The 57,012-nt window shown below is 54.1% G+C and carries 53 protein-coding genes and 2 pseudogenes (1 of these 55 only partly in view); 37 read left to right on the top strand and 18 right to left on the bottom strand.

What is annotated here, in order from left to right; all coding sequences use genetic code 11:
• On the bottom strand, positions 1-320 hold the 5' end (the start) of the coding sequence (locus tag NIG5292_RS12805; protein ID WP_048599938.1) for a cobalamin B12-binding domain-containing protein. It extends 469 nt beyond the left edge of the window; the window shows 320 of its 789 coding nt (coding positions 1-320); the start codon lies at positions 318-320; its stop codon lies off the left edge, out of view.
• Between the two features lie 282 nt (positions 321-602).
• Here NIG5292_RS12805 and bchF point away from each other — a divergent pair, with 282 nt between their 5' ends.
• The 15 genes from bchF (at position 603) to NIG5292_RS12730 (ending at position 16,281) form a co-directional block, all read left to right on the top strand.
• Positions 603-1,103 (top strand): 2-vinyl bacteriochlorophyllide hydratase, encoded by a 501-nt coding sequence (bchF, locus tag NIG5292_RS12800; protein ID WP_048599937.1) that lies wholly within the window; start codon positions 603-605, stop codon positions 1,101-1,103.
• Positions 1,100-2,368 carry a ferredoxin:protochlorophyllide reductase (ATP-dependent) subunit N gene (locus tag NIG5292_RS12795; RefSeq protein WP_048599936.1) on the top strand — a complete coding sequence of 423 codons (1,269 nt, stop codon included), beginning with the start codon at positions 1,100-1,102 and terminating at the stop codon, positions 2,366-2,368. The genes bchF and NIG5292_RS12795 overlap by 4 nt, the downstream gene beginning before the upstream one ends.
• Complete coding sequence (gene bchB, locus NIG5292_RS12790) at positions 2,365-3,900, top strand: ferredoxin:protochlorophyllide reductase (ATP-dependent) subunit B (protein WP_048599935.1); 1,536 nt, start codon at positions 2,365-2,367, stop codon at positions 3,898-3,900. Before NIG5292_RS12795 ends, bchB begins: the two co-directional genes overlap by 4 nt.
• Positions 3,890-7,429: a magnesium chelatase subunit H gene (locus tag NIG5292_RS12785; protein WP_048599934.1), complete on the top strand. Its 3,540-nt coding sequence runs from the start codon at positions 3,890-3,892 to the stop codon at positions 7,427-7,429. Before bchB ends, NIG5292_RS12785 begins: the two co-directional genes overlap by 11 nt.
• 21 nt (positions 7,430-7,450) lie before the next feature.
• Positions 7,451-8,347, top strand: a complete 897-nt coding sequence (gene bchL / locus NIG5292_RS12780) for a ferredoxin:protochlorophyllide reductase (ATP-dependent) iron-sulfur ATP-binding protein (RefSeq protein ID WP_048599933.1) — start codon at positions 7,451-7,453, stop codon at positions 8,345-8,347.
• A gap of 3 nt (positions 8,348-8,350) precedes the next feature.
• Positions 8,351-9,016, top strand: coding sequence for a magnesium protoporphyrin IX methyltransferase (bchM, locus tag NIG5292_RS12775; RefSeq protein ID WP_048599932.1), 666 nt, complete (start codon positions 8,351-8,353; stop codon positions 9,014-9,016).
• Positions 8,995-10,422 (top strand): PucC family protein, encoded by a 1,428-nt coding sequence (locus NIG5292_RS12770; protein WP_048599931.1) that lies wholly within the window; start codon positions 8,995-8,997, stop codon positions 10,420-10,422. The genes bchM and NIG5292_RS12770 overlap by 22 nt, the downstream gene beginning before the upstream one ends.
• A gap of 18 nt (positions 10,423-10,440) precedes the next feature.
• Entirely contained in the window at positions 10,441-11,211 is a 771-nt protein-coding gene (gene puhA, locus NIG5292_RS12765) for a photosynthetic reaction center subunit H (RefSeq protein WP_048599930.1), read from the top strand.
• A gap of 14 nt (positions 11,212-11,225) precedes the next feature.
• The gene (puhB, locus tag NIG5292_RS12760; protein WP_048599929.1) at positions 11,226-11,855 is read left to right on the top strand and encodes a photosynthetic complex putative assembly protein PuhB; all 630 of its coding nucleotides are present in this window, start codon (positions 11,226-11,228) and stop codon (positions 11,853-11,855) included.
• A 6-nt stretch (positions 11,856-11,861) separates the two neighbouring features.
• Positions 11,862-12,332 (top strand): photosynthetic complex assembly protein PuhC, encoded by a 471-nt coding sequence (gene puhC, locus NIG5292_RS12755; protein WP_048599928.1) that lies wholly within the window; start codon positions 11,862-11,864, stop codon positions 12,330-12,332.
• 13 nt (positions 12,333-12,345) lie between these two features.
• Entirely contained in the window at positions 12,346-12,642 is a 297-nt protein-coding gene (locus NIG5292_RS12750; protein WP_048599927.1) for an O2-dependent cyclase accessory protein, read from the top strand.
• Between the two features lie 68 nt (positions 12,643-12,710).
• Complete coding sequence (gene acsF / locus NIG5292_RS12745; RefSeq protein WP_048599954.1) at positions 12,711-13,760, top strand: magnesium-protoporphyrin IX monomethyl ester (oxidative) cyclase; 1,050 nt, start codon at positions 12,711-12,713, stop codon at positions 13,758-13,760.
• Complete coding sequence (puhE, locus tag NIG5292_RS12740; RefSeq protein WP_048599926.1) at positions 13,760-14,560, top strand: putative photosynthetic complex assembly protein PuhE; 801 nt, start codon at positions 13,760-13,762, stop codon at positions 14,558-14,560. Before acsF ends, puhE begins: the two co-directional genes overlap by 1 nt.
• Entirely contained in the window at positions 14,557-15,771 is a 1,215-nt protein-coding gene (gene hemA, locus NIG5292_RS12735) for a 5-aminolevulinate synthase (protein ID WP_048599925.1), read from the top strand. The genes puhE and hemA overlap by 4 nt, the downstream gene beginning before the upstream one ends.
• Before the next feature lie 75 nt (positions 15,772-15,846).
• Entirely contained in the window at positions 15,847-16,281 is a 435-nt protein-coding gene (locus NIG5292_RS12730; RefSeq protein WP_048599924.1) for a c-type cytochrome, read from the top strand.
• A 95-nt stretch (positions 16,282-16,376) separates the two neighbouring features.
• Here the strand turns inward: NIG5292_RS12730 and NIG5292_RS12725 are convergent, their stop codons facing one another.
• On the bottom strand, positions 16,377-17,057 hold the full coding sequence (locus NIG5292_RS12725; protein WP_048599923.1) for a hypothetical protein: 681 nt from the start codon (positions 17,055-17,057) through the stop codon (positions 16,377-16,379).
• 567 nt (positions 17,058-17,624) lie between these two features.
• Here NIG5292_RS12725 and NIG5292_RS12720 point away from each other — a divergent pair.
• Both NIG5292_RS12720 and NIG5292_RS12715 read left to right on the top strand, forming a co-directional pair.
• Positions 17,625-18,923: an AAA family ATPase gene (locus tag NIG5292_RS12720; RefSeq protein WP_048599922.1), complete on the top strand. Its 1,299-nt coding sequence runs from the start codon at positions 17,625-17,627 to the stop codon at positions 18,921-18,923.
• A 4-nt stretch (positions 18,924-18,927) separates the two neighbouring features.
• Positions 18,928-20,019: a ParB N-terminal domain-containing protein gene (locus NIG5292_RS12715; RefSeq protein ID WP_048599921.1), complete on the top strand. Its 1,092-nt coding sequence runs from the start codon at positions 18,928-18,930 to the stop codon at positions 20,017-20,019.
• Between the two features lie 19 nt (positions 20,020-20,038).
• Here NIG5292_RS12715 and bchO read toward each other — a convergent pair whose 3' ends face one another.
• From bchO to crtA, 4 genes are read right to left on the bottom strand one after another with little or no spacing between them, the layout of a single operon-like run.
• Positions 20,039-20,899: an alpha/beta fold hydrolase BchO gene (gene bchO / locus NIG5292_RS12710; protein ID WP_048599920.1), complete on the bottom strand. Its 861-nt coding sequence runs from the start codon at positions 20,897-20,899 to the stop codon at positions 20,039-20,041.
• Positions 20,900-20,903: 4 nt separating this feature from the next.
• Entirely contained in the window at positions 20,904-22,553 is a 1,650-nt protein-coding gene (locus tag NIG5292_RS12705) for a magnesium chelatase subunit D (RefSeq protein WP_048599919.1), read from the bottom strand.
• A complete protein-coding gene (bchI, locus tag NIG5292_RS12700; protein ID WP_048599918.1) occupies positions 22,550-23,575 on the bottom strand; it encodes a magnesium chelatase ATPase subunit I in 1,026 nt (341 codons plus the stop codon). Before bchI ends, NIG5292_RS12705 begins: the two co-directional genes overlap by 4 nt.
• Positions 23,572-24,282: a spheroidene monooxygenase gene (crtA, locus tag NIG5292_RS12695; RefSeq protein ID WP_048599917.1), complete on the bottom strand. Its 711-nt coding sequence runs from the start codon at positions 24,280-24,282 to the stop codon at positions 23,572-23,574. The genes bchI and crtA overlap by 4 nt, the downstream gene beginning before the upstream one ends.
• An 85-nt stretch (positions 24,283-24,367) precedes the next feature.
• On the opposite strand from crtA, the gene NIG5292_RS12690 reads away from it, so the two are divergent.
• The 3 genes from NIG5292_RS12690 to tspO are packed head-to-tail and all read left to right on the top strand — an operon-like array spanning position 24,368 to position 27,453.
• Positions 24,368-25,933 (top strand): phytoene desaturase, encoded by a 1,566-nt coding sequence (locus tag NIG5292_RS12690; protein ID WP_048599916.1) that lies wholly within the window; start codon positions 24,368-24,370, stop codon positions 25,931-25,933.
• Positions 25,930-26,955: a 15-cis-phytoene synthase gene (crtB, locus tag NIG5292_RS12685; protein ID WP_048599915.1), complete on the top strand. Its 1,026-nt coding sequence runs from the start codon at positions 25,930-25,932 to the stop codon at positions 26,953-26,955. Before NIG5292_RS12690 ends, crtB begins: the two co-directional genes overlap by 4 nt.
• Positions 26,956-26,985: 30 nt before the next feature.
• Complete coding sequence (gene tspO, locus NIG5292_RS12680; RefSeq protein ID WP_048599914.1) at positions 26,986-27,453, top strand: tryptophan-rich sensory protein TspO; 468 nt, start codon at positions 26,986-26,988, stop codon at positions 27,451-27,453.
• A gap of 11 nt (positions 27,454-27,464) precedes the next feature.
• Here the strand turns inward: tspO and crtC are convergent, their stop codons facing one another.
• Both crtC and crtD read right to left on the bottom strand, forming a co-directional pair.
• A complete protein-coding gene (gene crtC, locus NIG5292_RS12675) occupies positions 27,465-28,310 on the bottom strand; it encodes a carotenoid 1,2-hydratase (protein WP_503121305.1) in 846 nt (281 codons plus the stop codon).
• Positions 28,307-29,881, bottom strand: a complete 1,575-nt coding sequence (crtD, locus tag NIG5292_RS12670; protein WP_048599912.1) for a 1-hydroxycarotenoid 3,4-desaturase CrtD — start codon at positions 29,879-29,881, stop codon at positions 28,307-28,309. Before crtD ends, crtC begins: the two co-directional genes overlap by 4 nt.
• A 94-nt stretch (positions 29,882-29,975) precedes the next feature.
• Here crtD and NIG5292_RS12665 point away from each other — a divergent pair, with 94 nt between their 5' ends.
• The 13 genes from NIG5292_RS12665 (at position 29,976) to dxs (ending at position 42,111) form a co-directional block, all read left to right on the top strand.
• A complete protein-coding gene (locus NIG5292_RS12665; RefSeq protein ID WP_048599911.1) occupies positions 29,976-30,842 on the top strand; it encodes a polyprenyl synthetase family protein in 867 nt (288 codons plus the stop codon).
• On the top strand, positions 30,843-31,928 hold the full coding sequence (locus NIG5292_RS12660; protein WP_048599910.1) for a methyltransferase: 1,086 nt from the start codon (positions 30,843-30,845) through the stop codon (positions 31,926-31,928).
• A 128-nt stretch (positions 31,929-32,056) separates the two neighbouring features.
• Positions 32,057-32,998 (top strand): chlorophyll synthesis pathway protein BchC, encoded by a 942-nt coding sequence (bchC, locus tag NIG5292_RS12655; RefSeq protein WP_048599909.1) that lies wholly within the window; start codon positions 32,057-32,059, stop codon positions 32,996-32,998.
• Complete coding sequence (locus NIG5292_RS12650) at positions 32,995-33,996, top strand: chlorophyllide a reductase iron protein subunit X (protein WP_048599908.1); 1,002 nt, start codon at positions 32,995-32,997, stop codon at positions 33,994-33,996. Before bchC ends, NIG5292_RS12650 begins: the two co-directional genes overlap by 4 nt.
• 27 nt (positions 33,997-34,023) lie before the next feature.
• Positions 34,024-35,589 carry a chlorophyllide a reductase subunit Y gene (gene bchY, locus NIG5292_RS12645; protein WP_048599907.1) on the top strand — a complete coding sequence of 522 codons (1,566 nt, stop codon included), beginning with the start codon at positions 34,024-34,026 and terminating at the stop codon, positions 35,587-35,589.
• Complete coding sequence (gene bchZ / locus NIG5292_RS12640) at positions 35,589-37,067, top strand: chlorophyllide a reductase subunit Z (protein WP_048599906.1); 1,479 nt, start codon at positions 35,589-35,591, stop codon at positions 37,065-37,067. Before bchY ends, bchZ begins: the two co-directional genes overlap by 1 nt.
• Entirely contained in the window at positions 37,064-37,285 is a 222-nt protein-coding gene (gene pufQ, locus NIG5292_RS12635; protein ID WP_048599905.1) for a cytochrome PufQ, read from the top strand. The genes bchZ and pufQ overlap by 4 nt, the downstream gene beginning before the upstream one ends.
• A 210-nt stretch (positions 37,286-37,495) precedes the next feature.
• Entirely contained in the window at positions 37,496-37,636 is a 141-nt protein-coding gene (pufB, locus tag NIG5292_RS12630) for a light-harvesting antenna LH1, beta subunit (RefSeq protein ID WP_048599904.1), read from the top strand.
• A 14-nt stretch (positions 37,637-37,650) separates the two neighbouring features.
• Complete coding sequence (pufA, locus tag NIG5292_RS12625) at positions 37,651-37,815, top strand: light-harvesting antenna LH1, alpha subunit (RefSeq protein ID WP_048599903.1); 165 nt, start codon at positions 37,651-37,653, stop codon at positions 37,813-37,815.
• A 124-nt stretch (positions 37,816-37,939) separates the two neighbouring features.
• Positions 37,940-38,788 (top strand): photosynthetic reaction center subunit L, encoded by an 849-nt coding sequence (pufL, locus tag NIG5292_RS12620; protein WP_048599902.1) that lies wholly within the window; start codon positions 37,940-37,942, stop codon positions 38,786-38,788.
• Positions 38,781-39,710 carry a photosynthetic reaction center subunit M gene (gene pufM / locus NIG5292_RS12615; RefSeq protein WP_048599901.1) on the top strand — a complete coding sequence of 310 codons (930 nt, stop codon included), beginning with the start codon at positions 38,781-38,783 and terminating at the stop codon, positions 39,708-39,710. Before pufL ends, pufM begins: the two co-directional genes overlap by 8 nt.
• Positions 39,711-39,722: 12 nt before the next feature.
• Positions 39,723-39,968 (top strand): RC-LH1 core complex protein PufX, encoded by a 246-nt coding sequence (gene pufX / locus NIG5292_RS12610; protein WP_048599900.1) that lies wholly within the window; start codon positions 39,723-39,725, stop codon positions 39,966-39,968.
• Positions 39,969-40,206: 238 nt separating this feature from the next.
• Complete coding sequence (gene dxs / locus NIG5292_RS12605; protein WP_048599899.1) at positions 40,207-42,111, top strand: 1-deoxy-D-xylulose-5-phosphate synthase; 1,905 nt, start codon at positions 40,207-40,209, stop codon at positions 42,109-42,111.
• 328 nt (positions 42,112-42,439) lie between these two features.
• On the opposite strand, the gene NIG5292_RS12600 is transcribed toward dxs, so the two are convergent.
• A complete protein-coding gene (locus NIG5292_RS12600; RefSeq protein WP_048599898.1) occupies positions 42,440-42,877 on the bottom strand; it encodes an RrF2 family transcriptional regulator in 438 nt (145 codons plus the stop codon).
• 150 nt (positions 42,878-43,027) lie between these two features.
• On the opposite strand from NIG5292_RS12600, the gene NIG5292_RS12595 reads away from it, so the two are divergent.
• Entirely contained in the window at positions 43,028-44,425 is a 1,398-nt protein-coding gene (locus NIG5292_RS12595; protein WP_048599897.1) for an MFS transporter, read from the top strand.
• 239 nt (positions 44,426-44,664) lie between these two features.
• On the opposite strand, the gene NIG5292_RS12590 is transcribed toward NIG5292_RS12595, so the two are convergent.
• Both NIG5292_RS12590 and NIG5292_RS12585 read right to left on the bottom strand, forming a co-directional pair.
• Positions 44,665-45,570 carry an AEC family transporter gene (locus NIG5292_RS12590; protein WP_048599896.1) on the bottom strand — a complete coding sequence of 302 codons (906 nt, stop codon included), beginning with the start codon at positions 45,568-45,570 and terminating at the stop codon, positions 44,665-44,667.
• Positions 45,567-46,751 (bottom strand): aminotransferase-like domain-containing protein, encoded by a 1,185-nt coding sequence (locus NIG5292_RS12585; protein ID WP_048599895.1) that lies wholly within the window; start codon positions 46,749-46,751, stop codon positions 45,567-45,569. Before NIG5292_RS12585 ends, NIG5292_RS12590 begins: the two co-directional genes overlap by 4 nt.
• Positions 46,752-46,800: 49 nt before the next feature.
• Between NIG5292_RS12585 and NIG5292_RS12580 the strand changes: the two genes are divergently transcribed.
• The 3 genes and pseudogenes from NIG5292_RS12580 (at position 46,801) to NIG5292_RS12575 (ending at position 48,355) form a co-directional block, all read left to right on the top strand.
• The gene (locus NIG5292_RS12580) at positions 46,801-47,673 is read left to right on the top strand and encodes a LysR family transcriptional regulator (protein ID WP_048599894.1); all 873 of its coding nucleotides are present in this window, start codon (positions 46,801-46,803) and stop codon (positions 47,671-47,673) included.
• Positions 47,674-47,909: 236 nt separating this feature from the next.
• A pseudogene (locus NIG5292_RS15185) lies at positions 47,910-48,081 on the top strand (transposase); the annotation flags it as partial.
• Positions 48,082-48,139: 58 nt separating this feature from the next.
• Positions 48,140-48,355 (top strand): NfeD family protein, encoded by a 216-nt coding sequence (locus tag NIG5292_RS12575; RefSeq protein WP_048599893.1) that lies wholly within the window; start codon positions 48,140-48,142, stop codon positions 48,353-48,355.
• Between the two features lie 42 nt (positions 48,356-48,397).
• On the opposite strand, the gene arsJ is transcribed toward NIG5292_RS12575, so the two are convergent.
• The 7 genes and pseudogenes from arsJ to NIG5292_RS12535 all read right to left on the bottom strand — a co-directional run.
• Positions 48,398-49,651 carry an organoarsenical effux MFS transporter ArsJ gene (gene arsJ / locus NIG5292_RS12570; RefSeq protein WP_048599892.1) on the bottom strand — a complete coding sequence of 418 codons (1,254 nt, stop codon included), beginning with the start codon at positions 49,649-49,651 and terminating at the stop codon, positions 48,398-48,400.
• Positions 49,651-50,649, bottom strand: coding sequence for an ArsJ-associated glyceraldehyde-3-phosphate dehydrogenase (locus NIG5292_RS12565; protein WP_048599891.1), 999 nt, complete (start codon positions 50,647-50,649; stop codon positions 49,651-49,653). Before NIG5292_RS12565 ends, arsJ begins: the two co-directional genes overlap by 1 nt.
• Before the next feature lie 4 nt (positions 50,650-50,653).
• Positions 50,654-51,493 (bottom strand): arsenate reductase/protein-tyrosine-phosphatase family protein, encoded by an 840-nt coding sequence (locus NIG5292_RS12560; RefSeq protein WP_048599890.1) that lies wholly within the window; start codon positions 51,491-51,493, stop codon positions 50,654-50,656.
• Positions 51,494-51,719: 226 nt separating this feature from the next.
• Positions 51,720-52,849, bottom strand: a protein-coding gene (locus NIG5292_RS12555) for an IS3 family transposase (protein WP_143082004.1) whose coding sequence is annotated in 2 segments (ribosomal slippage) — positions 51,720-52,615 and positions 52,615-52,849 — 1,131 coding nt in all. Because the reading frame shifts where the segments join, the coding sequence is not laid out codon by codon here.
• Positions 52,850-53,136: 287 nt separating this feature from the next.
• Positions 53,137-54,846, bottom strand: coding sequence for a SulP family inorganic anion transporter (locus tag NIG5292_RS12545; RefSeq protein ID WP_048599887.1), 1,710 nt, complete (start codon positions 54,844-54,846; stop codon positions 53,137-53,139).
• Between the two features lie 78 nt (positions 54,847-54,924).
• Complete coding sequence (locus tag NIG5292_RS12540; RefSeq protein ID WP_048599886.1) at positions 54,925-56,604, bottom strand: bifunctional protein tyrosine phosphatase family protein/NAD(P)/FAD-dependent oxidoreductase; 1,680 nt, start codon at positions 56,602-56,604, stop codon at positions 54,925-54,927.
• Between the two features lie 13 nt (positions 56,605-56,617).
• A pseudogene (locus NIG5292_RS12535) lies at positions 56,618-57,012 on the bottom strand (MBL fold metallo-hydrolase); the annotation flags it as partial.

Below are 57,012 nucleotides of genomic sequence, written 5' to 3'. Positions count from 1 at the left end.
AGACGTGCAACCGCGATGGTAACATCCGCAAAGCTTGCCTCGTCTTTGCACCACTGATCGCCCATCACTCGAGCAGCTTCCGGAATGTAGACGTCACAGATTTCTTCGTCTGTCAGCCCAAGCATCTTGACTTCAGCGCGCCAAACATCACGGGCACTCGGGTCATAATCGCGAATAGCACTGCACAGTGAAAACAAAACATCGGGCCGCGCATCGCTCAAGGCATTTGCGCGCTCGTCCGCGAGCGTCATCAAAACCCGTTCGGCGAGACTATCAACTTTCGGGGCGTGGCGGCGCTGGCTGATCTTTCGATCCGACATTTTAGCTCCTAATGACCCCAAAGGCGGGGCCGGTTCAACGACTCAAACTAGCCGCTTGGTCGAATACTAACACATGTAATCTAAATTCTATACCCATTGTCAAAATAATTAGACACCACAGGGTATTCCTGAAGCCCTAACACCAAATTTGGCGCAGAATGCAAAGCCCAACTTACAAATGCCCCTTTTGCCATATGTCAACTTTTGGGTGTAAGTTTTAGTTGACACATTGCCCGTTTCAGACCACCCTCATCCCACACCGCTTGTCAGGGAGTCGGTCTTATGTCTGCGCAATCGTCGCACAAAAATCAGGGCCGCAGTCTCTATACGCCAGAGCAACGCGCCCGCCGAGACGCTACCATCTGGACATTCGTGCAGGGTGTACTTGCGCCCGTGCAATTCATCATTTTTCTCGTCTCCGTAGCTCTAGTCATCAGGTACCTAATGACTGGCGAAGGTTACGCCGCGGCAACCGCTTCAATTCTGTTAAAAACCTTCGCGCTCTACACAATTATGGTGACGGGTGCGATTTGGGAAAAAGTTGTGTTTGGGCGCTATCTGTTTGCGCAATCGTTCTTTTGGGAAGACACTGTAAGCTTTGTCGTTATTGCGATTCACACCTTTTATTTATGGGCCTTATGGAGCGGCGCGCTCTCTCCCAAGGCACAAATGCTGGTCGCACTCGCGGCCTATGCAATTTATGTAATCAACGCCGCGCAATTCGTTTGGAAACTCCGGATGGCCCGCCTTGAAGCAACTCCAAATCAAGGCGTAACCGCATGAATGATCACAGCCCCATTTCAACTGGCTGCGCCAATAGCCCCGTCTTGAAACAACGCGGACAGCGGGAAGTTTTTTGTGGCCTCACAGGCATCATCTGGCTGCACCGCAAAATGCAAGACGCATTCTTTTTGGTCGTCGGTAGCCGTACCTGCGCCCACCTTTTGCAGTCAGCAGCAGGCGTCATGATTTTTGCAGAGCCGCGTTTTGGGACCGCGATTCTTGAAGAAAAGGATCTTGCAGGACTTGCTGACGCGCACACTGAACTTGACCGCGAAGTTGCGCGCCTACTGTCAAGACGGCCTGACATTAAGCAATTGTTTCTGGTCGGATCATGCCCCTCAGAGGTGATCAAACTGGATCTTGCGCGCGCAGCAGAACGTATGACGCAAGAATATGCGCCTAACGTCCGCGTTCTAAACTTCAGTGGGTCTGGTATCGAAACAACATTCACACAAGGCGAGGACGCGTGTCTGGCCTCAATGGTGCCCGTACTGCCCAAAACCGATGAACGCGAATTGCTCTTAGTGGGTGCTTTGCCTGACGTGGTCGAAGATCAAGCTGTTTCGCTACTTACTGAAATGGGCGTTGGTCCAATCAGAACTTTGCCCGCATCCCGTGCAGCGGATCAATATGGTATTGGCGAAAACACAGTTTTTGCGCTTCTACAGCCTTTCTTGGGTGATACCCACGCAGAGCTTGAGCGCCGCGGCGCACGCCACATTCCTGCTCCGTTTCCGTTTGGCGAACAGGGCACGACCGCGTGGTTGCGTGCAATTGCTCTTGAGTTTGGCGTGGATGAAGAAACTTTTGAGCGCGTCACAGCAGCGCCGCGCGCCCGCGCACGCAAGGCAATTGATGCGCAAGCGAAAGAGTTGCGCGGCAAGTCGATCTTCTTCTTCCCTGATAGCCAGCTTGAAGTCCCGTTAGCGCGCTTCTTGACGACCGAATGTGGGATGACCCCGCTTGAAATCGGAACACCGTACCTGCACGCAGGCCTTGTTGGTCCTGACCTCGCGCTCATCCCGGAAGGTCCAACCATCTCCGAAGGGCAAGACGTTGATCTGCAATTGGACCGAGCACGCGAGGCCCGCGCCGATATCACAGTTTGCGGCTTAGGATTGGCAAACCCACTCGAGGCCGAAGGTCTTACAACCAAATGGGCGATCGAGTTGGTTTTCACGCCAGTTCACTTCTATGAGCAAGCCGGTGATCTTGCTGGGCTTTTCTCGCGTCCCATCCGCCGCCGCGAGGTGCTTGACCTATGAAGCTCACCGTTTGGACATATGAGGGCCCAACCCACGTTGGTGCAATGCGTGTCGCAACTGCAATGAAAGGGCTGCACTACGTTTTGCATGCCCCACAGGGCGATACCTACGCGGACCTTCTGTTCACTATGATTGAGCGGCGCAACCATCGCCCGCCAGTTACATACACAACATTTCAAGCCCGTGATTTGGGAAGTGATACGGCGCATCTCTTCAAAGACGCCTGCCAAGACGCCTATGATCGCTTTCAGCCAGAAGCAATCATTGTGGGCGCCTCTTGTACTGCTGAATTGATCCAAGATGACCCCGCCGGCCTTGCGGAAACGATGGGCCTTAATGTGCCGGTCATTCCGTTGGAATTGCCCAGCTACTCGCGCAAAGAAAACTTTGGGGCAGACGAAACATTTTACCAAATCGTCAAAGCTCTGGCCAAACCTTGCGAGCGCACGTCACGGATTTCTTGCAACATCCTTGGTGGCACCGCATTAGGCTTTCGTCACCGCGATGACATCCAAGAAATCACAGCGCTCCTCTATGAGCTTGGCATTGATGTGAATGTTTGCGCCCCGCTTGACGCAACACCAAGCGACATTGCCCGCATGGGCGCTGCGCATTTCAACGTGCTGCTTTACCCTGAAACCGGTGAGGCCGCAGCACGCTGGTGCGAGCGCAGCTTTGAGCAGCCTTACACAAAAACGGTTCCAATGGGCGTTGGCGCAACCCGTGATTTCATCGCAGAGGTGTGCCAAATTTGCGGAATAGAGCCTAATGTGGACGAAAGCCGCCTGCGATTGCCGTGGTGGAGCAAATCCGTCGACAGCACATATTTGACTGGCAAACGCGTCTTTATCTTTGGCGATGGCACCCACGTGAAGGCCGCAGCCCGCGTTGCAAAAGACGAGATGGGTTTCGAAGTTGTAGGCGTAGGTTGCTACAATCGCGAGTTCGCACGCGACATCCGTGCACTTGCCAAAGACATTGGCGTCGAAGCTCTAATCAGCGATGACTACCTTGAGGTCGAGCAAACCATTGAAGCGCTGCAACCCGAGATGATCCTCGGCACCCAAATGGAGCGACACATCGGCAAGCGCCTTGGCATTCCTTGTGCCGTCATCTCCGCACCCGTGCACGTACAAGATTTCCCCGCCCGCTACTCTCCCGTTATGGGGTTTGAAGGCGCGAACGTCCTGTTTGATACGTGGATCCATCCGCTTGTAATGGGCCTTGAAGAGCACCTGTTGCACATGTTCCGCGATGATTTTGAATTCCACGACGAAGCGGGACCAAGCCATCACGACGGACATGCACCAAAACCAATTGATCGTCCTGCTGAGGGGCCCGTCGCAGCGGCGGTTCAAGAAGGCACTGGCGTTGCTGTTTGGCTCGCAGACGCAGAACGCGAGTTAAAGAAAATTCCTTTCTTTGTGCGCGGCAAATCCAAGCGAAACACTGAAAAATACGCTCTGGATCAAGGCATGACTGAAATTTCAGTCGATACACTTTACGAGGCGAAGGCCCATTATGCGCGATGAGGTAAGCATCCCTTATCGCGTGGCTATCGTCACGCTTGATCGCCATGCGGGCGGATCAATCACGCGCGCCATGCCAAACTTGCGCGCTGACTTTCCGGGCCTTGAAGTAAGCGTTCATGCAGCTGCTGAATGGGGCGACAACCCAGAAGCACTAGCAACCGCACGTCACGACATCGACCATGCAGATATTATTGTGGGCAATCTGCTGTTTCTTGAAGATCACCTGAAGGCGATTTTGCCGAACATGATCGCACGCAGACCTTCGCTTGATGCATTTGTTGGCGTCATTGCGGACCCAAGCATTACGAGCCTGACCAAAATGGGCGACTTGGATATGTCCAAGCCGACCTCTGGCGCCATGGCCATCCTTAAAAAGCTCAAGCCAAAGACAGGCAAGCAGGCGTCAGGCGAAGGCCAGATGAAAATGCTCCGCCGCTTGCCCAAAATCCTGAAATTCATTCCAGGCAAAGCCCAAGATCTTCGCGCGTACTTTCTATCGATGCAATATTGGCTTGGTGGATCAGACGACAACCTTGAGGCCATGCTCCGCTTTTTGGTAAGCCGTTACTCTGAAAATCGCGGCTGGAACGAAATTGAGGCCGCAGCTCCCATCGATTACCCCGAAGTTGGCCTGTACCACCCAGACCTTGCAGGCACGAAAATCGTCACTGATCTTACTGAACTGCCGCAAAGCGATGCAACTGCAACAGTCGGAATTCTGATGTTGCGCAGTTACATCCTGTCGGGGGATTGCGCTCATTATGATGCAGTCATCCGCGCGTTTGAAGCAAAAGGAATGCGCGTTATTGCGGGCTTTGCAGGGGGCCTCGATGGTCGCCCCGCCATTGAGCAATACTTCAACAGCGTAGATACGATGGTCTCACTGACTGGTTTCAGCCTTGTTGGTGGACCGGCCTACAACAACAGCGACGCCGCGATCGAAGCACTTACAAAGCTTGATGTTCCGTATGTCGCTGCTCATCCGCTTGAATTTCAAACTCTGAGCCAATGGTCGTCTAGCGACGGTGGCCTTGGCCCCGTTGAAACAACAATGCTCATCGCCCTGCCCGAGATTGACGGCGCCACAAACCCCACAGTCTACGCAGGTCGCCACAGTGAAACGGGCTGTCAGGGCTGCGCATATATGTGCAAAGCCAGTACCATCAGCAAAGCCATGGCACCATGTCATGAACGCATTGATGTGTTGGCAGAAAAAGTGGCGCGGCTGGCAAATCTGCGCCGTAAAGAAAACGCTGACAAAAAGATTGGCATTGTGCTGTTTGGCTTTCCGCCAAATGCCGGCGCTGTTGGAACCGCAGCGTATCTGTCCGTATTTGAGAGCCTCTTCAATACGCTGACCAGAATGAAGGCCAGCGGCTATGACGTTGAAGTGCCCGCAGATGTGGACATCCTTCGCACGCTCGTTTTGCAGGGCAACAGCGCCCAATACGGTCAAGAAGCTAACGTTGCTGATCACGTTTCTGCCGATCACATCGTTGAAAATACACCGCCCCTAGCGGCTATTGAAAGCGTTTGGGGCCCCGCCCCCGGCAAAGTCCAATCAGACGGTCGTGGCGTGTTCATCTTGGGCGCACATTTCGGAAACGTCTTTGTCGGCGTTCAGCCAACTTTTGGCTATGAGGGTGACCCGATGCGGTTACTCTTTGAAAAAGGGTTCGCCCCCACCCATGCTTTCGCCCAATTCTACTTGTGGCTCCGCAACACATATCAAGCTGATGCCTTGCTACATTTTGGGATGCACGGTGCACTTGAATTCATGCCAGGCAAACAAGCGGGCCTCGGCGCGCAGGATTGGCCGGATAGGCTCATCGGTGAGATGCCAAACGTCTACCTCTATGCATCGAATAATCCGTCTGAAGCCACGTTAGCAAAACGCCGTAGCAACGCCGTAACCATTACACATCTGACACCACCACTTGCCAAATCCGGTCTCTATAAAGGCTTAATCGCCCTGAAGGACACGTTAACGCGGTACCGTGGTACTGCCCAAAACGATCCATCACGCAGTGATCTAGAACAGCTGATCCGCGACCAAGCTAACGCTGTTGATATGAACGGTCGTGATCCTGAAAGCCTTTGGCTCAAGCTGCTTGAAACAGAGCACGCGCTGATCCCCGAGGGGCTCCATATCGTTGGCAAACCCATGTCTGATGCGGCGCGTCATGATCACGTCTCCACAATGGCGGATCAATCTTCTGAGGCTCGCGCCCGCGTCGATGCACTGCTGCAAGAGGACACTGAGTTACCTGCGCTAATGCGTGCCTTAAGTGCGCGCTACATTGCCCCTGTTGCGGGTGGTGATCTGATCCGTAGTCCTGATGTCCTCCCCACAGGCCGCAATATTCACGCGTTTGATCCGTTCAGAATGCCAACAGAATTTGCATTACGCGATGGCCGTAAACAGGCCCAAGTATTGCTGGACGCTCAAACCGAACTTCCACGCAGCATCGCGCTGGTGCTTTGGGGCAGCGACAATATCAAATCAGATGGCGGCCCGATCGCACAAGCCCTTGCTTTGATGGGCGCAAAGCCACGTTTTGACAGCTATGGCCGTTTGTCAGGGGCTGATCTTATTCCCCTAGAGAAGCTGGGGCGCCCACGCATTGATGTGGTTATGACCCTGTCTGGTATTTTCCGCGACCTGCTACCTTTGCAGACCAAGATGTTGGCCGAGGCCGCCTATAAATGCGCAGCCGCCAATGAACCAACGAGCCAAAATTTCCTGCGTGCACATGCACTATCCTATGCAGAGCAAATGGACGTTGATCTGGAAACCGCAGCACTGCGGGTCTTTTCCAATGCCAACGGCGCGTATGGGTCAAACGTAAACGCCCTCGTGGATGCCAGCGCCTTTGATAACGAAGATGAGCTGGCCGATGCCTATGAAGCACGCAAGTCATTCGCCTACGGCATGGACGGCAAGGCGGCGGCACAAGCAGAACTGCTCCAAAAGCAGCTTAAGGATGTGGATGTAGCCTATCAAAATCTTGAAAGCGTTGAGCTGGGTGTCACCACCGTTGACCACTATTTTGATACGCTCGGCGGTATTGCTCGTGCGGTAAAGCGCGCCAAAGGCGGCGCTGAGCCGGCTGTATTCATCGGCGATCAAACAATGGGTGATGCAAAAGTACGCACCTTGTCCGAGCAGGTCGCCCTTGAAACCAGATCGCGCAGCCTCAACCCGAAATGGTTCGAAGGAATGCTGCAACACGGACACGAAGGCGTGCGCCAAATTGAGGCGTGCGTAACGAACACGATGGGCTGGTCTGCCACGACCGGCCAAGTGGATGAATGGGTCTATGAACGGCTCTCTGAAACCTTCGTTCTTGACGACGCGATGCGCCAGCGGCTGGCGGATCTGAACCCGCAAGCTTCAGTACGCATGGCCAATCGCCTGCTTGAAGCAAGCGACAGAAATTATTGGACCCCCGACGCGGAAACACTCGCCGCGCTGCAAGATGCGGCCGATGCGCTCGAGGATCAAATGGAAGGAATTGCGGCGCAATAGAGCCGCATAGGGAGAAGTAACATGGCATTAGACAGAAGCACACCAATCCTGAGAGGCCAAGACGGCGAAGGCTCCGTACAGGTCCATCAAGATGACGGAATGAAAATCGAAGGCGCCAAGGTGTTTTCGGTCTACGGCAAAGGCGGCATCGGTAAATCAACCACCTCGTCCAACTTGTCTGCTGCATTTTCAATGCTGGGCAAACGGGTTTTGCAAATTGGATGTGACCCCAAGCATGACAGCACGTTTACTCTGACGGGCTCACTTGTCCCAACAGTCATCGACATCCTAAAAGATGTGGATTTTCACGCAGAAGAGCTGCGCCCTGAAGACTTCGTTTTTGAGGGTTTCAACGGCGTTAAGTGTGTTGAAGCAGGTGGCCCTCCGGCGGGTACTGGTTGTGGTGGCTATGTGGTTGGCCAGACAGTCAAATTGCTTAAGCAGCACCATTTGCTTGAAGACACCGACGTAGTGATTTTTGATGTTTTGGGCGACGTGGTGTGCGGCGGCTTTGCTGCCCCATTGCAACACGCTGACCGTGCATTGATCGTCACCGCAAACGACTTTGACAGCATTTATGCGATGAACCGGATTATCGCCGCTGTTCAAGCGAAATCCAGCAACTATAAAGTCCGCCTCGCGGGCTGCGTCGCCAACCGGTCACGCGAGACAGATGAAGTAGACCGGTTCTGTAAAACCGTTGGCTTTAACCGTATCGCACACATGCCTGATCTTGATGCGATCCGCCGCTCACGCCTCAAAAAGAAGACCCTCTTTGAGATGCCTGATGAGGAAGAAATCGTCCAGGTTCGCAAGGAATACATCCGCCTCGCAGAAACACTTTGGAACGGCACTGAAGCGCTTGCGCCTGCGCCGCTGCCTGACCGCGAAATCTTTGAATTGTTGGGCTTCGATTAAACCATGACCGCATACGACCGCACCCTTTCCCGCGTCGAGACATACTTCGACCAAACCGCGACCAAAACATGGGAGCGCCTGACCTCAGACGCGCCCGTGTCGCGGGTACGCGAAACCGTGCGCGCGGGGCGGGACCGGATGCGTGAAACAATGCTCAACACCCTTGGGGATGTGCGCGGAAAACGAATTTTGGACGCCGGCTGTGGCGCGGGTCAAATGACCCACGAACTGGCTTTGCGCGGCGCCGAGGTAGTCGCCGTGGATATCTCGCCGTCACTCGTGGAAATCGCACGCAAGCGGTTGCCAGATGCCTTGTCACATCAAGTGACATTTCACGCTGGCGATATGCTAGACTCCGCGCTTGGTGACTTCGATCACGTGGTCGCGATGGACAGTTTGATCTACTATGACGCCGCTGACATTAACCGCTCAATTTCGACCCTGTTCCAGCGAACAAGCTGTAAAATTGTGTTCACCGTTGCGCCGCGCACACCATTCTTGATGGCGTTTTTCGGTATGGGAAAATTGTTTCCGCGCCGTGACCGAAGCCCCGTGATGATCCCACATGCGCCCAAGAAATTGGCACGCCTTGTAGACGGTAATCTGCGCAGCGTCGCGCGGATCAGCTCGGGTTTTTATATCTCTGAATGTTTGGAAGTAACCAAGTGAGCCAAACGCAGCGCATATCAAAATGGCTCCCATTTGCGGATGCCGCGTCTGAGGGTCTTCCCCTCGGACAGCTTTTGCGGATGTCGCTGTTCCAAGTGTCTGTCGGCATGGCCTCTGTCTTGCTGTTGGGAACTTTAAACCGCGTTATGATCGTGGAGTTGTCAGTACCGGCAATGATTGTTGCGCTCATGATCGCGTTGCCTGTTTTATCTGCTCCGTTCCGCGCACTTTTGGGCTTCAAATCAGACAACTTGCAAAGCTCCCTGGGTTGGAAACGCATCCCCTACTTATGGTTTGGCAGCTTGTGGCAGTTCGGCGGCTTAGCGGTAATGCCATTCGCCATTCTGTCACTGGGATTTGAGCAAGCAGCCGGCCCCGAATGGGCAGGTGAGGTTTTGTCAGCAGCAGCTTTCTTGATGACCGGCCTTGGGATGCACATGACCCAAACCGCAGGTCTGGCATTGGCCGCAGACCGCGCAGATGATGAAACACGTCCTCGCGTTGTGGCTCTTTTGTACGTCATGTTCCTGGTCGGCATGGGACTGTCCGCCGTGATCGTTGGCTATTTCCTGCGCGACTTTGGTGATCTGCGATTGGTTCGCGTCATTCAATCTTGCGCCGTAATCACCCTTGTTTTGAACATTGTCGCTTTGTGGAAACAAGAAAAGCTGGCGCCCAAATCTAAGGCCGAGCGTGATGCAGCACCAAGCCCCACTTTCAAAGATGCATGGTCAGATTTCATGGCCGGCGGTCAAGCTGGCCGCCTGATCGTTGTCGTCTTTTTGGGAACTATGGCTTTCAATATGCAAGACGTATTGCTCGAGCCTTACGGCGGCGAAGTCTTGGGGTTATCTGTATCCGCCACCACTTTGCTGACAGCGCTTTGGGCGTCTGGCGCACTTCTGGGCTTTGCACTTGCAGCTAGATGGCTGCGCGGTGGGCTAAACACACATCTCATGGCGGGCCGTGGCCTGCTTGTTGGAGTGGGTGCTTTCACATGCGTTGTGTTCGCTGCACCACTCAATTCAGTATTCCTTTTCTACACTGGAAGCGCCGCGATCGGCTTGGGTGGAGGGCTGTTTGCAGTCGCCACGCTGACCGCAGCAATGACTTTGCCCAACGCAGGCCGCGGCCTTGCATTGGGGGCTTGGGGCGCCGCGCAAGCGACCGCCGCAGGCCTGTCGATCCTCATCGGCGGTACCATCCGCGATGTGGTCAACACTGCCGCACTTAACGGGAACTTCGGACCGGCGCTCGCCACGCCATCGACGGGCTATTCAGTTGTCTATCACACTGCAATTGCTCTTATTTTTGTCACGCTCATCGCCTTGGGGCCCCTTGTGCGACGCGGGACACAGACCACTCAGCAAGGACGTCAGATCGGTCTGGCTGACTTCCCTACCTGACACATTCGGAGAAAGAAAATGGACGGAACTATTTTTGGAAACATCGACTTGGCGAGCGTCGCTCTTTGGGGCTTTTACGGCTTTTTCGCGCTGCTGATTTACTATCTGCAAACCGAAAACATGCGTGAAGGCTATCCCCTTGAAAATGACACCGGTGAGACAGCGGCCAACCAAGGCCCCTTCCCTGTGCCAAACCCCAAAACGTTTAAGCTGCCACATGGCCGCGGCGAGGTGACCGTTCCCGGTCCTGACCGCCAAGCCCGTACAGATTTGGCGCTTGAGCAAACTGGCGTGATAAACGGACTGCCTTTCGAGCCAACCGGTGATCCAATGATGGACGGCGTTGGTCCAGGTGCATGGGCTGCGCGTCAAGATCACCCAGAGCTTGATGGCAAAGGCCACCCCAAGATCATCCCCATGTCGAGTGTTGACACATTCCGCGTGTCTGCTGGCCGTGACCCACGTGGTTTGCCGGTTATGACAGGCGATAACGTAGTCGTTGGTCGCGTCACCGATATGTGGATCGATGAACCAGAGCAGCTGGTACGTTATTTCGCTTATGAAGTTGACGCCGAATTTGGCGGCGGCACCAAACTGGTGGCCCGTGAAATGGCGCGTATCAAATCAAACCACCTCAAGATCCGCTCAATCTATTCGCACAACGTCAAAGGTATTCCGACCCAAAAATCGGCAACCACTGTGACGTTGCTCGAGGAAGAGAAGATCCAAGCCTACTACGGCGGCGGCACGCTTTATGCGGACCCAAGCCGTTTGGAACCCCAAGCCTAAGGAAAGCCGACCCCATGTCACACGACGATTTCGCAGTTGAACCCATCGAAGGTCTGCCAGAGGAACTGCCCGCGGGCGAAGAGATCCTCTGGCAAGGGCGCCCCAATTGGTGGAGCCTGACCAAAGAAAGCTGGGGCCTGAAATGGCTCATGGGCTATTTCGCTTTGTTCGCACTGTGGCGTTTCATCGTTGTGCTTGGGGTCGCCCCCTTTGGCCACGCACTTTTGTCTGTACTGCCGTTCGCAGTTTTTGCAGCGGCAACAGTCGCTGTGCTGGCACTGATTTCATACGTACAGGCCCGTAACACGGTCTACACAATTACGAACCGTCGCGTTGCCATGCGCATCGGGGCGGCTCTGACGATGACCCTGAACCTGCCATACCAATGGGTAAAGAACGCAAACCTCGCGCTGCTTTCTGGCGGTCATGGCACCATCGCGCTTCAAACATCGGGCAAGACCCGCATGAGTTACCTAATGTGTTGGCCCCACGTTCGCCCTTGGCGGATGGCCCACACGGAACCCGCTCTCCGTTGCATCCCTGACGCCGCTAATGTCGCACAGATTTTGGCCGCCGCAGCGGAGACGCGGGTATCCGAAGCCCCCATTATCACACGCGTCCCTGACGCCGTTCCAGCGGAGTAAACTGATATGCAATTTGCCCCTTCTGAAACCCGTAAAATGTTGAACAAAGACCGCGAAATGATCCCACGCACGCTGATCCGCGGTGTGTTATTCATGATTGCTTGCGCAGTCGCTTTGTCGGCCTACTCGGTCTGGTCAGACCGCCCATCAGCCAGCGCCCTGCCTGCTTCACCAATCGTGAAAGAACGTACGATCACGATGAAAAGTGAAATCTCTGGCGCCACGTATATCGCTGATATCGACGGTACAGTGTTGCTTGATGCAGGCCCGGGCGCAGGTGGTTTTATGGGCGTGATGTCACGCGTCGTTGAGCGTAATCGCACCGTAAACAACATGGACATGAGCGCGCCCGTCCGCCTTGTGCAATTTGCCAATAACCGCGTCGCCATCATCGATGACGAAACCAACTGGAGCGCAGACCTGATGGGGTTTGGGTCCGAAAACTGGGCAGCCTTCGCCACGCTGCTCGATCAATAAGGGAACCGGAACCATGGGATTATTCACCCGATCAAAAGAAACAGCACCCTGCACTGTCAGCATCTCGCACCGCTTTGAAGAGCTCAGCGCGCATGTGCGGTTTGACAACGGAGCAGTCATTCACCCCGGCGATAGCGTCTTGGTCCAAGGGGCCGAGATCATGGCGCCTTTCGGCGAAATCGTCGAAGAAAGCCGCACCGCCGTCATCACCCGCGCCAGTGGTCTTGAGCGCGCTTGGACGCGCCTGACCGGTGATCTGGAATTTATTGAGCTTTGCGAGTTTTCATTCTCTGAGGAGGTTACAGTATGAACATCCAAACCCCCAAGGACCTGAACGGTCACGCATCCCCCACCGCTTTGCATGGTACAAACGAAGCCATGACCTCGGAAAAAGCAACCGATGTTGCGATGCAGGACACGCTTCTCACCCCGCGCTTTTACACCACTGATTTCAATGAACTGGACGCCATCAACGTTGAAAACGTGCGCCACGATTGGGACACCCTGATCGGCCAAATGGAAGCAGACCCAAACAAAGGCCATTTTAAGAAAAACGCTGATTGGGACACCGTCGATTGGGACGGCATGGAACCTGCTTTGCGTGCCGAATTTATCGACTTTTTGATCTCAAGCTGTACTGCTGAATTCTCGGGGTGTGTGCTTTATAAAGAAATGAAGCGCCGCGGTTCTAATCCAGACATCACGCAGCTTTTCCAACTGATGGCCCGCGACGAGGCCCGTCACGCGGGCTTTATCAATGATGCACTGCGCGAAGCTGGCATTGCGGTCAACTTGGGCTTTTTGACCCAACAAAAGAAGTACACGTACTTCCGCCCTAAGTTCATTTATTATGCCACGTATCTGTCAGAAAAGATTGGCTACGCGCGTTACATCACAATCTTCCGCCACCTGGAAAAGCATCCCGAGCACCGCTTTCACCCCATTTTCAAATGGTTTGAGGAATGGTGCAACGATGAGTTTTCACACGGCGAAGCCTTTGCGTTGTTGATGAAAACAGACCCTAAACTGACGGAATCGCGCCAAAACCGCCTCTGGATCAAGTTTTTCCTGACGGCCGTTTACGGCACAATGTGGGTTCGCGACCACCAGCGCCCCGTTTTCCACGAGGCCTTGGGCGTAGACGTGACGTGGTACGGCATGGAGGTGTTCCGCAAAACATCGGAAATCAGCAAACAGATCTATCCGTTCACGCTTGATATCGATCACCCGCGCTTCCGCAAAGGGCTCGATAAACTGCAAGACGCCAACGTTCAGATTGCCGCCGGCAAACGCCAGCGCGGCGTTGCTGGTAAGATCAAGCAGTTCATCGGAACCGCCCGCGCGGCGGCCGCATTTGCTGTGCTCTACTCCATCCCCGTTGTGCACCACGAACGTCCAGCAAGCACCATGATGGAGCCCGCCTACTAATGCTGGCAACCCCGTGGATATCTGCGCTTGGCGCGCTGTTCTTGTGGTGGTTTTCCACGGGCGCGATCCTTGTGATCGTGCGCCGTGCTGACCGCGCCGAGGGCACCGCTGGCCTCTGTGCTGTTCTATGGGGTTTGCCGTTCCTGCTTACGGGGGCTGCGGCATTTTACGTCTCGCTCTCTCAAACCGGAGTGGCGGGACCCTATATCGCGTTTTTGGCCGCTTTGGCCGTTTGGGGATGGATTGAGCTGGCATTCTTGACGGGCATTATCACCGGGCCAAATACCGCAGAATTACCGCCTAACACCCCACCATTTGAGCGCTTTATTCGTGCATGGGGCACCGTTGCCTACCACGAGATTTTATTGACCGCGGCCCTTGTTGCAATGATTTGGGTCAGCCAAGACGCCGAAAACATCTTTGGTCTTTGGACATACGCAGTGCTTTATTTCGCCCGCATCTCAGCCAAGCTGAATCTCTTTCTGGGCGTGCCCAAAATCAACACAGAATTTCTACCAAAACCACTGGCACATTTGCCGAGCCATTTTCGCCACGCACGGGTCAATTGGCTGTTTCCTATATCGGTCACCGCGCTCACATTCGCGACAGCCTGCTGGCTTGAACGGCTATATTCTGCCTCATCACAGGCAGAAGTGGCCGGATTTACCCTACTCACCGCCATCACTGCGCTGGCATTACTAGAACACTGGCTAATGGTCATTCCATTGCCTGACGAAAAACTATGGCGCTGGATGCTCCCCGCCCCTGCGCCCACAAAAACAAAAGGGACCACGTCATGACGTTTGATATTCTTTTCAATGAGCAGTTGGACAAACTCAAAGACGATGGCAATTATCGCGTTTTTGCACAGCTTGAACGTCACACGGGTAAGTTTCCTCAAGCGTCCGAGCACGGCCAAGATGAGGCGCGGGATGTCACAATCTGGTGCTCAAACGATTACCTTGGCATGGGTCACCATCCTGATGTGATCGCCGCCATGACACGCACCGCCGAAAGCTGTGGTACTGGCGCGGGTGGTACGCGCAACATCTCTGGCAATGCCATTCACCACCTCGCTCTTGAGAATGAGTTGGCTGATCTGCACGGCAAGGAAAGTGCGCTTTTGTTCACCTCTGGATACGTGTCGAACTGGGCCGCCCTAAGCACCCTTGGCGCGCGACTGCCCAATGCTGTGATCTTATCAGACGAAGGCAACCACGCCTCGATGATCGAAGGCATTCGCCACTCAAAGGCACAAAAAGTCATCTGGAAACACAACGATGTTGAGGACCTTGATCGTAAGTTGGCTGCCCTACCCGCCAACACGACAAAGATCGTCGCATTTGAAAGTGTTTACTCAATGGATGGTGACATCTGCCCGATGCGCGAAATCATTGAAGTTGCTGAGAAACACGGCGCGATGACCTACCTCGATGAGGTCCACGCCGTTGGCATGTACGGCCCGCGAGGCGGCGGTATTTCCGAGCGTGAGGGGCTTGCCGATCGGATCACACTGATCGAAGGCACCTTGGGCAAGGCGTACGGTGTTGTTGGTGGCTATATCACTGGCTCCGAGGCGCTGTGTGACTTTATCCGTTCATTTGCCTCTGGCTTTATCTTTACCACTGCCCTGCCCCCCGCAGTGGCAGCAGCGGCGCAAACGTCTATCAAGCACCTCAAGACATCGGATGTTGAGCGTAAAGGCCAACAAGCCCAAGTCGCGCAGCTGCGTCACAAACTTGATCGCGCGGGCATCCCGCACCTGATGAACAAAAGCCACATTATTCCCGTGATGATCAAAGATCCTGTTAAAACGCGGATGATTGCGGATTACCTGATGGAGCAGTACGGCATTTATGTGCAGCCCATTAACTACCCCACAGTGCCAAAAGGGACCGAGCGGCTACGCTTTACACCAGGCCCCTGCCATACAGATGCGGACATCGATCATTTGGTGAATGCGCTTAGCACTCTGTGGAAGCAATGCGCGGTTTCCCACGCAGTCGCGTGATTATAGCGGGCTTAACTTTACCTGCGGCACTTTGGCCCTAAGTTGCTTATTGGAATGAACGTTGGAGATAGATTTATGAAAACGACACTACTTACCCTGACCGCCGCAATGGCTATCGGTGGCGCTGCATTTGCAGACGGCCACGCTTCTGGTGATGCTGCTGCTGGTGAAGATGCATTCAAAAACTGTACAACATGCCACTGGGTTCAAGACGCAGACGGCAATGACATTGTTGGCAAGAAAAAGCCAACTGGTCCAAACCTTTACAACGTCGTCGGCAACGCGATTGCTCAGTCTGATTATCGCTACTCCAAGCTGATGAAAGCTGGCACAGATGCTGGTCTCGTGTGGGACGAAGCATCGTTTGTCGCTTATGTTCAGGACCCAACAGGGTACCTGAAAGAAGCCACAGGCGAAAAAGGCCGCAGCAAAATGAGCTATAAAGTACGTAAAGAAGAAGACGCTGTGAACATTTACGCGTACCTTGCGTCGCTGGCCCCAGCTAACTGATCTAGAAATAAAAATTTTGTTTTTCTTTGTGAAAAGCAATGGCCGTCCCCGATAGGGGGCGGCCATTTTTTTAGCGAAACTGGATACTCCGCAGCTTAGACCACCAAGACAACTTCGCTCACGTCTTGATCGACAGCTCGACACGCTGCATTCACTTGTTCAATTAAATGGGTCTGAACATAAGCAGCATGAAATTTACTCGGCGCGCGAAGGACCAACCGGCCCCCTGCCCGCTCAACCCGCACCAGCGCGCTTAGCCACGCGCCATATGCGCCCTCGTCCTGGCTATGAAGCACGCCTTGGGCCAAGCTCCACTCTGTCCCACTACTTAGGTCTGGCGCGGGTATTTGCCCGCGTGCCTTCAACGGCACCACCTTCGCACTTTCTGGCACACCTTCCATGCGCAAGGCATAATCAGGGCCAACAGCATCCCACTGTGGCCGCGTCACACGTCGTATGCACTCCAGATCAAGGCCATATTGAGTTACACGCCCACGCGCACCTTGGCGGTGAACCACAAGCCACCCCATTGCTTTAAGCTTCGCCATCTCACGTTTAACAGTGCGGGGTTCTACGGCCCAAAGCCGAGCTATCTCAACTTGACCTACGGCCAACTCATCCCGCTGCCAGTTGTAGCGCGCCACAACAAGTGTGATAAATCGCAGTATCAATCGCTGCTCATGTTTGCCGTGTGCCAAGGCATAGGCGCCCATGGCGGTTAGCACATCGTATTTTACCACGGACGCATTGCGCCCAACAGTTTGGGTAACGTTCATATCCGCCCTTTTCGCGCCCTTTGGAATAAAGCTCCGCTCTTTTGGCAGATACTTTGGGTCGCGATATTTTTTGCCTCATGCAGCGATACCGTGTTTGGTTGTCTCTGCTATTTTGTTATTTTTTTACAATGATGGCGCAGAACTACACATACTTGTGCTGCAACTCAACGCTAAATCAAATCTCTTGTCTGATTTGCGTCCAATGGCTCGATTCTGTCAAGTTCAGTTTTTCTGAGCGCTTTAAAACCACTAATCAATAATGATATTTTTGGTATTAATGGTATAGGGGGACGCCTTGGCTGACACCTATTAGGGCTTTTTTGTCCCCCAATATGTAGTGGCGGCAAGATATGTGTCCCCCTTAGTTTGGGACACTCGCCAGCACGTAGATGCTCACTGGTTCCAGCAGCGCCTTGCGATTCCCACAAAAACAGCCGCTACGTGCTATTTTCGCTTTTTTACCATTTCATCTTTATCCCCTTTTGCTTTTTTCGCAAATTAGGCGTAAATCAGGACAACAGCATCTAAAAGCGTCCCCGCGGGGACAGGTAATGTCAAAGGCTCGAAATGTTTTCACATGAAGATCTAGCTCGCATGCAAGCGCAGTCCTTGCGAATGCAGGGTGTTATTAGGAAGCAAACCTATTCGCCAGAGATGGAAAAAACTCTGCGGCGGTTTTCCAGTTGGGAGGTGGGCGAGCTTATCTTCAAGGTGAACCAATCGACTTTGCGGGGTCGATTGGCGTCAGACCCCTCCCTGCCCCAAGGGTTGGTTGAGGAAGATGGGCGCCAACGCTGGTATTCCCTTGAGGAGATCAATCAGATCCGCCGCCGTCTTAAGGTGAACCGGAAGTCGCTTATGCCGCCGCGCCCCTCGGGCAAGCGGGCCATTCGTGCAGCAATTGCTAACTTCAAAGGGGGGGCTGGGAAATCCACCGTTGCGCTGCACTTTGCTCACGCTGCTGCGCTTGACGGGTACCGCGTTCTTTGCGTGGACTTTGACCCCCAAGCGACGCTGTCCCATTCGATGGGGCTGTCGGATGTGGATGAGGAATTTACTGTCTGGGGCGTCATGGCGCGCGACCTCATTCACCAAACAGAGGCGATGAACGCCAACGTAAGTATGGGCGCTGAAAGCGGTGCGGCCCTGCCCAAGCGTAGCCTGCCCTCCTCAATTACGGATATGGGATTGGCCGATTTGCGGGTGACGGATTTCATTAAGCCGACGTCATGGCCCACAATCGATATCGTGCCGTCTTGCGCCAATGCGGCCTTTGTCGAGTTCGCCTCTGCGCAGTATCGCCATGTGAACCCAGAGTGGTCGTTTTTTGCTGCCGTCTCGCGCTACCTCGATCAGCTTCCACCAGACGCATATGACATGATCATTTTCGATTGCCCGCCCGCGATTGGATACCAGTCGATGAATGCTGTTTTTGCCGCGGATGTTCTCTATATCCCATCCGGTCCGGGTTACTGGGAGTACGACTCTACTACCTCATTTATCGGCCAGCTGTCCGAGGCCCTTGAGGACTTGGCCCATTTCCGCAGTGGTGTCCCCGCGGGGACGATGTCCCTTCCCAAGGCATTCCTTGATGTGCGCTTCTTGCTGACCCGTTTTGAGCCAAACAATGACCTGCACCGTGCGATGCAGCAGGCATTTGTTAAAGTGTTTGAAGATAGAGTTACCGAACATCCCATCGAGATGACCCGTGCCGTTGAGCAATCAGGTCGCTTCCTGTCGTCCATTTACGAGATCGACTACAGAGATATGACACGTGAGACTTGGCGTCGTGCACGGGCGTCCTTTGATCAGGCATATGAAGAATTTCGGACTAACCTTGTAAGCGCGTGGGAAGAATTGGAGTAATGCTATGAAGAAGCGTCGTGTATTCGATATTGATTTTGATGAAGCAGAACAGACACAAACACCGCAGTTAGAGACTAAATCGATGTTTGGCTCCCCTGCCCCGTCGGCTCCTCATGACCGGCGTGGCCCTATGGCATCAGCCATTGCTGAGAACGCTGGCGCTTTGTCAGAGCGTGCAGCAGCAGAGGCCGCTATTCGTGCCGAAAACGACCGGCTCGCCCATGAGCTAGTAGACCTAAAACAAGCTGGCCTGATTACGCGTTTAGTCAATATTACCGATGTTAGAGCCGAATTGTTGACCCGTGATCGCAAGGCGGTCCGCGATAGTGAGATTGATGAGCTAAAAGCCTCGATCCGCGATATTGGTCTTTCAAATCCTATTCAGGTGCTGGAGGCAGGTGACGGTTATGAATTGGTTCAGGGGTATCGGCGCCTGACTGCGTTCCGTGAGCTTTACAAAGAAACCGGTGAACAGCGTTTTGCTCAAATTCCAGTTGGAATTATTGCCAGGACTGAAGAAGACCGCTCTTTGTATCGCCGGATGGTCGATGAGAATATCGTGCGCAAGGGTATCGGTTTTGGTGAAATGGCGGCGATCGCTTGGGCTTACTTGCGGTCGTCTGACAAAGCGTTTTCTAATGTGAACGAAGCTATTGATGATTTGTTTGCAAGCGCGGGTCGGCAAAAGCGGGCCTACATTAAAAACTTTGCAAAGTTATACCAGCGGCTTGAGCCAAGCTTGGTCCACGTCGATGTAATCCCGCGTGCGCTTGGGCTTGAGGTGGGAAAAAAGCTTGATGAAAACCCCGCGCTCGTCAGTGTGCTGAAGCAGCGTTTGCTTGACGCAAATGGGCAGAGTGCGGCCGATGAGCTTCGGATGTTGCGGGCCTTTGTGGCTGAGAAGAATACTCCCAAAACCACGCCTCGTGAGACTGCCAAGACGACCCTGCGTTTGATGTCCCCGCGGGGACAGGTGAAGTGTGTTGCCGCAGAGGGAAGTTTTTCGATGCAATCGAAGATGGATTTCACAACAGTTGAGCGTGCGCGGCTTGAGGCGGCAGTAGCTGCGTTTTGGGAAGCGCTTGATCCAAAGTAGCGCGTCCCCGCGGGGACAGTTACTCTTCGATAAAGGCCCGTATCAGGTTGACCACCTGCTGCGGGCTTTCTTCATGGGCCAAGTGTCCAAGTTTACTGATTTCATGTACTCGCGCGTTTTGCATACGTGAGGCCGCTGCGTTGCTTGTGCTTGGCGGAACAGCCTGATCGTTTGAGCCGGTAATGAAGAGCGTCTGATTGAGGATGTTGGGCAGTCGTTCGAGCAACCCATCCAACTTCCAATGTGCCATCATGGCGAGTGTACCGTCAACGTGTGAGCGCCGTGCGATCAGCGTCTGATAAAGCTTTAGCCCATCTGCATCGAGCTTTGAGCCTGTCCCGGTTATCAGGCGCTCAACTGCTGCGGTGTTGCCAGAGGTGGCAGTAAAAATACGTGCTGTCAGGGGGTTTAGGGACAGCAGCTTTGCGAATGCAGGGAATAGAAAGCCTGCGATGCCTTTGAAATTTGCGAGCGCCGCGTTGATGCCGATGATCTGTCCCCGCGGGGACACGCCAAGTTCTGCAAGTCGAAGTGCAATGGCGGCACCAGCGGAGTGCCCTATGATTGCGGTTGGCTTCCAGCTTTCTTGGGCAAGCAGCGACGCAAGATCTGTGGCCATCGCATCAAGCCCGCAGCGTGCGCGTGAGCCAAGTTGGCTAAAGCCCTGACCGGGCAGGTCAACGGCGATGACTTGGTGTGTTTGCGCAAGTAGTGGCATGACGTCCCGCCATGAGTGCGTTGCGCCACCAGCGCCGTGGATGAGCAACAATTGCGGCCCGTTCCCCATGATTTGTACGTGCCACCTGTGTGGCCTGCAGGGGATGATCTGAGAGTGCTCTTTGTGGGGCCAGTAGGCGGGTAGGCGGGGCAGCAGGTCCATCTCCCTACAAAGCGCCTGAGATGGCCTGAGAGAGCTTCTGTGCGCTGGCGCGGGGTAGGGCGATGTAGGGCGCCATCATGCGGCTGGAAAGGGTCTCTAAGGCTCTGTGTGGGCGGTTAGACACATCAATCACCATGCTTGCGATGTTATGCGCTGCTATATGTTGGGCCATCATCTCGGCATCTGTCCCCGCGGGGACACGAGAAGCTGTTCCATCAAGGGCGATATTTGCACGTCCATCGGTCAGCGTGATGATTGTGGGTGTCAGGCCACGCCCTCGGGCCTGTTGTGCCAGATCAAGGGCAGCCTTCAGGCCGGCCGCAAGGGGCGTTCCACCACCACCTGCCAAGCTGGCTAGTTGTCGTTTCGTCTGCACAAGGCTGCGCGTTGGTTGTAAAATTGTTTCGGCTGTTTCACCGCGAAACGCTACCAGCGCCACATGGTCGCGACGGGCGTAGGCCTGTGCTAGCAGTAACTCAACTGCGCCTTTTGCCTCTCCTAGTCGTGCCATGGCAGCACTTCCGGATGCATCGACAGTGAAAATCATAAGTCTGTCTGACATTTCCTTAAAGCGTTTGACCCGAATATCAGATGGGCGGATGGCGAGCGTGGTGCGTGTAAACCCACGTCGGCGCAATGGTTGCCAAGGTGCGGCGGCACGTAAGGTCGCGACCAAGTCAATTGTGTTTGTGCCATCCAGCTTGCCGGTGGTTGAGGGCAGGGGGCGACCGCGGCGGTTACCTTTCTTGCTGTCACCTGAACCGCTGGCTGTTTTGGCGCTTCGCTGTGCTTTTGCCTTGGCTAACTGAGCGAGAACGTCTGGTGGTAGCATTGCGCGAATGGCATCGATCACCATGTCTTGCGGTATAATCTCTGCGGATTGATTGGCTAGTGAATTGTCACCTGTGTTATCAGGCGGGGGCGACGTTTCTTGTGCATCTGTTTGATCGGATGGCATGCAGGTTGCGCGGGGCGCGATAACCAGTTCAGCGGCCGCCTTCAGATCGTCGGCATTGGGTGTTTGACGGTTAAACAGAGCCGCATGTGTGCGTGCGGCCTCAACAGCAAACATCGGCGCGCGAATGCCAACAACGCCAAATTGAATACAGAGCGACGTGAGGTATTTAATTACCTCATTAGGTGTTTCAACGGTTGTGAGATCGATATTGCTTGGCAGAGTAATAACACTGACATCAGTGTGCCGTATCCCGGCAAGATCCACGTGAAATGCAAGCCGTTCTACTAGGGCAGGGGGGAGTTGTTCAGCGCCTTCTTCATCCAAGCCTTCGTCTAGCGCAATCAGCGCGTGATCGCCTGCATCCAATGTTTGCGCAAGCCGCGCTGCCAGTGGTCCCTCTGTGCGTTCAGCCATTATCAGAACAAGTGTCGAAGGATCGTTCAGCATCCCTTTTTCGGCCACAACAGACCCTTTTTGAAGCGTAGCGCTAATGTCTACGCCGCCAAAAAGCTGTTCGTCAGAAACGCGCGGATGTACCCGGCGGCAGGGTAGGGGAAGCGCATCGCAGGCGGCGTTGAAGCGGTCACGGACGGGCCCGTTACGTGCTTTCACCCAAATGCCACCAAGACGCGGATTAAGCGCCAACAAGGTTAACGCGCGTTCAGCGAGAGACCATGCTGGTGCGGGACTGGTCATGCAGAGGCAACGCGTGGGGTGTTGAAGACTTGGTTCACAATGCGTGCGACGCGCGCGCCGCTGCCTGCCTCATCAAGGGGGTCGCGACGCAGGCGATGGCGAAGGGCCATTGGTGCAACTGCTTGTAAATCCTCACGAATTACCTTGTTGCGTCCTTGATAGGCGGCCCATGCGCGCGCTGTGCGAAGCAAGGTAAGCTCTCCGCGTAGGCCATCGGAGCCAAGCGCAATACAAAGCGCCGCACAATCAGCCAGAATTGCATCATCCGTCTTAATTTTAGCCAGTATCGAACGGGCTTTGATGATCTCATCACGGATTTCCGCATCTTTGACAGCCCATGTTTCAAGGAAGGTGGTCGTGTTCCGCTCGTAGGCGTCGCGGCGCTTGATCACTTCGACCCGTGTCTCAACGTCATTGGGAGAGCTAACGTCAAGCGACAGACCGAAGCGATCAAGAAGTTGGGGGCGCAGCTCGCCCTCTTCTGGGTTGCCAGAGCCGACAAGAACAAAGCGCGCGGCATGGCGAATAGACAGACCTTCACGCTCAACCACGTTTTCACCGGTTTGGGCCACGTCTAAGAGAAGATCGACGATGTGATCTTCGAGCAAATTGACCTCGTCGATATACAGATATCCGCGGTTTGCACGCGCCAGCAGGCCTGCTTCAAAAGCTTTTTCGCCCTGTGTTAGAGCCTTTTCGATGTCCAATGCGCCTACTACACGGTCTTCGGTGGCGCCAAGGGGTAGATCAACGACTGGGGTCGGAATTTCTACTGTCTTGTCCGTGTCGATTGCGGCCCAATCTGGGCAATCCGCGGAGGTTTCTGAGTTGGTCGGACAGCCTTTGATGGCTGTAATCGGCGGCAACAAGGCGGCAAGCGCGCGCACGGCTGTCGATTTGCCCGTCCCGCGGTCACCGAAGACCAGCACGCCGCCAATTGAGGGGTCAATCGCGGTGAGGATCATTGCCTGTTTCATCTCGTCCTGACCGACGATGGCGGAGAAGGGGAAGGGCTGTTTCATGAGATTTCTTTCAGTTGTGCGAGGGGCGAAACGCCGCCCCATGTGCCGGCTTCACCGCAAACGCGGAAGCGGGCGTAGAGTTCTTCTGCAAACCAGTCGTCACTGCGGACGGCTTTGATTGCACGCGCGTGTGGGCCGTCTTTTCGGGCAAAGTTCGCCATAGCGTCAGCATTTGGCCAGATGGAAAACGTGATTTGATGCAGCAACGGCACCTCTCCGATGCCGATTTTGAAGGCAACATTGGGATCGGACCCGATAACTGACGAAATGGCTGGAACCCGCTTCCAAAACCGCAGGGCTTTGCGGGTTTTCACCGTCGCGCGCGTAAGCGCGGCAAGGGGGCCTTCGGTGTCAGCGCTTTCAACGAAGGGAACTTTGCCCGACCATGCACCGCGAACGGATGTGGGTGTCAGAAAGACTGTCCAGCTTTCGTCTGCGCGGGCGTTGTAGCGGCGAAATAGTGGGGCAGATAGGCTCTGTTCTTGGGCGATTTGCGTATTGGGCCACGTGGCCAAGATGGCGTAAACTTGGGTGTTGGGGAGCGGGGTGAACCCTTCGCCGGTTCCTGAGCCGCAGAGCTTCCAAAAGCCGATGTGTGGCGTTTTGCCAATGCTGAACCGTGCCGCGCCCATCATGGCGAGCGCCCATAGTCGCGCCCTGAGTGGGCCGAACCTGTAGAAGCTGATGCTGACGCATTGGGTGGTCATTTACGAGTCACTTTGGCTAGGAGTGTCAACCGAAGCTTACACGAAAGTGTTGTCAAGTAAACCTGACAGTGCGAGAGTGACAGTTATGAATGATCTTGATCCACGATTCCCGAGCGGTGATGCCGCACCTCATGCGATTGTCATTGGCGCGGGGCTTGGCGGGCTTGCCTCGGCGATGCGGCTTGGGACTAAGGGGTACCGCGTGACGGTCCTTGATAAGCTGGATCGTGTGGGTGGCCGTGGCTCATCCATTACCAAGGGCGGGCACCGGTTTGATCTGGGGCCGACCATCGTGACGGTGCCGCAAGTTTACAAAGATTTGTGGACAGCGTGTGGCCGAAAGTTTGAAGATGATGTGGAGTTGGTCCCGCTTGATCCGTTCTATGAAGTGCGCTGGCCTGACGGCAGCCGCTTTCGGGCGATGCAAGATACAGCCGAAATGGAAGCGGAAGTTGCACGTCTTAGCCCTGGGGATGTGAAGGGCTACCGCCGTTTTCTTAAAGATTCCGAACGCCGCTATGTGGTTGGTTTTGAGGGCATGGTCGCCAAGCCGATGCACCGCATTTGGGAAACCATAAAGGTGTTACCGCTGTTCGCAGCGCTTCGTGCGGACCGATCCATTCTGGGCCTTGCGAAGGCGCGGTTCAAGGACGCGCGACTACGCATGGCTATGTCGTTCCACCCGCTTTTTATCGGCGGTGATCCACGCAAAGTGACAAGCATGTACGCGCTAGTTGCATATTTGGAGAAACGCTTTGGCGTGCATTATGCGATTGGAGGGGTTCAGAAGTTGGCCGATGCGATGGCCAATGTGGTGAAAGAGCAGGGTGGCATTTTCCGAATGGGCAGCGTGGTCGATGAGATCATGGTTGAACAGGGGCGGTGTTGCGGTGTTCGGATGATGAGCGGTGAGATGATCCATGCTGATATTGTGGTCAGTAACGCGGACGCTGGTCATACCTATACGCATCTTTTGCGCGGTCATAAACGGGCGCGCTGGACGGACAAAAAGATGGAAAGCCGCCGATGGTCGATGGGTCTTTTCGTTTGGTATTTCGGGACCAAAGGCACCCGTGGCGAGTGGAAAGATGTTGGGCACCACACCATTGTGAATGGTCCGCGCTACGAGGCGCTTCTGAAGGATATCTTCGTTAAGGGTAAGCTTGCAGATGACTTTAGTCTATACATTCACCGGCCCAGCTTGACCGACCCAACGGTTGCGCCCGATGGGGACGACACGTTTTATGTATTAAGTCCCGTGCCGCATCTGGGTCACAAAAATAGTGTGGATTGGGAGCGTGACGTTGAAGCGTACCGCGCCAAAGTGAGCGCGGTTCTTGAACAGCATATCCCAGGATTTGCGGATAAGATCATAGAGCAAGTTACGTTTACGCCTGAAGATTTTCGCGACAGGTATCTGTCGCCAAATGGATCGGGCTTTAGTCTTGAACCGCGTATTCTGCAAAGTGCGTGGTTCCGTCCTCACAACGTTTCAGAAGAAGTGTCGGGATTGTTTTTGGCGGGTGCTGGTACGCACCCCGGCGCGGGTGTGCCGGGTGTTGTGAGCAGTGCAGAGGTGCTGGCCAAGATGGTGCCTGATGCCGCTCCGAGCGGGGTTGAACCTGTTCTTTCGGAAAGGGCAGTCCGATGATCGCACCAGCAGATCTTGAGCATTGCAAAGAAGCGATCCGCCATGGGTCGCTTTCATTTCATGCGGCAAGTAAATTACTGCCCGCAAAAGTCCGCGATCCTGCGCTTGCGCTTTATGCATTTTGTCGACTTGCGGATGACGCGGTTGATTTGAACGCCCACAAAGCAGCGGCTGTGTTGCGGTTGCAAGAACGTCTTGATCGCGCTTATGCAGGCCGCCCATTTGATGCGCCTGCGGACCGCGCATTTGCTGCCATTATCGAGCAATTCGAAATGCCACGCGCTTTGCCTGAAGCGCTGTTGGAGGGCTTGGCGTGGGACGCGACTGAGCGGCGGTACGAAACGCTCGAGGAGCTTTATGGATACTCCGCCCGTGTGGCTTCTGCTGTTGGCGCGATGATGTGTGTTTTGATGGGCGTTCGGGATGAAAATGCCTTGGCGCGCGCGTGTGATCTGGGCGTTGCGATGCAGCTGACCAATATTGCGCGTGACGTTGGCGAAGACGCCCGCGAGCGACGTATGTACTTACCAACTGAATGGCTGGACGCAGCTGGACTGAGTGCAGAAGACGTGTTCGCTGATCCGCGCCCTAGCAAGGCAATCCGCGCGATGGTGAGGCGCTTGGTGCTGGATGCAAACCGGCTTTACATGCGGTCGGAGGCAGGGATTTCGGCACTACCGCTCAAGGCGCGGACCGGTATTTTTGCGGCCCGTTTGATTTATGGTGGCATCGGTCGCGAGGTGCAAAAAGCGGGCTATGACACGATTAGCTCCCGTGCCCACACATCAAAGGGGCAAAAGCTGGGCTGGATCGCACAGGCTGCTTTGCGGACAGGGGTGAGTGTTGTGATGCCACAATCTGCTGTTGTATATGCACGGCCCTTGCCCGAAGTGGCTTTCTTGGTTGATGCGGCTGCGCGCAAAACGCCTGCGCGACCGTTTTGGGGCGATGACGTTTTGGCGATCCTGTCAGATTTAAAGGCGCGCGAACAAATGGACAAAACGAATATCGTCACTAGGTAACAGGGTACTCACGCGAAAGGTGAAGCCCACATGGATTGGTCAATTTTCATCGTCTTTATGGCGGCAAGCTGCACGGCTGCGGCAACAGGGTCCCTGTTCCCGCCGGATGGCTGGTACCGCGCGCTTAACAAGCCACGCTGGACGCCAAAAGATTGGATGTTTCCCGTTGCTTGGGTAACGCTTTATATCCTGAGCTCGGTCGCCGCGACGTTGGTGGCCGGTCGAGAAGGCGTAGGCTTGGCTTTGGCGTTTTGGGCGTTTCAAATTGCAGCAAATACGCTTTGGAGCCCTGTGTTCTTCGGGCTAAAGCGCATTCGTGCGGCGATGATTTCGCTTGTGGTGCTGTGGATTGCGGTTTTTGGGACGTTGGTAAGTTTCTGGCTGGTGCTGCCTATCGCGGGGTGGATGATGGTTCCGTATCTTGCGTGGGTCAGTGTCGCAGGCGCGCTTAACTGGTCGATCTTGCGGCGCAACCCCGACGCGGTTGCTACGGTTTAGCGCCGCTCGATTTATTCTGCTGGTGGGGTGTCAAAGCGCCATTTTGCGCGCCGTGGCACGCGGCAGGCCAGCATCGGTTTTACAATTTTTGAGCGGAAGCGGTTCAAGTCAAGTGCCTCGTGAACGCCTACAACTTCCTCACCTGCAAATTGCGTCTTTACCGCAGAGCGTGAGTAGAACGGTGCATCCAGCATACCTTTGACTTGCACTGGTTTGTATCCTGCATCAGCGCGGGTTTCGCGGCGGACCTGCCAAAGCGAACGCTTCATTGCAACTTTGGGGGGCGAGTTCAAAAGCTGCACTTCACCATCGTTTTGAAAAAGTAGGCCGACGTCTAATGTGCTTCCGTCGCGGCGGTCTGCGTCGTAAAAACACACAGACCCTTTGGAGTGCGGATAGCGGCCCCATGTCCAATAACTGAAGTCGTCCTCAAGCGCTGCGGTTCCGAAATTTGCATCAAAGTAACCGTGCCCATCCCATTGCCAACCTTCTGCTTCAAGCTGCACATCAATATCCGCAGATGGTGCAAATGGACGCCAAACATGGGTCCCCGACGGAGTAAGCGGCACCTCAAGGTTTGTCACAAATTTTGGCGTGAGGGTGACTTTGCCGCGCACAGGGCCAACCATTGGCGGTGCGCCCATTTCATTGATGTCGATCACCAGTTTGTCGCCCATCCATGTCATTTTGGAGGGGCCGACTTCAAAGACATTTTGGCTTGTGCGCAGGGCGCTTTCGCCCCGATCAGTCATCGTGAAACGTCCGCCCGGCCCGTAAGTGGCCACGTTGATACAGCAGTGGTTGCGCGGGGACTTGCGGCCTGACCAACGATACCAAGGCGAAAAGACAGAGCCTATGAAGCCGATGATGCTGATGGCGCGGGTGCCGCAGTGGCTGATCCCGTCGATGTACCACCACGCATAGCCGTTGGGCGGGACGTCGATGTCGAAGCAAGGTCCGTCAATATCGCCTCGGCCGCGTGCTGTGCGGACAGGGTTGCCATCGGGATGCCCGCTCCCGGATGCGTCCCCCCACCCACCAGATACAGGCCGTTCAATGGGCTGCGTGCCGTCGGCCGAGCGAACGATGCCATCAGCCCATGTGGGCTCTGCCCGTAAAGGGAACCGTGGCTTGCGGGGAATAGCCGGTTGAATGTTGCCGGTGGCGTCAGGCTTTGGTGTGTCGGTTTTGGGGTGAAGGTGAGCCCAAAGCGGGCCAATGTGTTGAAAACCAGTGTCTGACATTGCGTAATTTCCCGTTGGCTCGCTGTGGTGTCTGTTGTGGGCGGGGCGTTCATGATGATTTCGAAGCGCTCCATCCCAGTGGGCTGCGCGCCGCCGGCTCGGTCTTGGGCGCAGATGTAAAGGGTGGGGTCTTGGGGCAGGTGGTCTGACCGGATGGGCCCAAACTCTGTTTTTGGGTCATCTCCAAAAAAGACGGTGTGATGGCTGAGATCAGGTCCGGTTGGTTGGGCCGCGAATGTGTGGACATGTGCGGATAAGCTGCGTGTTTGCACGTGCTCATTGGGGACGGCTGCGCGGCTGGATTTGCCCAGCAACCCGTCTTGCAGCGCTTTTGGGTCCCCGTTGAACAAAACGCGGGCAGCATCATGGTGTGTACCGTCGTCTGTGGTTAGTCCGCAGATGCTGCCGTTCTGGACGTTTATCTGTTTGATATGTGTATCGAGTTTGAACGTAGCTCCGCGCGCTTGGGCAAGGGTGCGGAGTGTCTGCGCCAGTTGGTGCATTCCGCCTTTTACTGCATAGACGCCCAAAGCTTCGGAGTGTGAGATAAGCGACAACAGGGCGGGGGAGGCAAAAGGATCACCGCCAACATACGTAGCGTAGCGCCCGTAAAGCTGGGCGAGCCGTTTGTCTTTGAAACTGTGCCGCAGCGATTGCATGAGAGTAAACCACGGTGCCATCTTGGGCACGAGCGATGGACGCGACATCACCTTACGTGTCAGTTCCGCTTGCGATGGGATCGCGGCCTGCATCATAGGTGCGTCAAACGCCTCATAAAGAACGCGAGCGCGTTCAGCGAAAGCGCGATAGTCTTTTTCAGCGCGTGCGCCGCCCCACGTGCGAATGTTCGCAGCGGTCTCATCGGGGTTTGCCATTAGGTCAAGCGTGCTGCCATCGGACCAGTAGTGACGCGCAAGAATTTTTGCAGGCGTCAGGGTGAGGTGATCTCCCAAGCTTTCCCCGACATCATCGAAGAGTTTTTCAAACACATGACGCATCGTGAACACCGTTGGTCCGGCATCAATCGGCCCTGCTGCTGATGCAAAGGTGCGCATTTTGCCGCCAACATCACTTGCGCTGTCAAAGACCGTGACATCCAGTCCCGCATCAGAAAGGCGCAAAGCCGCAGCCAATCCGCCGATCCCTGCGCCAATGATGGCGATGCTGTTGTTTGTTAGGTGCATGGTTTCGTTGACTCGCGCTCACTAATGTGTCCACTATAGTTTACACATTGTAAGATGGCTATAGTTTACACATTGCCATCTAAAGGAGCGGACCATGCCATTGTCGAGCCGAATAGAGAGCGCGATTAACGCAGCCATTCAGATAGGTGAGGCGCGGCCTGCGCCGCCTAAGCTGGCCTCGGCGCTTCGATACGGTGTTACGCCAGGGGGCGCGCGGATACGCCCGACGATCCTTACGTCTGTTGCTTTGGCATGCGGCGATGATCGTCCCGGGATGACAGACGCTGCTGCGGCGGCACTTGAGTTGGTTCACTGCGCGTCACTGGTGCATGATGATCTTCCGTGTTTTGACAATGCAGATACGCGCCGCGGCAAAAAGACTGTCCATTTGGCCTATTCTGAGCCGCTTGCAGTGCTCACTGGCGATAGTCTGATTGTACTGGCGTTTGATGTTTTGGCGCGCGCTGGCGTTGAAGATCCTGCGCGGGCGCTTGAGTTGGTGAAGATTTTGTCGACCCGAACTGGCAGTCCTTATGGCATTTGCGCAGGGCAGGGCTGGGAAAGCGAAACAGATGTGAACTTGTCTGCATACCATCAAGCCAAGACTGGTGCGTTATTCATCGCGGCAACCCAGATGGGCGCTGTTGCGGCTGGCCAAGAGGCTGAGCCATGGTTTGAATTGGGCGCACGGATTGGTGAGGCGTTTCAAGTCGCTGATGATTTGCGCGACGCGCTTTATGATGCAGAAACACTTGGTAAGCCCGCTGGCCAGGATGAATTGAACGCACGGCCCAATGCGGTCACAGAGCTTGGAGTGCAAGGTGCTGTGACGCGCCTTAAGGATATTTTGGGCGGTGCAATTGCGTCTATTCCGTCCTGCCCGGGCGAAGCGTCGCTCGCCAAGATGGTGCAGATGACAGCGCAGAAACTTACGCCCGTTGCGCCGGTTCCTGGCGAATAAATGACGGAAGCTGTATTGAAGACACGTTGGACCACCCGCCTTATTGCGAGCCGTGGTTTTCAAAAGTGGGCTGCGCGTTTTCCTTTTACGCGGGCTGTGGCGCGCCGTGAGGGTGAGGCGCTTTTCGATCTGGTATCAGGGTTTGTCTACAGTCAGGTTTTGTATGCCTTGGTAACCCTCGATATTCCTCAAACCTTAAAGGCAGCGCCCCGATCATCGCGCGCGTTGGGGGCAATGCACGGCATTGAAGAACGCAAAATGGAGGCGCTGTTACAGGCAGCACAGGCTCTAAAGTTAGTTCAAAAGCGCAAGGGCGCGTATGAGCTGGCGCGTCGTGGTGCAGCTCTTATTGGGGTGCCAGGCCTTGAGGCGATGATCCGCCATCATGATGTGTTTTACCGAGACCTGACAGACCCCGTTGCTTTGCTTCGCGGTGAAACAGAGACGGAATTGGCAAATTTTTGGCCTTACGTATTTGGCGGTGAAATGCCAGCAGAGCAGGCCAAAACGTATTCCGACCTCATGGCTGATAGTCAGGGTTTGGTCGCGGAAGATACGCTGCGCATGATTAATCTTGGCGGGGTCACGCGCTTGATGGATGTGGGCGGTGGATCAGGGGCCTTTTTGTCTGCCGTGCAAAAGGCCGCTCCTAAGCTGTCTTTGCGCCTGTTTGATTTACCAGATGTGGCCCCTCAGGCGCATACGCGTTTGGGAGACGGTGTTGAGCTGACATCGGGTAGTTTCAAGACCGACTCGCTGCCCGAAGGTGCCGATGCAATTTCTCTGATCCGAGTTCTTTATGATCACAGTGATGAGACAGTGCGTGATTTGTTGGCCAAAGCTTACACTGCTTTGCCAGCTGGTGGGCGCCTTATCATCTCAGAACCTATGACGGGTGGTGTGGTCCCGCACGGCCCAGGAAATGCATATTTTGCGTTTTACTGCATGGCCATGCAGACGGGCCGCGCGCGATCTGCTGAGGAAATCGCTCAACTTTGTACGGATGCTGGCTTTGAGGGTGTTCGCATCCCGCGCGCGCCGCGGCCTTTTGTGACCAGCGTTGTCGAGGCTGTCAGACCTCGTTGACAAGAGAATTTCAGAAAACTGTCTAATTTAATTGACACATTGGTGTGTCAGTTTAGAATGACAAACTAAGCGTAACGCTGTGCTGAGTCTTTCTTCACACATGCAAATACGTAGATGAGGGAGGAAACGTGGAAGCATCCGCAGTCATATTGAAAGGTCCAAAGGACCTTGGGCTTGCCAAAGTCGCGCTTAAAGCGCCGGCAGCGAATGACGTTGTGGTGCAGGTTGCTCACTCGGGCATTTCCACGGGTACCGAAAAGCTGTTCTGGTCCGGTGCGATGCCCCCATTCCCCGGTATGGGATACCCGCTTGTTCCCGGATATGAGGCCGCCGGCGAAGTTGTCGAAGCAGGCTCTAACTCAGGCTATAGTGTTGGTGAGCACGTCTTTGTTCCCGGTGCTAACTGTTATGAAGATGCATTTGGCCTGTTTGGTGGCTCTGCTGAAATTCTTGTTAGCGACGCCTCACGGGTAACCCGTATTGATCGCGGATTTGGTGCGCAGGGTGCTTTACTGGCATTGGCGGCAACAGCGCGTCACGCGATGGCAGGTGTTGATAAAGCATTGCCCGATTTGATTGTTGGTCACGGCACTTTAGGCCGACTTCTTGCACGCCTTACGGTAGCTGCGGGTGGTCCAGCGCCAACTGTTTGGGAAATTGATCCCGACCGTATGGCGGGTGCCCAAGGCTATCAGGTGGTGCATCCAGATGCTGACGCCCGCAAAGATTACCGCGCCATTTATGACGCGTCAGGTCACGCTGATCTGATCAATGATTTGATCGGTCGTATTTCCCGTGGTGGCGAGATCGTGCTCGCTGGATTTTACCAAGACCCGCTCTCTTTCGCATTTCCGCCCGCTTTCATGAAGGAGGCGCGTTTGCGGATCGCAGCAGAATGGAACGCAGATGATCTGATGGCCACGCGTGCACTTGTTGAAAGTGGCGCGCTGTCTTTGGACGGACTGATTACCCACGAACGCACGGCCGCTGAGGCGACTGATGCGTATGAACAAGCTTTCACGGATCCTTCTTGTTTGAAAATGATCCTCAACTGGAGTGCAGCAGCATGAAAGACGAAGTGCCGAACCTAAAAGATTTCGACCAGCGTTTGCGTGACGAAGCACACGAGGATCTGGCGGATATCATTGCTGAAGAGCCTACAAGTAAAACGCAGATCATTGCGATCTACGGCAAGGGCGGTATCGGTAAATCCTTCACACTTGCTAACCTCAGCCACATGATGGCCGAGCAAGGCAAGCGCGTTCTGTTAATTGGCTGTGATCCAAAGTCTGATACGACGTCCCTACTTTTTGGTGGCAAAGCGTGCCCAACGATTATTGAGACTTCCACAAAGAAAAAGCTGGCTGGCGAAGAAGTAAAAATCGGTGATGTTTGCTTTAAGCGTGGCGGTGTTTTTGCGATGGAACTTGGCGGCCCTGAAGTTGGCCGTGGGTGTGGTGGTCGCGGGATTATCCACGGGTTTGAGTTGTTGGAAAAGCTAGGCTTTCACGACTGGGACTTTGATTATGTCTTGTTAGATTTCTTGGGCGACGTTGTTTGTGGTGGCTTCGGTTTGCCAATTGCCCGCGACATGGCTCAGAAAGTTATCCTTGTTGCGTCTAATGATTTGCAGTCACTTTATGTGGCGAACAACGTTTGCTCTGCGGTTGAATACTTCCGCAAGCTTGGCGGCAACGTCGGTGTCGCAGGCCTCGTTATCAACAAAGATGACGGCACGGGCGAAGCAGCAGCATTTGCTGAGGCTGTAGATATTCCTGTGCTTGCGGCCATTCCGCAAGACGATGATCTGCGTAAGAAATCGGCAAACTACCAAATTGTTGGCACGTCGAAATCCCAATGGGGTGATTTGTTTGCAGGTCTTGGTGATGCAGTTGCGACTGCACCACCTGTACGTCCAGCGCCGCTTGACCAAGATGGGTTGTTGGGTCTGTTTGACGCCTCCGAAACCGGCGGTGATGTAGTGCTTGAGCCTGCAACTGATGAAGACATGCGCGGCAAGCACGCTGGTACGAAAGTCAGCCTTGAAGTGGTTTATGACGATGTTTGATCGTCGCCAAAATATGGACAGCGCTCAATGAGTGGTGAGGTCACATATGACGCAGCAGCGCAAGCTGAGGTGACAGTGGGCGAGGGCCGTTCTGCTGGTGCCGATGTGCCACCCGTGGGCGATGCGCTTGGGTGTCATTCAGGCAGCACAATGGCTGAGGCTGCGAAAGCTGCGGGTAACTCTGAGTTACTTGAAAAGTTTGCGGCCGATTACCCTGTTGGACCGCATGATAAACCGCAATCGATGTGCCCTGCATTTGGATCAATGCGTGTTGGTTTGCGTATGCGCCGCACAGCGACCGTTCTGTCAGGTTCCGCGTGTTGTGTGTACGGCCTGACCTTTGTGAGCCACTTTTACGGTGCCCGCCGCTCTGTTGGATATGTGCCATTTAGTTCCGAGACTTTGGTCACTGGTAAGCTGTTTGAGGACATTCGTGAGAGTGTTCATGAATTGGCAGATCCGGATCAGTATGATGCGATTGTTGTAACGAACCTATGTGTGCCAACCGCATCCGGTGTGCCTCTGCGGTTGTTACCAGACGAGATCAACGGTGTGCGTATCATCGGTATTGATGTGCCTGGTTTCGGTATTCCCACCCACGCAGAAGCAAAAGATGTCTTGGCGGGTGCGATGCTTAATTATGCACGCCAAGAAGTTGCTGCGGGTCCTGTGCCTGCGCCGAAGGGTGGTAAGAATGATCGCCCTACCGTGAGCTTGTTGGGTGAAATGTTCCCTGCGGATCCAATGATGATTGGCGCGATGCTTGCGCCGATGGGTCTGGCGGCTGGCCCTGTGGTGCCATGCCGTGAATGGCGCGAGCTTTACGCAGCCCTTGATTGTGGCGCGGTTGCTGCGATCCACCCGTTTTATACGTCAGCTGTGCGTGAATTTGAGGCGGCTGGCCGTCCGGTCGTGGGTTCTGCGCCCGTTGGTCTTGATGGTACTGCTGATTGGCTTGCAGGTATTGGTGATGCGTTTGGTCTTTCAAAGGATCAGGTCGCAGCTTCCCAGAATGCGTTTTTGCCAGCGATTAAAGCGGCCCTTTCCGAAAAGCAGATCAAAGGTGTTATCAACGTTTCGGGCTATGAGGGTTCCGAGTTGTTGGTCGCGCGTCTGCTCATCGAGAGCGGCGCTGAAGTGCCCTACGTTGGCACGGCTTGTCCAAAAACCGCTTGGAACAAAGCAGATGCAGAATGGCTTGCAGCCAAAGGTGCGACTGTCAAATTCCGCGCGAGCCTTGAAGATGATTGCGCCGCAATGGAAGCGATCAAACCTGATTTGGCAATCGGTACAACGCCTGTTGTTCAAAAAGGCAAAGAACTGGGTATTCCGTCTTTGTACTTTACCAACCTTATTTCTGCACGGCCCTTGATGGGGCCAGCGGGTGCTGGGTCACTGCAAGATGTTGTGACCGCCGCCATGGGCAACAAGTCCCGTATGGATCACATGCGTGCATTCTTTGAAGGCGTTGGTCACGGGGACACTGCGGGTGTCTGGGAAGGCAAGCCGAATGTGCGCGAAGACTTCCGCGCACTGAACGCTAAGAAAATTGAACGCGCCGCTAAGGCCGCAAAAGCGGCGGAGATGGTGTAATGCTGATCCAAGACCACGATAGAGCAGGGGGCTACTGGGGCGCTATTTATGCGTTCTGCGCAGTCAAAGGCCTGCAGTGTGTTATTGATGGTCCTGTCGGGTGTGAGAACCTGCCGGTAACTTCAGTATTGCATTATACCGATGGTCTGCCGCCCCATGAGTTGCCAATTGTGGTGACGGGTTTGGGCGAAGAAGAACTTGGCCGCGACGGTACCGAAGGTGCAATGAAGCGTGCGTGGGGCACTCTTGATCCTGCATTGCCTGCCGTTGTTGTCACAGGTTCTATCGCCGAGATGATCGGCGGCGGTGTCACGCCTATGGGCACAAACATTCAACGCTTTTTGCCGCGCACGATTGATGAAGATCAATGGGAAGCAGCGGACCGTGCAATGACGTGGATCTTTACTGAATTTGGCATGACCAAAGGTCGGATGCCCAAAGAGAAAAAGCGCGAAGAGGGCGCTGCCCCGCGTGTGAATATTTTGGGTCCGATGTATGGCACGTTCAATATGCCATCTGATCTTGCCGAAATTCGCCGCCTTGTTGAGGGCATCGGTGCAGAGGTAAACATGGTGATGCCGCTCGGGGCGCATGTTGCCGAGATGCGTGATTTGGTGAATGCAGATGTAAACGTCTGCATGTACCGCGAGTTTGGCCGCGGCTTGTGCGAAGTCTTGGGTAAGCCCTATCTGCAGGCACCCGTTGGCATCGACAGCACAACGAAATTTCTGCGGTCTTTGGGTGAACTTCTGGACCTTGATCCAGAGCCGTTCATTGAGCGTGAAAAGCATTCGACGATCAAACCTGTTTGGGATTTGTGGCGTTCTGTGACGCAAGATTTCTTTGCGACAGCCAGCTTTGCGATTGTAGCAAATGAAACCTATGCCCGCGGCATTCGTCATTTCCTTGAAAGCGATCTTGGCTTGCCTTGCGCTTTTGCTGTTGCGCGGACTGCAGGTAAGAAAACCAACAATGACGAAGTTCGTGCGATGATGGGCCAGAAGCGGCCCCTGATCGTTTTAGGCAGCATCAACGAGAAGATGTATCTTGCCGAGCTGAAATCAGGGCACGGTCCTGCGCCATCATTCATACCAGCCAGCTTTCCAGGTGCTGCTATTCGCCGTGCAACGGGCACACCCTTTATGGGCTACGCGGGCGCTACGTATCTTTTGCAAGAAGTCTGCAACGGGCTGTTTGATGCGCTGTTCCATATTCTGCCACTTGGCACAGAGATGGACGCAGCAGAGGCCACGCCAACTTCTTTGCGTCGCGATCTCCCATGGGAGCCTGAAGCTCAGGCCGCTCTTGACCGGATCGTTGCGACACACCCCATTTTGACCCGCATTTCAGCGGCCAAAACACTGCGCGATGCAGCTGAGAAATCAGCGCTCGATGCGGGACACGACACCGTTAGCACAGCGACGGTTGAAGCTCTGGCGCCACAGCAGCGCCAAGCACAACAAGGAGAGTCTGCATGACGGACATGACATCAAACCCACCGCGCGCGGCAAAAACAAAGTCTAACCAGACCGAGTTCGCCGTTTATTTCGCGGTCATTTTGCTGGCGACATTGCCGCTGGCATGTCTGAGTTGGGCGCTTGCCAGCCTCAAGTCAAAAAGTTTTCAGCGCAAAGGGCCATTTGCCCGCGCGTGGTCACAGGCGCGTATCATGACGCCTATGATTTTCTCGGCCTAAGGGCCGGGTCCGGCACGCAGGCCAGCCAGCCTGTTTGCCATACCAAGTTTTCTCAACGGCATTCGCCGGGTCGTTGGGGGAAGGACTGTGGAAGGGTTCTTCACGAGGTTCGTTATCCCGCCCCCGGGGTGACGGATTGTGGCAGGGGATGAGCCCCTGTCGTAACCCTGCCGCGGGGGATGCGCGGCATCAGTTATGGAGGAATATCCTATGGCTGACCTGTCCTTTACTGGGCTCACGGATGAGCAGGCTCAAGAGCTTCACTCGGTGTACATGAGCGGCCTTTGGCTGTTTGTTGCAGTTGCAGTTGTCGCGCACATTGCCACGTTCATTCAGTTTCCATGGTTCTAAGGAGCGATTGATAGATGGCTAAGTTCTACAAAATTTGGATGATCTTTGATCCGCGTCGCGTGTTTGTTGCACAAGGCGTTTTCCTGTTCTTGTTGGCAGCAATGATCCACATGGTTCTTCTGAGCACCGACGGTTTCAACTGGTTTGAAATCGCTGCTGCGAAGAATGGCCTGGGCTAATCGCACCGACCTAAGCAAACGCTGTGGGCGGGCCTGAACCCCGCCCACCGCATACACCAACTAAGTTTAACAAAGACGGCTCGTGTGGCGCCTGCCACCCTGCCGCTTAATGCGGAGATAGAAGATGGCATTGCTCAGCTTCGAGAAAAAATACCGCGTCCGCGGAGGGACATTGATCGGCGGCGATCTCTTCGACTTCTGGTTTGGTCCATTTTATGTGGGCTTCTTCGGGGTCACCGGAGCGTTTTTCGCGCTGCTCGGCACAGTCCTTATCTTTTACGGCGCATCACTGGGTGACACTTGGAACCCATGGCTCATTTCGATTGAGCCTCCTGAATTAGAAGTGGGCCTTGGCATGGCACCGCTGGCAGAGGGCGGCCTTTGGCAGATCATCACGATCTGTGCGATTGGCGCGTTTGTCAGTTGGGCAATGCGCGAGGTAGAGATCTGTCGCAAACTTGGCATGGGCTATCACGTCCCTGTTGCGTTTGGCATGGCGATCTTGGCGTATGTAACGCTTGTTGTAATCCGTCCTGTTCTTATGGGCGCTTGGGGTCACGGCTTCCCTTATGGGATTTTCAGCCACCTCGATTGGGTTAACAACGTCGGCTACGCGTACGGTAACTTCCATTACAACCCGGCGCATATGATTGCGATTACGTTCTTCTTCACAACCACGCTTGCGCTTGCGCTGCACGGTTCGTTGATCTTGTCAGCAGCCAACCCTGAAAAGGGCGAGCAAATGTTGTCACCTGATCATGAAGATACGTTCTTCCGCGATTTCATTGGCTATTCGATTGGGCCGCTAGGCATCCACCGTTTGGGCCTGTTGCTGGCACTGAATGCTGGTTTTTGGTCGGCGGTTTGTATCGTTATCTCCGGCACCATCTGGTTCGATGCGTGGTCTGAGTGGTGGTACTGGTACGTTGAGCTGCCCTTCTGGGCCGACATTGAGGGAGGCGTAAATGGCTGAGTATCAAAACATTTTCACCCAAGTGCAGGTTCAAGGCCCACCTGAATGGGGCATGGACAACGAAAACAACATGCAAGAAGAGCGCACAAAATCCGTAGGGTTTTCCACGCTCGCAGGTTGGTTTGGTAACGCACAGCTTGGTCCGATCTATCTGGGCCCGCTCGGTGTGATCTCTATGGCAACTGGCGCGATCTGGTTCTTGATGGTTGGCTTTAGCTTTTGGGCTCAAGCAGGCTACAACCCAGCCGTGTTCATGCGTGATTTGTTCTACTTCTCGCTTGAGCCGCCTGCACCTGAGTACGGTCTGTCCTTCGCGCCATTGGCCGAAGGAGGCATGTGGATCATCGCCAGTTTCTTCTTGCTGGTCTCTGTCATGACATGGTGGGCACGCTCATATGTTCTGGCGCAGCAACACAAGATGGGCAAACACGTCTTCTGGGCCTTTGGTGCAGCGATTTGGTTGTTCTTGGTGTTGGGTCTGATCCGTCCTGTGTTGATGGGAAGCTGGTCTGAGGCTGTGCCTTACGGCATCTTTAGCCACCTGGATTGGACGCTGAACTTCTCAGTGACGCACGGAAACCTGTTCTATAACCCTTTCCACGCACTTTCGATCGTGTTCCTTTATGGCTCGACCCTGCTCTTTGCGATGCACGGCGCGACCATCCTTGCTGTGACCCGTTACGGTGGTGATCGCGAATTGGAACAGATCGCCGATCGCGGAACTGCATCTGAACGTGCGGGTCTTTTCTGGCGCTGGACCATGGGTTTCAACGCGACGATGGAAGGTATCCACCGTTGGGCGTGGTGGTTTGCGGTGCTCACCTGCATCACTGGCGGTATCGGTATTCTTCTGTCCGGTACGGTTGTGGATGATTGGTATGCATGGGCGCAGCTGCACTATTACGCACCTGCAGATTTTTAGGAGGATATGAATATGTCAGATCCAAAACCCCCATTTGGTGGAGATTTCTCAAAGGCGCGTATGCAGTCTGAAATCTTCGGTCAGATGTTGTCCGGCGCAGTTATTGCCGCGGCAGTCATCGGTGGGCCTATCGTGTTTGTCTATGTGCTTGCGTTCCTTGGCTCGTTCTTGCCCGAGGATAGCAAAGAAGCGCTGGACCCAACTCCAGATAGCTTCTCGCATTACGAGCAGCTGATCGACGACCGAGCTTTCGTCTAGTCGGCATCTGGGTGAACTTTCTCAAGGTGGGTCGCCGCCGCCTTGCGGGAAACGAGATTGATTAGGGCGCTGCTGTTATGCGCGCGCCCTGATCACAAGCCATCAGATCCTTCCTTCCCGGTGGATCTGGTATCGGGGTCTCCACACCCCGGTTCCCTTCCTGTTGGCTACAGGAAACTGGCGTCGCATCGGGTAACCGGTGCGGCGCTTTTTTATTTCTGATCTGGGAGGATCCGCCATGACTGACCGTCCGTTGACCCCGCATCTTGACCGCATCACTACGCCCGCTGATTTAAAGGGGCTGACCGATGATGCTTTGCGACATGTAGCAGACGAAGTCCGAGCCGAGGTCATTTCAGCCGTGTCAGAGACAGGCGGTCATTTGGGCAGCTCCCTTGGTGTGGTAGAGCTGACTGTAGCGCTTCATGCGGTTTTCAACGCCCCTTACGACAAACTTGTCTGGGACGTAGGGCATCAGTGCTATCCCCATAAAATTCTTACAGCGCGCAGGGATCGTATCCGCACGCTTCGTCAGGAAGGTGGGCTATCCGGCTTCACCAAACGCGCAGAGTCTGAGTATGATCCTTTTGGTGCCGCGCATAGTTCTACATCGATTTCAGCGGCGTTAGGCTTTGCTACAGGTCGTGACCTTGGCATGCCAACGGGTGATGCGATTGCGGTGATTGGTGACGGCTCTATCAGTGCTGGCATGGCGTATGAAGCGATGAACAACGCGGGGCATGAAAAGCGCCGGATGTTTGTGATCCTCAACGATAACGACATGAGCATTGCGCCGCCCGTAGGGGCGATGTCCGCATATCTCAATCAACTCAATGGGACGCCCTTTGAGCTGTTCAAAGATATGGGCGAAGCTTTTGAAGCGTCGCTACCCCAGCCCATGCGAGACGGCGCGCGCCGTGCGCGTGAATTAGTAACTGGCCAAGGGGGTGGGAGTTCCTTGTTTGAGCAATTGGGCTTTACATACATCGGGCCGGTTAATGGTCACGACATGCCTCAGCTTTTGGCAGTTTTACGTCGTGCAAAGGCGCAGTCGGATGGGCCTGTTCTGATCCACGCGTGCACAGTAAAGGGCAAAGGATACGCACCGGCCGAGGCGTCCAATGATTGCTATCACGGCGTTTCAAGATTTAATGTAACAACTGGTGAGCAGCAAAAGTCCAAACCTAATGCACCAAGCTATACCAAAGTGTTTGGTGAGACTTTGACAGAACTTGCGGCAAGTGATCCCAAAATTGTGTCTGTGACAGCGGCGATGCCTTCTGGGACTGGGCTTGATCTGATGCAGAACCGTTTTCCGAAGCGGGTGTTTGATGTCGGCATCGCTGAACAGCACGCGGTCACATTTGCGGCCGGTTTAGCTGCCACGGGTCTGCGGCCGTTCTGTGCGATCTATTCAAGCTTTTTACAGCGCGGTTACGACCAGATCGTGCACGATGTTGCACTTCAGAACTTACCTGTGCGGTTTGCAATTGACCGTGCTGGGCTCGTAGGCGCGGACGGCCCGACCCATGCAGGTGCGTTCGATGTGGCCTATCTTGCGAACTTGCCAAATATGACAGTAATGGCCGCTGCTGATGAGGCAGAACTGAAGCACATGATCGCAACCGCTGCGGTCTTTGATGATGGGCCAATTGCGTTTCGGTACCCGCGCGGTGAAGGTGTTGGCGTAGCAATGCCTGATGCAAAAATCTTGGAGATTGGTAAGGGCCGTGTGGTGTCACAGGGTAGCGACGTGGCGCTTTTGTCCTTTGGTGCGCATTTGTCTGAATGCACCAATGCCGCAGAGGAACTCTCAACCCATGGCATTTCGTGTACCGTTGCAGATGCGCGCTTTGCTAAACCGCTTGATCAAGACTTGATCCGACAACTGGCCAGTCATCACCGTGCGCTAATCACAATTGAGCAAGGCAGCGAAGGTGGCTTTGGTGCTATGGTGCTGCATTATCTTGCGAACTCTGGGCTGCTTGATGGTAAGCTTGCAGTGCGCACCATGACGTTACCGGATCGGTTTATTGATCAAGCAAGTCCTGCTGCAATGTATGCTGATGCTGGATTAACAGCTGTCGATATTGCTGCCAGTGCTATGCAAGCAGTCGGGAAGAATATAATACATTTAACATAATCATGATTATGCGTAGCGCTCGCTTCAGTGGAAGTGAGCTACCTTCAAGTGCGCCCTTTGTTAGAAAGCAATACGTTATCTGACGAGAGAAATCGATATGGGAACGACTTACAAGCAGCTGAGTATTACGGAACGATATCCAAAAACGCCCGCAATTGTGGAATTGCGGAGTTGTAACGTGCGGCGGTCTGATGCGGTAGCATGGGTGTCATCTGTAGAAATCCGCAGCATTCAGCGACACTTGATAAACACTGCGGGTCTCATTAATCGTAGCTCTTCGTAATTCTACTGTCATAAACGCATATCGGGATTTTTCAGGCAACCGGGTCTAACGTTCTCCGCTTGCCCTCGTCTTTTCCTCAAATCCTTCGGCTAGTTGTGCGACAGTCACGCAGTTTAGCGATAGTTCAAACTGTTTTTTTGCTGCAGCAAGTGCATCGCTGGTGGCAGCATTTGCGGCTTTTGCAAGAAGGCAGTCAGTCTCTTCATCATCGCTTCCCATTGCAAAAAGCTGTGGGGATCCCAAAGCCTGATAGATGCTATAAAGCGTTATTTTGTCCAAAGGCCGCATCAGTGACCAACCGCCGCCATGGCCCTTTATTGACAAGACTATCCCCGCATCGCGCAAACCTGACATCGTGCGCCGCACTACTGCCGGATTGGTTTGTAGCATCTGAGCGATCAATTCGGACGTGGCAGGGCCGTCCATCTGATCCAAATGAAGAAGCGCGTGGAGAACGCGGGATAAACGACGGTCTAGGCGCATGAACTAGGTCTTTCGCTTTTATGTAACTTTTGATGTATCAAATAATTGACACCTGCTCTATTATGATACATTTAATGCTACATGATCGTCGGTCAAAATACAAATGGCGCAACCGCGTCTGCGAGCCCTTTGGTAGGTAGGTGGCTCGCAATGGCTGTTCTATTCCTTGGCAGCTTTATGAACCTGATCGACGTTAGCATTACAAATGTCGCGCTGCCGCAGATACAAGCTGATACAGGCGCAAGCGCAACGCAGTTGGAATGGGTCGCTGCAATCTATGTGTTGGCCCTTGCTATAGGGTTGCTGCCCTTTGGCCGGTTCGGTGACGTTTACGGGCGCAAACGGTTGTTCGTGATCGGACTGATAGGCTTTACAATTGCGTCTCTGGCCTGCGGACTGGCCCCGAACATCACAACGCTGATCGCCGCGCGCGCGATCAAGGGCTTCGCCGCAGCGATGATGGTTCCACAGGTACTCGCCATTGTGCATGTGATTTTTCCACCTGAGGAAAAGGCTCGCGTGTTTGGGCTGTTTGGCACGATCTCAAGTCTGGCTGTCGTCGCGGGCCCCATCATTGGTGGGGCGCTTATCTCTACGGATATTGCAGGCCTCAGCTGGCGGTTGGCGTTCCTGATCAATATCCCCTTCGGTGTGGTCGCTCTCGCTGGGGCGCTACGTTTTGTACCGAACCTTATGGGAAATGGTAATGTGCGCCCTGACTGGATTGGCACAGGTTTGTTTACCACCGCGGCTGTCCTGCTGGTCCTTCCGATTATTGAAGGGCGCGCATGGGGCTGGCCTTGGTGGTGCTTTGCCGCTCTCGCAGCATCCATCCCTGCCGCGTTAGTGTTCGTCGCTTATGAGCGCCGTCGCGAAGCACAAGACCTCTCTGCCCTCCTACCACCGTCCCTGCTGGCAAATGGGCCGTATCTGATGCGTTTGGCGCTTATTACTCTGTTTTTCAGTGGGATCCCGGGTCTTTTTCTTGTCCTTGCAGTGTTTTTGCAATCAGGGTTTGGGCTTTCTGCCTTTGAAAGTGGGTTGGTTACGACGCCGTTTCCAGTTGGTGTGATGTTGGCATCGCTGACGACCGAGCGATTGGGTGGTCGTTACCTATTGCAGCGGGTCGCCAGCGGCGCTGCGCTGCTCGCATGTGGCATGCTTGGCTTATTGTTTGTAATCAATGCCACGGGGGCTGAACTGAAAACGTACCTGTTCATCGCGCCCTTGCTGATCTGTGGCTTTGGAATGGGAACATCCATTATGTCCCTGTTCCAGCTCACCATGTCGAGTGTTGCAGCACAGGATGCCGGGGCTGGTTCCGGCGCAATGCAGGCGTTTCAACAGATCGGTGCAGCACTCGGGATTGCGCTTTCGGGTCAGATATTCTTCGCCAGCCTTGGCGAACGCGGCATGGCAATAGGTACAACCCTAGATGACTTTGTGACTGCTGCCGCGCTAGCAACCATTTGGTCTGTAGCTGTCTTCACAGCCCTTACCGTGGTTGTGGGGGCCACAGTTTGGAAAAATAGCAAAGCAAGTAAATGATTGGGGCAATGCATTTTGGAGCAGAAGAATTCACGCGGCGCCCAGTAGCGTTGTCATCATTGTTTAAGGCAGCCTAAGCTGCCCCCTCCCCTCTACGCGTCGCTTCAGGCCACACTGCACGAGCGAAGTTAAAGTGGATTGAGATGTTTTAGCAGAATAAACTTCTATTTTGCTGTTTCTAGTGCTTCAGACACGCTTGAACCAGGCATGGCTTTGCGTGAGTGAACTCTCCCAGCATTCTAAACGACGAGTGCTATCCATACAGGTAGCGTCATACACGCTAAAACTGTCGACTGGGCGATGATCGCTGCTGGCCCGCGTCGGTCTGCTCCGAAGCGGGCTGCCAAAGTTTGCGCGGCAGCTGCAGTTGGTAGGGCGGCGAAGAGCACGACGACAGGTGTTTGTATCACGCTAAGGTCCATGACCTTTGCAAGTCCGAGTGCACAAAGCGGCAGGTAAACCAGCTTGATCAGATGAAAGCCGCCTGTAAATCCGCTTAGTCCCCACAGAACACTCAAATTCAGGGACGCTCCGATAGAGAGGAGCGCGGCGGGAATCGCAACATTAGCGAGGCGGTCTAGTGTTACGGCTGCTGTTTCTGGCGGTGCATGACCTGTAGCGCTTACAAGAAGTCCGGCGCTGCTGGCTAGAAAGAATGGGTTTGCTAGTACCGCTTTGATAACCGAGCCAACGTTCAGACCAGCACCACGAGCGAGCGCACCCACTGCTAGGACATTCGCCAGCGGCACTGCTAAGCCGACCGCTACGGCCATCAAGGCAGCCGCCTCTTGCGGCAGTGCTTGTGCAACCACAAAGGCAAGTCCCGCATTAAAACGCCAAGCAGTCTGCCAGACACCTGCAAAATCAAGAAAAGAAGAAGGCCCTAACCTTCGCAATGGCCAAGCTAAACCAAGGCCGAGCCCCATCAAAATCCAAACCGCCATACCGACTGAGGCGATATCACCAATGCCAATTGGTCGTGCCGCCGCAGCGCTAAACATAAGCGCGGGGAAGAAGATAAAGAAGCACAGCTTGTCGAGGGCGACCCACAGGTTCTTGTCGAGAAACCGCCCAAACACCATGCCGAGGGCGATGATAATTACATCTGGTGCAAGGGCCAGACCGATCGTGCTTACCCCATTCATGTTGTCGACAGGTGCACTGCATCTGCGAGACGATCCGTTGCCTGGCTGATTTTTTCCAAGCTGTTAGAAGCAAAGCAAAACCGAGCGTAGCGTGTAATGTCATTAACTTGGCTGCATGCTGCGAAGGCCTCGCCCGGGGCATAGAGCGCGCCTTGCGCCACTGTCGCTTCAAACAGGCACGCTGGATCAATGTGTTCGGGCAGCCGCGCCCAGAAAAACATCCCGCCCGTTACAGCAGGTGCGTCGAAACCTGCTGCAACAAGGCCCTTCTGCAAGGCATCATGTCGCGCTTGATAGAGCGCGCGTACCGTAGCCAGCCAGCCTGAAAACCGCCCGGACGACAGGTAGGCCAAAGCCACCATCTGCGCTGTGCCACTCGATTGTAGATCACTTGCCTGCTTCATCGCGACCAGATGTGGTGTGATCTCTTGTGGAGTGAGCATCCAGCCAATCCGCAGACCTGGTGCGATAGACTTGGAGCACGACCGCAACGCAATGACACGCGCGTCATTACTCTTCGACATTTCCCAAAGGGATGGCGGTGGTGGCGCTTCGAACCACAAATCCCGATACGGATCGTCTTCGATAATCAACACACCCATTCGTGCGCAAAGCGCTAATAGTGCCGCCCTGCGGTCTTCGCTCAGGACAGACCCAGTTGGGTTCCCAAAGGTTGGGGTGAGATAAAGAACGCGTGCGTTGCTGTCCCAAATTGCTTTGTCCAACCCGTTGATGCATATCCCGCCAACATCCTCGGGCACGGCATAAGCAGATACGTTGCAAGCTGCCATAACTGATAGTGTTGCAGGATAAAGTGCCTCCGGCACTAAAACCGTATCGCCCGCATTACAGAGTGTTCGTATTGTAAGATCGATACCCTGCTGTGCGCCAGAGGTGACGACAACGCTGTCTTGCTGGTCTCCGGATATATCAGCAAGCGCGGACCGTAGGCGCGGATCACCAGCTGTAGGACCGTAGCGCCACGTCATTGGATCTGCCGCTGCGGTTTTAAGTGCATCTTGCAAACCGGTGTGATCGCAGGCGTCAGGCGATGGATGGCCATTTGCCAGAGAGATCATCCCATCGCGCGCAGCTAAAGGGTATAGTGCACGCAGGGGGTTTTTAGGAAGCGCCTTGGCCGAGCGAGACAGTGGCATCGTGGAGTGTGTAATATTGGTCATACGTTATGCATTCCGTGACAAACCTAGCATAAACAAATAACCGTAGGTTATGAAGTTTCACCCTCTCGATACAGTTCCAATAATCGCTTTACGCGCTCTCCCCCTGATCGAAGAGACGGGCAGTATCACGAGGGCTGCGATTGCTTTGAATGTTTCGCAACCAGCCATTAGCCGCGCCATAGGGGCGCTGGAGCAAAAAACTGGCGTTATTGTAACACGCCGGATCGGCGGGCAAATCAGGCTTACAGCGGAAGGTGAACGCCTTGCCGAACTGGGCCGTAGAGAGGCAGTCCTGCGTCAAGATGCGTGGGAGGATGTGATTGGACTGAAGCGCAAAAAGACTGGTGCGGTGCGTATCGGTTCGATCGGTGCTTCGGCCTCGACCCAGCTATTGCCGCCCTTGCTGAGCCGCTATCAGAAGCGATTTCCAGACGTCCGCGTTGCTGTGCGCGAAATACCGGAGCAAGAAATAGCTGAAGCTTTGAAGGCAGGTCTTGTAGATGTTGCGATAACGCTAGCGCAGGACGATCCCTCCTTGGAGCAACATCCGCTCGCTGATGACTATTTGGTTGCTTTTCTACCCAACAATCAGCGATGGCCGCAGCAGCTGACTCCACGTGATATTGCGGCATTACCATTCGTGATGACCAAAGGCGGGTCAGAGCCTTTGGTGAGGAAGTGGTTCGCGCAGGCTGGCGTCGTTCCGGATATTCGTCATGAGGCGCAACAGATCACATCGCTTTTGGCCCTTGTGCAATCGGGCTTGGGAGTGACCATCATTTCAGATCTTGCAGCGCCGAAGTCCTACCCGGGTCTTGCGAAGGTGCCTCTTGACCCCCCTGCCCCTCGCGAAATCGTTTTGGCACGCCTTGCGGGTAACCCTATTTCGGAGGCTGTATCAGCCTTTTGGGACATGATCTAAGTCATATCCTCAATGCCCCAACGCGGCGCCCAACCGGTCTCGACTGTTAAGCGCGGACTAGTCAATTCGGGTCAGCCCACCAGCTGGACCAGACCTTTAGCAGACTCTCGCAACTAACTGGCAATATCTTTCATGGCAAATTGTACAGGGCATCTCAAAGATAGACGCGAGGGTGACCTGGGCCCCTAAAGCTCCTCCAGATTTGTGTAGAGTTCGCCTGACAAAATGACGGACAAATGAAGGCACGATTTACGGACGAACAGATCATAGCGATGTTCAGGAGCGGGAAGCTGGCGAGAAGACTGCTGACGTATGTCGGCGGTATGAGACCTTTTTGATGCGAAGCGATTGCGTGAGTTTGAGGACGAGAACGGCAAGCTGAAGAAGCTGCTGGCTGAACAGATGTTGGCAAATGCGCTTGAGGCGTTTGGCAATGCGTTTAATATGCTGAAAGGGCGCGGTTGATATGGATGCATTAGCAAACACGTGGTGGGCATGGGCTGCGTTTGCCCTTGTTTTGGCGATCCTTGAGGTGCTGGCCCCGGGCTTTGTCCTGCTGGGGTTCGCCATTGGCGCGGCGCTGGTGTCTGTTTTGGTTTTGCTCAACGTCGGCCTGTCGTTGATCTGGCTGTCACTGTTGTTTGCTGTGGCGTCGCTTGTTGCGTGGCCTGCGCTGCAATAGACATCTTTCCGATCTGTCAGCGTACCAAGCTGTGTATGCCATTCAGCCTTTTTCAGACACCAAAAAGCTAACTGCGACAGCGGAGAGTGCTACCATGCCTGAAGCAATACCAAGCATCAGGGGCAGTCCCCCGATTTGATAACTAAGCCCTGATGCAAGTGTCCCGATCAAACGACCTGCGGCGTTCGCCATATAGTAAAACCCGACGTCCATCGTAACTCTTTCAGCCTCGGTAAACGACAAAATCAAAAAAGAATGCAGTGAGGAGTTCACTGCAAAAAGTGCTCCGAACATCAGCAGACCCCCGATAATGGTCAGAGTCAGCCAGGTTTGCGGACCATTTGCCATTAGTGTCGCCCCTGCCAACACCGCAGGTATCATCGCGAGCGCCCAAGCCCAACCACGCGCTGCACTGATAAGCTGTGAAGTGGAGCGCGACTTGGCACGCAATATCCGTGGGGCACTGGCTTGCACGAGTCCATATAAGATGACCCACACGGCCATAAACGCTCCGATCAAAAAGAATGCTGTGCGGTTGCTGTCCGTCGTGCCGTCCGACAGAACCGCATAGAAGTAGATCGGGATCCCGACCACGAACCACACATCCCGCGCCCCAAACAGAACCACACGCGCCGCACTAAGCCAGTTGATATTCCGGTCTTTTGAAAAGACCTCGGTGAACTTCGCATCCTTGCGGCCCTTAGGCAGGCCGACTGGCATAAACATCAGAACTGCCATTAGGATCACAGCTAGAACGACCGCCATTCCGAGCACCGCACCTACGAAGCCCACCGTTGCCAAGAGCGCAGCGCCCAACAGAAACCCCACACCTTTGACCATGTTTTTGGAGCCTGTCAGCAGTGCGACCCAGCGAAATAATCCGACATCCCCTGTGGGCGCGAGCAATTTTACGGCAGATTTAGACGACATCTTGGCCAGATCCTTTGCCACGCCACTGGCGCCTTGTACCAGCATCACAAACGCAACTGATGCGCCGACACTCCAAGACGGGTTAAGTTGCGCTAACGCCAATAGTGCGACAACTTGCAATGCTAACCCCGTATAGAGCGTTGATGTCAGACCAAACCGCGCTGCGATCCAGCCCGCGCACAGGTTTGTCACGATCCCCGCGATCTCATAAAGCACAAACAGATAGGCCAGCTGTACTGGCGAAAAGCCTAAGGTATGGAAATGCAGCAACACCAGCATCCGCAATGCCCCATCGGTGAGCATAAACGCCCAATAAGCTGCTGTAACAGCGATGTAAGCCGACAGGCCTTCGGGCCGCGCTGACATCAGAGGCTGTCCCCAACCATGCACGCAACATCAACCAAGCGGTGCGCATAACCGACTTCGTTATCGTACCACGCGTAGATTTTCACCTGCGTGCCGCCTACAACCATGGTCGATGGTGCATCTACAATGCTTGAGCGTTCGTCATTTGTGTAATCTGTCGACACCAGTGGGCGTTCTTCGTATCCAAGAATGCCGCTCAACGTGCCCTCGGACGCAGCTTTGAAAAGTGCATTCACTTCCTGTGCGGTCGTCTCACGTTCAACCTCGAAAACACAATCGGTCAGTGACGCGTTTAGCAATGGCACGCGAACCGCATGGCCGTTCAATCGCCCCGTCAACTCAGGATAGATTAGCGTGATCGCGGTGGCACTGCCTGTGGTCGTCGGAATGAGCGAATTCAGGGCTGATCGCGCGCGGCGCAAATCTTTGGCCGGTCGGTCCACTATGGTTTGGGTGTTTGTCACATTATGGATCGTTGTGATTGATCCGTGTTTGATCCGCAGATTTTCGTGGATGACCTTTACCACAGGGGCAAGGCAGTTCGTCGTACAGCTCGCTGCGGTCACGATACGGTGCCGGTCGGCCTCATAGATGTCGTGATTGACGCCATAGACAATATTGGCCGCATCGCCGTCCTTGACTGGTGCGGAGACGACAACCTTTTTGACTCCCGCGGCAAAATACGGCGTCAGCTTGGCCTCGGTCTTGTAGACGCCGGTACAGTCGATGACCACATCGACACCGTCGAGCGGTAAATTAGAAATTTCTCGTGTGCCGATGAATGGCAAGCGTATCCCGTCAATGGTCACGCTATCATCGTTGTAGGTGAATGAGGCGTCCCAACGCCCATGCACTGTATCAAACTCCAACAGATGAGCGTGCATTTCTGGGTCGCCAACCGCATCATTAATCCATGCGATTTTTGCACCACGTGCCAAGAGAGGTTTCAGCGCCAGTTTACCAATCCGGCCGAGGCCGTTCAGGGCGTAGACGGTCATTGGTCTATCCTTTTTCTTTGCTTCGGCCGATGTCATCCACGGCTTTTTGGAGGGAAATGAGATCGAGTGATGTAATCGGCAGGGCGGTAAACCCCATCATTCGGTTGCGTAGCGCGCGGTAGCTTTCCCGGAAAGCGAGGCCCTTTTCCGCATCTGCGCCCTCAACGCGGACTGGATCAGGTAGGCCCCAATGTGCACTAATCGTTTGCCCCTGCCACGCAGGACATTCTTCGTTGGCGGCTTCGTCACAAACAGTAAAAACAAAATCAAGAACAGGCGCATTTTCGGTCTGAAACTCTTGGATATTTTTGGCGCGCAAACGAGATACGTCATGGCCGTTATGCACCAAGACCTCCAAAGCAAAGGGGTTGAGTTCTGACCGCGGCTTGGTGCCAGCCGAATAGACGTTGAAACGCTCTGGTGAGAGGTCCCTCAGGATGGCTTCGGCAAAAATTGACCGAGCCGAATTACCAGTGCAAATGAACAAGACGTTGAATTTTTCATCCTCCTTACCAGAAATCTTTCCCCGTGGGTCACCATGAAAAGGAAGGCAGATCTCGGGCCGTCCCCGACAGCAGTCGTTCAAGATGAACCCAACTGTCGCTTTCGCCGCCTCAATATCAACCGAGTATCGTAGCGAGTTGCCAACCCGTTCTTGTTCGATCAATCCGGCCTGCATCAGCGCGGAAACATAGGTGGAAAGTGTATTGGGCTTAAGATCGAGCGCATTCGCCAATTCGGTTGCTGGAACATGATCCGGATAGCGCCGCATAAGCAGTCGAAACACTGCGAGACGGTTTGGATGTCCAAGCGTTGAAAGGCGTTTTGAAATCATAATATCCATAATTCACGAATAACTGAATTTATGATTTATACAAATGAAGGTTTTGTAACAGTGAGCCTTGCTTTGGACAGATAACTTCCTTGGGAAAGGAGCTGGTTCGGCGATTTAAACAATGTTGCTTAGCAGCTGTCACCTCTCGTGCTCGGCCGCAGTTGAGAAGTTGAAACGCTAGGCTGAAGGTTTAAGTTTGGACCTGTCACGCTTTTGTGCCGCCCCGAGTGCTCGTTTAGGCCACTTTCCTTTCGAAGGCGACCGGACTTTTCCAGCCCAGTGCTGAGTGCCGGCGGCGGGGATTGTAGAAGCCATTGATGTATTCGAAGGTTTCCATTTCAGCCTGCCGTCTGGTTTCCCATGTCCGTCGCCAGATTAACTCTGCCTTGATGGTTTTGAAGAAGGTTTCGACTGCCGCGTTGTCATAACAATTTCCCTTGCCGCTCATCGATACCTTGAAGCCATACTGGCGCAGGATTTTCTGATAGTCGTGAGAGCAATATTGGCTGCCACGATCCGTATGATGGATGCAGCCTGTGGGCGGTGCACGGAAAGCGATAGCCATTTGCAGCGCCCGGATTGCCAGGTCCCGTTTCATCCGATTTGAGACGGCCCAGCCGATCACACGGCGTGAATGCAAGTCCAAGATCACAGCCAGATATAGCCAGCCTTCGCGCGTCCAAACATAGCTGATGTCGCCAGCCCATTTTTGGTTTGGACCATCTGCTGTGAAGTCACGATCCAGCAGGTTCGGTGCAATGTTGAACTTGTGGTCACTATCTGTCGTGACCTTGTGTTTGCGCGTTCTAACAACGGATATGCCATTCTGGCGCATCAAACGGCCCACACGGCGGTGGCCCACATCCAGGCCGATCTCCTTGAGCTCTTCCGTCATCCGTGGCCTGCCATAGCTGCCCAGACTGAGACGAGACTGCTCTTTGATGTGCGCCAACGTAACCAGATCAGACCGTTGTCTGCGACTTTCAGGGCGGTTGCGGAAAGCACGTAGTCCGCGAGTGCTGACGCCGACGACATCGCACAGTCGGTTGGCTGGGAAGTTGGCCCGGTGTTCTTCGACAAACCTAAATCTCATTGCTTTAGGCCCGCAAAGAACTGGGTGGCTTTTTTTAGGATGTCCCTCTCCTCCTTGAGGAGCCGGTTCTCGCGCCGAAGCCGGTCATTCTCCTGGGCGAGGCTCAGATCCTCCTTCGACACCACGTCTGTGTCTCGATGGGCCGTGATCCATTTGTTCAGCGTCGACAACCCAACACCTAAATCTGACGCCACCTGCTTACGCGTCAGCCCACTGGTCAACGCGATCCGCACCGCATCTTGGCGGAATTCGTCCGTCCGTTTCAGTCTCATAGTTCGTCTCCTTTGTTGCAGTAAATGCTATCAAAGGAGCGGCATCAAACCGTGACAGGTCCACGTCAAGCAAGCAAATCGTTGGGTATGACAAGCAATCTTACAGAAGCCAGAACCGAATGAAACGACGTTCACGAGGCACAAAATGGCGAGATATCTTAAGACTCTGTGAGTGATGCTCCAAGTTTTTACTGCCAGCCGTCAAGTTTGTACAAACGTCTATATTTAAATTACGAGTTCTGGCCACCAAAAGTAAAAACTCGAATATTTTTCTTCAAAGCTTCGTTTTAACGCGTCAAACTTACCCACGCATCGTACTGCGAAAGAAACACTTTGCCGTTGATGTCACCGATTAGATGAGATTTTTTTAATCGATCCATCACCGGGCCTTTGACCTCGGAAAGGTGCAGCCCTACTCCCATGTCAATCAATCTCAGATTGATTGCTTCAAGGCTTTCTAACGCAGAAAAATCTACTTCATTGACTGCTGAAAACATCAAAACGACATCCTTAATATCGCACCCTGCCGTCACCCGGGAATGAACCAAATCTTCAAGAAAACGCGCATTTACGAAATATAGGCTTTCATCCACCCGCAGTGTCAAAATATTTGGATTGGTCTCAACTGCATGCCTTTTCACATTCCGAAAATGTTGTGTGCCAGAAACAAGCCCAACCTCGGCCACGTGAGGCCGGGACGTCTTGTAGAGATGCAAAAGTATGGAAATACCTACTCCGCTTGCTACGCCAACTTCCACGCCCATGATCAACGTCAACGCTATGGTCGCCGCTACAGCTATGAAATCCGCGCGTGCGTAGCCCCAGGTTTTTCTGAGGATCGAGAAATCCACTAATGATAGGACCGCGACGATAATTGTCGCGGCAAGAGTAGCATTGGGTAAATAGTAGACTAATGGCGTCAAAGCTAAGGCTGCGACAGTTAAACCGATGGCAGTAAAAATGCCCGCCGCGGGTGTTTCGGACCCTGCGTCAAAATTCACAACTGAACGTGAAAAACCACCTGTGACAGGAAAGCCTCCGGTAAATGCGGCACCAAGGTTTGCGGCTCCTAGCCCAATTAGTTCTTGATCCGGGTCAATCCTTTGACGCTTCTTGGCCGCTAATGTTTGTGCAACCGAAATACTTTCTACAAAGCCAATTACGGATATCAGAATTGCCGGCACGAGCAGAGTTTTAATTAAGTCAGGGGAAAGCCCCGGAATTGTAAACGGGGGCAGGCTTTGGGGCACGTCGCCAACGATTTTAACCCCCACCCCATGAAGATCAAAAATCCAGACTGCCATCGTTGTTGAGGCCACCGCGGCAACAGGTCCTGCTTTTGCCAACAGATCAGTCATCAGTGGGCCCATACCAAGCCGTTTTAACAATGGTTTTAAACTGCCGCGGACCCAGAATAGAAAACCTGTTGCGCTCAGACCGATGACGACAGTTACCAAATTTATCTGATCCAAATGAGCCCCGATCGAGCCCAGCATTTCAGGTAGAGTATGCCCATGAGCGCTAATACCGAGAATGTGTTTGAGCTGGCTTGTGGCAATCAAAATACCAGACGCAGTGATGAAGCCAGCAATGACTGGGTGACTGAGAAAGTTCGCAAGAAACCCAAGCCGTAGAACGCCCAAAAGTACAAGAAATGCTCCTGAGAGCCCAGCTAATGTAAGTGCTGCAACAGCATATCCGGCGGTGCCAGTTTCTGCGACTTGCCCAATTGCAGATGCTGTTAACAACGACACAACAGCGACAGGTCCAACTGCTAACGCTTTGGATGTGCCAAAGATCGCATAAAGAACAATCGGCGCGATTGAGGCATAGATCCCAGCCTCAGGAGGTAGGCCAGCCAACAGCGCATAAGCCAGAGATTGTGGGATCAGCATGATTGTGACGATTACTGCAGCAATCATATCATTTGAAAAAGCTGAACGGTCGTAGCGCCGCCCCCAGTCTAGGATCGGCAAATAACGTGCAAAATAGGTCATTGATTTGTTCAGTCTATAATGGGGAAACCACATCAGGATGCGGCTTCCCTTAGTATATCTCTGGGTGCTGCAGATGCATCACTCTGCCGGTGTCTTAAGCTTCTCTGGTGTTGCCATCCATTCCTTACCTTTCAGCATGGCCTGCCAGTAGATAGGTGGCAGCATCTTTTCCTTCAGAAACCATGCAGCACGGGTTGGTTTGGTACCGTTGAGAAGAAAAGAGGGAAAGCTTGGCTTCAAAACACCGCCATAACCAAACTCTGCCAGAACAATCTTGCCGCGCTCGACTGTCAGTGGGCAGGAGCCGTACCCGTCATAAGCAGACACCGGCGAACTGCCCCGAATATCCGCAACAATATTGTCGGCTACGGTGGGTGCTTGTTTGCGCGCTGCCGCCGCTGTTTTGGCATTTGGTGCGTTCATTACATCCCCCAAAGACCAGATGTTGTCATACGATTTGTGCCGTAATGTCGCCTGATCCACATCAACCCACCCTGCGGCATCTGCAAGTGGCGAGACGCGAATGAAGTCTGGTGCAGATTGAGGTGGGCAGACGTGCATCATATCAAAATCAACAGTGATCGTCTGAACATCAGTATCTGGTTTGCGTACCTCGAAAGTCGCAGTTTTTGCAGAGCCGTCAACAGACACCAGGTTATGGAAGTAGTTCAGTGTTGCGTCGTATTTTTCGATGTATTTCATCAGTGCGGGAACATAATCTTTGACGCCGAATAAAGCGCCGCCTGCATTCATGAACTGAATATCGATATTCTTGAGAGCGTTATTGCGGAACCACGCATCGCCAGACAAATACATCGCCTTTTGTGGCGCACCTGCGCATTTGATAGGCATCGGTGGTTGCGTAAATAAAGCACGTCCTTGTCTTAATCCTTGAACCAACTGCCATGTGTATGGTGCAAGGTCATAGCGATAGTTTGACGTCACACCATTACGGCCCAAAGTATCTTCAAGCCCCTCGATTGCAGCCCAATCAAGTTTCAGTCCTGGGCAGACAACCAGACGATCATATTTGATGACACGGCAGCCCTCGATAATGACTGCATTTTTTTGTGGTTCAAATGCCGCAACAGCCGCCTTGATCCATTTTACACCTCGCGGGATCAGCGAACCCATTGTTTTTGATGTTTGCTTTGGCTCAAAAATGCCACCGCCCACCATGGTCCAGCCGGGTTGGTAATGATGGATGTCTGACGGATCGATTACAGCAACCGACAAGCCCGACTTGCGGGCCTTCAAGCTAGCAGCAACTGAGATACCACCTGCACCTGCACCAACGATCACAACGTCATAATGTGCATCACCTGTATCCGCAGGTGTTTTCCCCCCGTTTGCAATGCGGCGCGCGACGCCGTTCATGTCAAAGCCTGCTGATTTAGTTGCAGCCAATATCTCAGAAATGGGGCGCTTCTTGGCTTCGTTAAGGGACCATAGTGTCGCCGAGCGCATACCAGTCCGGCAATAAGCCAACACAGGGCGAGGGAGATCTTTGAGCGCATTGGAGAAGGCATCAACATCGGTATCACTGACCATCCCAGACTGCACAGGAACATATCGTGTTTCGATCCCTGCCATCTGGGCCGCACTGGCTATTTCTTCGAATGAGGGTTGATCAGCACCTTCACCATCGGGGCGATTACAAATGATTGCGCGGATACCAGCTTCATTTATAGCATCGATATCTGCGGCACTAATTTGAGCGCTCACGGTTGTTTTTTCGGTAATTTTGTTGAGTTTCATGATGGTTTTCCAGTTAGAGGCCGTTGACGGGGACTTTGAGCATTGGGTTGCCGTCTTTGTCGGTTGGGACCTCGCCTGCGCGCATGTTCACTTGGAGCGAGGGGATGATCAGCTTTGGCATGGCGAGCTGCGCGTCGCGTTCCGTGCGGAACTTGATGAAGTCCTCGCGTGTTTTGTCGCCGCCCACGTGGATGTTGTTGGCCTTCTCATCGGCCACAGTCGTTTCCCACTGAATATCGCGCCCGTTGGGTCCGTAGTCGTGGCACATGAACAAACGCATGTCGTCCGGCAGAGCCAGAACCTTCATGATGCTGTCGTAAAGCTCCTCAGCAGAGCCGCCCGGGAAATCGCAGCGCGCTGACCCACCGTCGGGCATAAATAGGGTGTCGCCCGTAAAGGCCGCGTTGC

The sequence above is a fragment of the Nereida ignava genome, assembly GCF_001049735.1.
Classification (GTDB): domain Bacteria; phylum Pseudomonadota; class Alphaproteobacteria; order Rhodobacterales; family Rhodobacteraceae; genus Nereida; species Nereida ignava.
This window is presented reverse-complemented; position numbering and strand designations above follow the sequence as displayed.

Excerpts from the sequence above, each read along its gene's own strand:
- bchF (WP_048599937.1), top strand. The coding sequence starts at position 603 with ATGTCTGCGCAATCGTCGCACAAAAATCAGGGCCGCAGTCTCTATACG.
- NIG5292_RS12795 (WP_048599936.1), top strand. The coding sequence starts at position 1,100 with ATGAATGATCACAGCCCCATTTCAACTGGCTGCGCCAATAGCCCCGTC.
- bchB (WP_048599935.1), top strand. The coding sequence starts at position 2,365 with ATGAAGCTCACCGTTTGGACATATGAGGGCCCAACCCACGTTGGTGCA.
- NIG5292_RS12785 (WP_048599934.1), top strand. The coding sequence starts at position 3,890 with ATGCGCGATGAGGTAAGCATCCCTTATCGCGTGGCTATCGTCACGCTT.
- bchL (WP_048599933.1), top strand. The coding sequence starts at position 7,451 with ATGGCATTAGACAGAAGCACACCAATCCTGAGAGGCCAAGACGGCGAA.
- bchM (WP_048599932.1), top strand. The coding sequence starts at position 8,351 with ATGACCGCATACGACCGCACCCTTTCCCGCGTCGAGACATACTTCGAC.
- NIG5292_RS12770 (WP_048599931.1), top strand. The coding sequence starts at position 8,995 with ATGTTTGGAAGTAACCAAGTGAGCCAAACGCAGCGCATATCAAAATGG.
- puhA (WP_048599930.1), top strand. The coding sequence starts at position 10,441 with ATGGACGGAACTATTTTTGGAAACATCGACTTGGCGAGCGTCGCTCTT.
- puhB (WP_048599929.1), top strand. The coding sequence starts at position 11,226 with ATGTCACACGACGATTTCGCAGTTGAACCCATCGAAGGTCTGCCAGAG.
- puhC (WP_048599928.1), top strand. The coding sequence starts at position 11,862 with ATGCAATTTGCCCCTTCTGAAACCCGTAAAATGTTGAACAAAGACCGC.
- NIG5292_RS12750 (WP_048599927.1), top strand. The coding sequence starts at position 12,346 with ATGGGATTATTCACCCGATCAAAAGAAACAGCACCCTGCACTGTCAGC.
- acsF (WP_048599954.1), top strand. The coding sequence starts at position 12,711 with ATGACCTCGGAAAAAGCAACCGATGTTGCGATGCAGGACACGCTTCTC.
- puhE (WP_048599926.1), top strand. The coding sequence starts at position 13,760 with ATGCTGGCAACCCCGTGGATATCTGCGCTTGGCGCGCTGTTCTTGTGG.
- hemA (WP_048599925.1), top strand. The coding sequence starts at position 14,557 with ATGACGTTTGATATTCTTTTCAATGAGCAGTTGGACAAACTCAAAGAC.
- NIG5292_RS12730 (WP_048599924.1), top strand. The coding sequence starts at position 15,847 with ATGAAAACGACACTACTTACCCTGACCGCCGCAATGGCTATCGGTGGC.
- NIG5292_RS12725 (WP_048599923.1), bottom strand. The coding sequence starts at position 17,057 with ATGAACGTTACCCAAACTGTTGGGCGCAATGCGTCCGTGGTAAAATAC.
- NIG5292_RS12720 (WP_048599922.1), top strand. The coding sequence starts at position 17,625 with ATGTTTTCACATGAAGATCTAGCTCGCATGCAAGCGCAGTCCTTGCGA.
- NIG5292_RS12715 (WP_048599921.1), top strand. The coding sequence starts at position 18,928 with ATGAAGAAGCGTCGTGTATTCGATATTGATTTTGATGAAGCAGAACAG.
- bchO (WP_048599920.1), bottom strand. The coding sequence starts at position 20,899 with ATGGACCTGCTGCCCCGCCTACCCGCCTACTGGCCCCACAAAGAGCAC.
- NIG5292_RS12705 (WP_048599919.1), bottom strand. The coding sequence starts at position 22,553 with ATGACCAGTCCCGCACCAGCATGGTCTCTCGCTGAACGCGCGTTAACC.
- bchI (WP_048599918.1), bottom strand. The coding sequence starts at position 23,575 with ATGAAACAGCCCTTCCCCTTCTCCGCCATCGTCGGTCAGGACGAGATG.
- crtA (WP_048599917.1), bottom strand. The coding sequence starts at position 24,282 with ATGACCACCCAATGCGTCAGCATCAGCTTCTACAGGTTCGGCCCACTC.
- NIG5292_RS12690 (WP_048599916.1), top strand. The coding sequence starts at position 24,368 with ATGAATGATCTTGATCCACGATTCCCGAGCGGTGATGCCGCACCTCAT.
- crtB (WP_048599915.1), top strand. The coding sequence starts at position 25,930 with ATGATCGCACCAGCAGATCTTGAGCATTGCAAAGAAGCGATCCGCCAT.
- tspO (WP_048599914.1), top strand. The coding sequence starts at position 26,986 with ATGGATTGGTCAATTTTCATCGTCTTTATGGCGGCAAGCTGCACGGCT.
- crtD (WP_048599912.1), bottom strand. The coding sequence starts at position 29,881 with ATGCACCTAACAAACAACAGCATCGCCATCATTGGCGCAGGGATCGGC.
- NIG5292_RS12665 (WP_048599911.1), top strand. The coding sequence starts at position 29,976 with ATGCCATTGTCGAGCCGAATAGAGAGCGCGATTAACGCAGCCATTCAG.
- NIG5292_RS12660 (WP_048599910.1), top strand. The coding sequence starts at position 30,843 with ATGACGGAAGCTGTATTGAAGACACGTTGGACCACCCGCCTTATTGCG.
- NIG5292_RS12650 (WP_048599908.1), top strand. The coding sequence starts at position 32,995 with ATGAAAGACGAAGTGCCGAACCTAAAAGATTTCGACCAGCGTTTGCGT.
- bchY (WP_048599907.1), top strand. The coding sequence starts at position 34,024 with ATGAGTGGTGAGGTCACATATGACGCAGCAGCGCAAGCTGAGGTGACA.
- bchZ (WP_048599906.1), top strand. The coding sequence starts at position 35,589 with ATGCTGATCCAAGACCACGATAGAGCAGGGGGCTACTGGGGCGCTATT.
- pufQ (WP_048599905.1), top strand. The coding sequence starts at position 37,064 with ATGACGGACATGACATCAAACCCACCGCGCGCGGCAAAAACAAAGTCT.
- pufB (WP_048599904.1), top strand. The coding sequence starts at position 37,496 with ATGGCTGACCTGTCCTTTACTGGGCTCACGGATGAGCAGGCTCAAGAG.
- pufA (WP_048599903.1), top strand. The coding sequence starts at position 37,651 with ATGGCTAAGTTCTACAAAATTTGGATGATCTTTGATCCGCGTCGCGTG.
- pufL (WP_048599902.1), top strand. The coding sequence starts at position 37,940 with ATGGCATTGCTCAGCTTCGAGAAAAAATACCGCGTCCGCGGAGGGACA.
- pufM (WP_048599901.1), top strand. The coding sequence starts at position 38,781 with ATGGCTGAGTATCAAAACATTTTCACCCAAGTGCAGGTTCAAGGCCCA.
- pufX (WP_048599900.1), top strand. The coding sequence starts at position 39,723 with ATGTCAGATCCAAAACCCCCATTTGGTGGAGATTTCTCAAAGGCGCGT.
- dxs (WP_048599899.1), top strand. The coding sequence starts at position 40,207 with ATGACTGACCGTCCGTTGACCCCGCATCTTGACCGCATCACTACGCCC.
- NIG5292_RS12600 (WP_048599898.1), bottom strand. The coding sequence starts at position 42,877 with ATGCGCCTAGACCGTCGTTTATCCCGCGTTCTCCACGCGCTTCTTCAT.
- NIG5292_RS12595 (WP_048599897.1), top strand. The coding sequence starts at position 43,028 with ATGGCTGTTCTATTCCTTGGCAGCTTTATGAACCTGATCGACGTTAGC.
- NIG5292_RS12590 (WP_048599896.1), bottom strand. The coding sequence starts at position 45,570 with ATGAATGGGGTAAGCACGATCGGTCTGGCCCTTGCACCAGATGTAATT.
- NIG5292_RS12585 (WP_048599895.1), bottom strand. The coding sequence starts at position 46,751 with ATGACCAATATTACACACTCCACGATGCCACTGTCTCGCTCGGCCAAG.
- NIG5292_RS12580 (WP_048599894.1), top strand. The coding sequence starts at position 46,801 with ATGAAGTTTCACCCTCTCGATACAGTTCCAATAATCGCTTTACGCGCT.
- NIG5292_RS12575 (WP_048599893.1), top strand. The coding sequence starts at position 48,140 with ATGGATGCATTAGCAAACACGTGGTGGGCATGGGCTGCGTTTGCCCTT.
- arsJ (WP_048599892.1), bottom strand. The coding sequence starts at position 49,651 with ATGTCAGCGCGGCCCGAAGGCCTGTCGGCTTACATCGCTGTTACAGCA.
- NIG5292_RS12565 (WP_048599891.1), bottom strand. The coding sequence starts at position 50,649 with ATGACCGTCTACGCCCTGAACGGCCTCGGCCGGATTGGTAAACTGGCG.
- NIG5292_RS12560 (WP_048599890.1), bottom strand. The coding sequence starts at position 51,493 with ATGGATATTATGATTTCAAAACGCCTTTCAACGCTTGGACATCCAAAC.
- NIG5292_RS12545 (WP_048599887.1), bottom strand. The coding sequence starts at position 54,846 with ATGACCTATTTTGCACGTTATTTGCCGATCCTAGACTGGGGGCGGCGC.
- NIG5292_RS12540 (WP_048599886.1), bottom strand. The coding sequence starts at position 56,604 with ATGAAACTCAACAAAATTACCGAAAAAACAACCGTGAGCGCTCAAATT.